This window comes from Flexithrix dorotheae DSM 6795 (genome assembly GCF_000379765.1).
Classification (GTDB): Bacteria; Bacteroidota; Bacteroidia; order Cytophagales; family Flammeovirgaceae; genus Flexithrix; species Flexithrix dorotheae.
In genome coordinates, this window is the sequence record NZ_KB903444.1 from 57,672 (window position 1) to 115,342 (window position 57,671).

Annotated in this window: 33 protein-coding genes (2 of these 33 cut by a window edge); 21 read left to right on the forward strand and 12 right to left on the reverse strand. The window is 37.4% G+C overall.

Annotation, left to right across the window (positions count from 1 at the left end; translation table 11 throughout):
• Positions 1-1,197 carry the 3' portion of a PorP/SprF family type IX secretion system membrane protein gene (locus A3EM_RS0118300; protein WP_083925256.1) on the forward strand. It extends 153 nt beyond the left edge of the window, so only the last 1,197 of its 1,350 coding nucleotides appear in the window; its start codon lies off the left edge, out of view; the stop codon is at positions 1,195-1,197.
• 540 nt (positions 1,198-1,737) lie between these two features.
• Here the strand turns inward: A3EM_RS0118300 and A3EM_RS0118310 are convergent.
• Together A3EM_RS0118310 and A3EM_RS0118315 are read right to left on the reverse strand one after the other, a co-directional pair.
• Positions 1,738-2,664, reverse strand: coding sequence for a hypothetical protein (locus tag A3EM_RS0118310; protein WP_020529694.1), 927 nt, complete (start codon positions 2,662-2,664; stop codon positions 1,738-1,740).
• A 167-nt stretch (positions 2,665-2,831) separates the two neighbouring features.
• A complete protein-coding gene (locus tag A3EM_RS0118315) occupies positions 2,832-3,032 on the reverse strand; it encodes a hypothetical protein (RefSeq protein ID WP_020529695.1) in 201 nt (66 codons plus the stop codon).
• A 1,045-nt stretch (positions 3,033-4,077) separates the two neighbouring features.
• Here A3EM_RS0118315 and A3EM_RS45965 point away from each other — a divergent pair.
• Positions 4,078-4,743, forward strand: coding sequence for an antA/AntB antirepressor family protein (locus A3EM_RS45965; protein WP_020529696.1), 666 nt, complete (start codon positions 4,078-4,080; stop codon positions 4,741-4,743).
• Between the two features lie 101 nt (positions 4,744-4,844).
• Here the strand turns inward: A3EM_RS45965 and A3EM_RS45970 are convergent, their stop codons facing one another.
• Together A3EM_RS45970 and A3EM_RS0118330 are read right to left on the reverse strand one after the other, a co-directional pair.
• On the reverse strand, positions 4,845-5,714 hold the full coding sequence (locus A3EM_RS45970) for a ParB N-terminal domain-containing protein (protein ID WP_020529697.1): 870 nt from the start codon (positions 5,712-5,714) through the stop codon (positions 4,845-4,847).
• 12 nt (positions 5,715-5,726) lie between these two features.
• Positions 5,727-6,680, reverse strand: a complete 954-nt coding sequence (locus tag A3EM_RS0118330) for a ParA family protein (RefSeq protein ID WP_020529698.1) — start codon at positions 6,678-6,680, stop codon at positions 5,727-5,729.
• Between the two features lie 344 nt (positions 6,681-7,024).
• Here A3EM_RS0118330 and A3EM_RS0118335 point away from each other — a divergent pair, with 344 nt between their 5' ends.
• The 6 genes from A3EM_RS0118335 (at position 7,025) to A3EM_RS0118365 (ending at position 24,111) form a co-directional block, all read left to right on the forward strand.
• On the forward strand, positions 7,025-8,743 hold the full coding sequence (locus A3EM_RS0118335; RefSeq protein ID WP_020529699.1) for an SWIM zinc finger family protein: 1,719 nt from the start codon (positions 7,025-7,027) through the stop codon (positions 8,741-8,743).
• Between the two features lie 219 nt (positions 8,744-8,962).
• Positions 8,963-16,561 (forward strand): SBBP repeat-containing protein, encoded by a 7,599-nt coding sequence (locus tag A3EM_RS0118340; RefSeq protein ID WP_020529700.1) that lies wholly within the window; start codon positions 8,963-8,965, stop codon positions 16,559-16,561.
• 78 nt (positions 16,562-16,639) lie between these two features.
• The gene (locus A3EM_RS0118345) at positions 16,640-17,062 is read left to right on the forward strand and encodes an HYC_CC_PP family protein (protein ID WP_020529701.1); all 423 of its coding nucleotides are present in this window, start codon (positions 16,640-16,642) and stop codon (positions 17,060-17,062) included.
• 118 nt (positions 17,063-17,180) lie between these two features.
• On the forward strand, positions 17,181-21,002 hold the full coding sequence (locus tag A3EM_RS0118350; protein ID WP_020529702.1) for an efflux RND transporter permease subunit: 3,822 nt from the start codon (positions 17,181-17,183) through the stop codon (positions 21,000-21,002).
• The gene (locus A3EM_RS0118355) at positions 20,999-22,240 is read left to right on the forward strand and encodes a TolC family protein (protein ID WP_020529703.1); all 1,242 of its coding nucleotides are present in this window, start codon (positions 20,999-21,001) and stop codon (positions 22,238-22,240) included. The genes A3EM_RS0118350 and A3EM_RS0118355 overlap by 4 nt, the downstream gene beginning before the upstream one ends.
• A gap of 149 nt (positions 22,241-22,389) precedes the next feature.
• A complete protein-coding gene (locus A3EM_RS0118365; RefSeq protein ID WP_020529705.1) occupies positions 22,390-24,111 on the forward strand; it encodes an efflux RND transporter periplasmic adaptor subunit in 1,722 nt (573 codons plus the stop codon).
• Between the two features lie 386 nt (positions 24,112-24,497).
• On the opposite strand, the gene A3EM_RS0118375 is transcribed toward A3EM_RS0118365, so the two are convergent.
• Positions 24,498-25,883: a tetratricopeptide repeat protein gene (locus A3EM_RS0118375; RefSeq protein WP_020529707.1), complete on the reverse strand. Its 1,386-nt coding sequence runs from the start codon at positions 25,881-25,883 to the stop codon at positions 24,498-24,500.
• 249 nt (positions 25,884-26,132) lie between these two features.
• Here A3EM_RS0118375 and A3EM_RS42845 point away from each other — a divergent pair, with 249 nt between their 5' ends.
• The 9 genes from A3EM_RS42845 to A3EM_RS47615 all read left to right on the forward strand — a co-directional run bounded on the left by A3EM_RS42845 (position 26,133) and on the right by A3EM_RS47615 (position 39,617).
• Complete coding sequence (locus tag A3EM_RS42845) at positions 26,133-26,690, forward strand: RNA polymerase sigma-70 factor (RefSeq protein WP_020529708.1); 558 nt, start codon at positions 26,133-26,135, stop codon at positions 26,688-26,690.
• 143 nt (positions 26,691-26,833) lie between these two features.
• On the forward strand, positions 26,834-27,865 hold the full coding sequence (locus tag A3EM_RS0118385) for a FecR family protein (protein WP_020529709.1): 1,032 nt from the start codon (positions 26,834-26,836) through the stop codon (positions 27,863-27,865).
• A 96-nt stretch (positions 27,866-27,961) separates the two neighbouring features.
• Positions 27,962-31,561 (forward strand): SusC/RagA family TonB-linked outer membrane protein, encoded by a 3,600-nt coding sequence (locus A3EM_RS42850; protein ID WP_020529710.1) that lies wholly within the window; start codon positions 27,962-27,964, stop codon positions 31,559-31,561.
• A gap of 27 nt (positions 31,562-31,588) precedes the next feature.
• On the forward strand, positions 31,589-33,106 hold the full coding sequence (locus A3EM_RS0118395; protein ID WP_020529711.1) for a SusD/RagB family nutrient-binding outer membrane lipoprotein: 1,518 nt from the start codon (positions 31,589-31,591) through the stop codon (positions 33,104-33,106).
• Between the two features lie 29 nt (positions 33,107-33,135).
• Positions 33,136-36,354, forward strand: a complete 3,219-nt coding sequence (locus A3EM_RS0118400; protein WP_020529712.1) for a LamG-like jellyroll fold domain-containing protein — start codon at positions 33,136-33,138, stop codon at positions 36,352-36,354.
• A 53-nt stretch (positions 36,355-36,407) separates the two neighbouring features.
• Complete coding sequence (locus A3EM_RS0118405) at positions 36,408-36,869, forward strand: hypothetical protein (protein ID WP_157637954.1); 462 nt, start codon at positions 36,408-36,410, stop codon at positions 36,867-36,869.
• A gap of 85 nt (positions 36,870-36,954) precedes the next feature.
• Positions 36,955-38,634: an alkaline phosphatase family protein gene (locus A3EM_RS0118410; protein ID WP_020529714.1), complete on the forward strand. Its 1,680-nt coding sequence runs from the start codon at positions 36,955-36,957 to the stop codon at positions 38,632-38,634.
• A 17-nt stretch (positions 38,635-38,651) separates the two neighbouring features.
• Entirely contained in the window at positions 38,652-39,254 is a 603-nt protein-coding gene (locus A3EM_RS0118415) for an HD domain-containing protein (protein ID WP_020529715.1), read from the forward strand.
• A gap of 108 nt (positions 39,255-39,362) precedes the next feature.
• A complete protein-coding gene (locus A3EM_RS47615) occupies positions 39,363-39,617 on the forward strand; it encodes a CBU_0592 family membrane protein (RefSeq protein WP_157637955.1) in 255 nt (84 codons plus the stop codon).
• On the opposite strand, the gene A3EM_RS0118420 is transcribed toward A3EM_RS47615, so the two are convergent.
• Positions 39,576-40,199, reverse strand: coding sequence for a TetR family transcriptional regulator (locus A3EM_RS0118420; RefSeq protein WP_044238965.1), 624 nt, complete (start codon positions 40,197-40,199; stop codon positions 39,576-39,578). The two genes, A3EM_RS47615 and A3EM_RS0118420, sit on opposite strands and share 42 nt — an antisense overlap.
• Positions 40,200-40,589: 390 nt before the next feature.
• Between A3EM_RS0118420 and A3EM_RS0118430 the strand changes: the two genes are divergently transcribed.
• The 3 genes from A3EM_RS0118430 to A3EM_RS0118445 all read left to right on the forward strand — a co-directional run bounded on the left by A3EM_RS0118430 (position 40,590) and on the right by A3EM_RS0118445 (position 47,202).
• Entirely contained in the window at positions 40,590-43,844 is a 3,255-nt protein-coding gene (locus A3EM_RS0118430) for a SusC/RagA family TonB-linked outer membrane protein (RefSeq protein WP_020529718.1), read from the forward strand.
• A 22-nt stretch (positions 43,845-43,866) separates the two neighbouring features.
• The gene (locus A3EM_RS0118435) at positions 43,867-45,681 is read left to right on the forward strand and encodes a RagB/SusD family nutrient uptake outer membrane protein (RefSeq protein WP_020529719.1); all 1,815 of its coding nucleotides are present in this window, start codon (positions 43,867-43,869) and stop codon (positions 45,679-45,681) included.
• Between the two features lie 291 nt (positions 45,682-45,972).
• Positions 45,973-47,202 (forward strand): alkaline phosphatase family protein, encoded by a 1,230-nt coding sequence (locus A3EM_RS0118445; protein WP_020529721.1) that lies wholly within the window; start codon positions 45,973-45,975, stop codon positions 47,200-47,202.
• A 45-nt stretch (positions 47,203-47,247) separates the two neighbouring features.
• On the opposite strand, the gene A3EM_RS45975 is transcribed toward A3EM_RS0118445, so the two are convergent.
• On the reverse strand, positions 47,248-49,143 hold the full coding sequence (locus tag A3EM_RS45975; RefSeq protein WP_020529722.1) for a sensor histidine kinase: 1,896 nt from the start codon (positions 49,141-49,143) through the stop codon (positions 47,248-47,250).
• 227 nt (positions 49,144-49,370) lie between these two features.
• Between A3EM_RS45975 and A3EM_RS0118460 the strand changes: the two genes are divergently transcribed.
• Entirely contained in the window at positions 49,371-49,802 is a 432-nt protein-coding gene (locus A3EM_RS0118460; protein WP_020529724.1) for a hypothetical protein, read from the forward strand.
• Between the two features lie 117 nt (positions 49,803-49,919).
• On the opposite strand, the gene A3EM_RS0118465 is transcribed toward A3EM_RS0118460, so the two are convergent.
• From A3EM_RS0118465 to A3EM_RS0118485, 5 genes are all read right to left on the reverse strand, one after another.
• Positions 49,920-50,600, reverse strand: coding sequence for a GDSL-type esterase/lipase family protein (locus A3EM_RS0118465; RefSeq protein WP_020529725.1), 681 nt, complete (start codon positions 50,598-50,600; stop codon positions 49,920-49,922).
• Between the two features lie 128 nt (positions 50,601-50,728).
• Positions 50,729-51,697, reverse strand: a complete 969-nt coding sequence (locus A3EM_RS0118470) for a glycoside hydrolase family protein (protein WP_157637956.1) — start codon at positions 51,695-51,697, stop codon at positions 50,729-50,731.
• A gap of 92 nt (positions 51,698-51,789) precedes the next feature.
• Positions 51,790-53,037 carry an ADP-ribosylglycohydrolase family protein gene (locus A3EM_RS0118475; protein WP_020529727.1) on the reverse strand — a complete coding sequence of 416 codons (1,248 nt, stop codon included), beginning with the start codon at positions 53,035-53,037 and terminating at the stop codon, positions 51,790-51,792.
• Between the two features lie 201 nt (positions 53,038-53,238).
• Positions 53,239-54,756, reverse strand: a complete 1,518-nt coding sequence (locus A3EM_RS0118480) for a RagB/SusD family nutrient uptake outer membrane protein (RefSeq protein ID WP_020529728.1) — start codon at positions 54,754-54,756, stop codon at positions 53,239-53,241.
• Between the two features lie 45 nt (positions 54,757-54,801).
• Positions 54,802-57,671, reverse strand: partial view of a TonB-dependent receptor gene (locus A3EM_RS0118485; protein WP_020529729.1) — the 3' portion only. The gene runs 466 nt beyond the window's last position; the window shows 2,870 of its 3,336 coding nt (coding positions 467-3,336); the start codon falls outside the window, past its right edge; its stop codon occupies positions 54,802-54,804.

Below are 57,671 nucleotides of genomic sequence, written 5' to 3' on the forward strand. Positions count from 1 at the left end.
GCCGCCTTGCAATCCAAAAGTCAGTATTCCGGATTGGATGATGCGCCACGTACTCATTCCTTTAATGTTCATGCGCCCCTTCCTCACAAAATTGGCTTAGGAACCCGTATTATTTCAGATGAAAGAGGTGCATTCGATTATAAAAGTGGAGAATTATCCGCATCATATTTTGTGGAACTTTCAGGAAAAGGAATGCTTCATTTCGGTTTATCTACCGGATTCATAAAAAATTCTATTCGTACTTCCAGATTGGCTGTTAACCAATATGTAAATTCAACTGATCCTACCTTAACTTCTGATTTATTTAATGAAACGCAGTTTAGGTTTAGAACTGGTTTCTGGTATCAATATGAAAATTTAGACTTATCCATTTCTTTCCCTCAACTAATGGTGGAAGGCCAAAAATTCCACGAACATATTATCAGTATGGTTTCATACCGGTTCACTTTATCTCAAAATAACGAATGGCTGGTAAAACCTTCTGTTTTATATCAGATACTTCCCATGAGCCCGGACCAAGTGGAAGTGAATTTAATGGGACAATGGAACAATACTATCTGGGTACAAACCGGTTACAGATCAAATAAAAGTGCCATAATTTCTGCGGGGGTAAATATAAGCGGGATAAGAATTGGCTATGGATACGAAACAGCCAATCAGTATTTATCCAACATTTCCAGAGGTTCGCATGAAGTATTACTGGCGATAAATGTACCATTTAAAAAGAAAAGGAAACTGGCTGACCTGGAGGATAATACTCCGGTAGAACCTGTGGCCTATCAGAAAGAGGAAGAAAACAGTTTAAAATTTCAGGAGATGGAGAAGGAAATTGCCTTATTGAGGAAACAATTAGGCCAGGAAGTAGAAAATATGGAATTCCGGGAAGTTGATTCAATTTCACTAAATAACAGTAACTTTTATGCAGTAACAATTGATCAGGATGGAAATGAAAAAAGAACCGCAATAGGACCTGGAAATTATATTGTAGTGAACACTTGTACCGATAATAACTTCGCCCATCATCTCGCTAAAATTTACCAAAAAAAGGAAATTGAAGCTTCAATAGTTTATGACAGCAATAAAAAGTTCTATTACATTTATACCGAAAAAATCAATGATTTTGATGAGGCTGTTTCAAAAATGAGAAAGAAAAGAGCTTCAGGATTTAAAAATGCCTGGGTAATGGTTTATAAGTAAAATGATTGGCTCAAACAATTTGGAAAATCCTGTACCTCCTAAATGGATAGTATTATAGGTAATCAAAAAAAGGTTATGAGATGTTTTCCAAAAGGCAAATTTTTCTGTTTTGGGTTGAATTGTACTGGATTTTTCCCAAAACAGACTTCCCTCCTACTACATGAAATGATGATTTTCAAAAATAAATTAAAATCCCAACCTGAAAGTTTTACAGAATTATTTTCTACTGGCTAACCAGGGTTAACCTAAGGGTAAATATAAACTCAACTCCTTGCGCCTCTCCCCTACCCTTTTTATAGGCTTAAAACTCATTTTCCTCAGCTCTCATGGCTTTTCTTCACAATCCCAGGGCAATGACTGCATATAGTTCTTTCTGCTCCCATTTGGCCAGATGCTCACCTTTCAATATTCTGATAGATTAGGGAGAAGGATGGTCCATATCCTATAACACCCCAACAAAAAACCCCTACTTCCCAAAAGCTGATCTTTCTGGAAATAGAGGCTAAATAATTTTTTAATGGATCTTTGGTAAAAATAAAATCAAGGGGTAAAAGTCAGAATATATTTTTTCTCTCTTAAATTCGTCTCCCCTACTTCCACATTGGAAATGAGATCGAGTTTTTGGGCAATATCAAATGCTTTCTGAATCGTATCTTTTATCCTTCCGGTATTTCTGTTTTTCACCAGATTCTCCAGCTTCATCAGTTTGTAAATTTTGGAATAGCTATATTCCACTTTGCCATCTTTGGAGCAATGTTTGGCCTGGAACAGACACTTTATAAAAAGTTCAACCCCGGCATTTGGCCTTCCGGTAGTCACTTTCCTGATTTGCTTGTTGATATCCGAAGGAATATGGAAATACCTGTTTTGATAGTTTTTTGATTTATCGAAATTGAAAAACAGTCCTTCCACTGTAATCTTGAAAAGATTAGGATTCTTTTTATCGATCTTATGAATTTCCACCAGTTTGGAAATGGTCAGGTTATCATCTTCTACAATGAGGAACTTTTTATCATTAAGACTGAAAAAGGCTTTTTTCACCAACTCCCGTTGCTTACCCCTGGTCTCCCCTATTCCCATCACTTTGTAAACACTTGGCAGGTCCACTTCAAAATAAGCACGGTTAATTTTATCCCAGTAATAAAGCTCTCCTTTAGATTTGGCAAACTGCGCCAGTATTACCACTGCAGTCAATACCCTAACCTCATTAGCCGTAATTTCTTTTGAAATCTGCTTCATGAGTGGAGCCGGTAATTCTTTCTCTATTTCCTGTGGAAAATAAATATGGTAACTCTCCCCTCCCTGCTCAATATTTTTTAATAATTCATCTATAGATGTATTTACAATATTGATGACCCGCTTATTTATTTTTCCTTGTCTATCAAATATTGTTAACTGGCTTTTCTCTATTTGCTGACCAGTTTCAATATTGAGTAACTGATTCGAATAATTTACCTTTGTTGTCATCTCCTTTGGTTAAAAAATAAATAAAAGCTAGTGCTTCAGCCACTAATTTTCTTCATTATTTGATGATGTGGGAATGTGTCTTTTAATGACTCTTTCATTTATTCTATAATTTGGTTTTAGTCCCACTAGTCTGCCTAATCTGATTTTGGATGGAAAAAAATGCTATATCAATTATTAATTGCCTCACAAATCCGAAGCATTTCAATTGCAGAAAATTCCTTTCGCTTCATTTTCCTGCTAAATGAGCTTTGAGGAATCCCACTTTTCTTAGCTACAAAATTTCCTGATAGACCATAAGCCTTTAAAATGGTTGGAAGTTCCTTCTGGAGTTCAAAAAACTCTTCGGCAATTTTCGTATTAACTCTCAATTTCTACTAATTATTGATTAAAACTTACCCAAATATAGATAACCATTTATCTTTTCAAAGTTTTTTTACCAAAATATGGGTTAAAATACTGGTTTATTCAAAAAAGGACACCTTTGACGAACTAATGGACACTTTTGACGAAGTGTTGGACACCTTTGACGAAACAAAATTTTGCAACTCATCCCCGTTTTGATTGACGAAGAAGCGTACACCTTTGACGAATGAGGGACACTTTTGACGCAATCCATAATCATTAAAAAAAGGACACCTTTGACGATACTATTGGACACCTTTGACGAAGGTTTTTACATCTAATTAGCATAATCCCAAATGGGTTTGACGCAGATCGGACACTTTTGACGATAGGAAATAATGCCTAAATAAGCCATTCAGGACACCTTTGACGAATTTTTCATACAGTTTTCTACCTGATGCAGGACACTTTTGACGAAGAGGTGTACACCTTTGACGAATGAGGGACACTTTTGACGCAATCCATAATCATTGAATAAGGACACCTTTGACGCACTTAAAAATTGGAAATAACGGACACCTTTGACGCAAAAGCTTTCCTTCCAACTTTTATAATCCCAATCTATTTATGTAGAAGCAAACTAGAACTTTTTAGTTTGACGCGAATACCTGTCTTAATTGATTCCAGAGAAGCTTCCACATTTTATACTGGACACTTTTGACGCATAGTCCAATTTCTATAACTTTGAGCAGGCAAAGGAGTTCACTTTTGACGCAATTCAGGACACTATTGACGCGAATCAGGACACTATTGACGTAAAAACGAACACCTTTGACGAAAAAGCGGACACCTTTGACCTCTTCCAATCTTGTAACTAACTGATTATCAATATTTAGTATGCTTTGTTACGAGTGTATAACTTATATAAATTATAGAATTAGTATAATTTATAAAGAAGCATAACTTTTTTACTAAAATTTATGCTTCCCAAAAACAGAATTATGTATAGAGCGGTTAAACTTATCTTTCTTTTTCCTTAATTTCGTAAAAACGGTGATTTAATTGAAGAAAATGGAATTAATAAAGATTTACAATGGCAGATTGGTTAATGCCAGAGAGCTCCACACTTTTCTGGAAGTAAAATCCCGGTTCAACGACTGGATCAATAATAGAATAAAAAAGTACAGTTTTGAGGAGGGAAAGGCTTTTACTAAAATTTTAGTAAAAGGAACAGGAGGTAGAAATGGTTATGATTTCATGCTTACGCTAAACATGGCCAAGCAACTTTGCATGGTAGAAAACAATGAAAAAGGAAATGAGGCCCGGCAATATTTCATTAAATGCGAAGAAACCCTAAAGGAGCTGGCTAACAACAAAAGGCTGGAAGCATTCTTAAAACTTGAAGCGACAAAAGAAAAGTTATTAAAGAATATTGAAAATTACGGTGGCACCCAATCGGATTATTTCCAGATAGATTATGCTGGCCGAAAAGTGTTGTTCAATGGAGAACCACTTGAAGATGAAGAATTGCCTACATTATTATTAAAAGGTCGTGACTTTGCTACTGAGGTAACTAATGTGAATTTTAAAGAGGGAATTGATTTTGAGTTTTTGGAAAATATCAATAAAAGATCGCATAGTGAAATCAGGAAAATTGTGATAGAAAACACCAGCCAGGAGCCTGAGAAATTTAAGCCTGAAGAAAGTATTAAAAAACTGAAAAAAGGAGAAGAGTGATGTTGATGAGGGAAAGAACAGGGAATGAATAAAATATATGAGGGTTGAGAAAGAACTGGAAACGAACAGATAAATTCATTTCCAGTTCCTTAGTAGTGTTATTATAACTTTTCTTCAAGTAACTTTCTTAGTTTTTTAAGTTCTGTTTCCAGGTTAGCCGTAATTTTCAGGTTATCTGATTTATCCCCGAGCTTTTCGGTAAGGGAAATAATTTTCTTTTTTGCTTTTTCAAGTGCCAGACCTGTAGGATTAGAAGAAGCGGAAACAGGTTTCTCTTTTTTAATCAATTTCGAAATTTCATTTTCATCCTGAATCGCCTCAATTTTCTCCACCCTTGATAATGCCTGAATATCGCTCTTTTTCACTTTTACATCACCCTTTAGAATACCGTCTTTCAGTTCCTGGTTAACCTCCCCTATTTTCTGAAGACCTGAGGCATATTGTGCATCTCTCTTTATGGTTTTAGGGCTTACTTTAAATTCCTGAGCCAGTTTATCAGCAGTTTCTAACTTCAGGTCATTTTGACCCGAAGTTAAATCTGTCCGTTGTCCCTGAGATTTTTCGTTTACATACCTGAGGCCTCTCAAATAACTTTGCTGCTCAGGCGTAAGGTTTCTTCTGGAAAGCTGGTTATTAATCATATAGTTTTTCACTTCTTCATTATCTTCGAAGTGAAGCAACTTCACATTAAAGTCCAGTCCGTGTTTGGTGCAAATTTTATATCTGTTGTGGCCATCCACCAGCAGGTATTCATTTCCTTTTTCCCAAACAAGCAGGGCATCTCTACATCCATGTTGAAGAATGTTTTCCTCAAGTGATTGAAATTCTTCTGTTTTTAGTGGCGGAATCAGATTAAGGAATTCAGGTAAAATGGTAATGTTTTCCTTTATTCCTTCAGTCTTTATTATTTTTTTATTTTGTTTTAAAACGCCCTGGTTTAAGGATTTAAATAAGTCTTTTTTCTTTGCCATTAATGCTCCTGATTATTCGTTTGATAAAATCTCCTCAGCTAGATTCATGTAGTCCATTGCTCCGTGGGAATTTTTATCATAGGAAAAAATATCCGTTTGAGCAGATTGTGCCTCTGTTAATGCTACATTCTCTCTAATCATGGTTTCAAAAATGTTAAAACCAGGAAGAGATTCTTTGATGTAGTCCATATTGCTTTGATGAACCACCAGTCTTTTTTTCACCAGAGTAAAAACTATTCCCTCTATCTTCAAATCTTCGTTTATTTCTTCCTGCACTTTTTCAATAGTGGAAAGAATTTTATCCAATCCTTTAATCGCTGAAATTTCCGGTTGAAGGGTGATCAGGCAACTATTGGCAGCCACCATGGCACTGGTAGTAAAAATATTAAGCGCGGGAGGACAGTCTATCAGGATATAGTCATATTTATCTACCACTGGTCGGATTGATTTATTCAACCTGTTAAACCCACCAATGGTTTGCACTAAGTCTAAATCGGCTCCGGCAAGTTCCAGATCACTTGGGGCAATATCAAGGTTATCATCAACTTTGAAAATGGGCAGCGGTTCTTCATTCAATAAAGAATTTACCACCTGTCTTTCAGGTTCATCCAAACCAAAACCCTGAGATAAATTTCCCTGAGAGTCCATATCAATCACCAAAACCTTTTTACCTTTCATACAAAAAGCTTTACTCAGGTTAATGGTAGTAGTAGTTTTCCCAACTCCACCTTTGTGATTGACAATGCAAATGACTTTTGCGGCTTTTTTCCCCATCTTATCCTGAAAACCGTACTTTTTTAAAACCGGTTTAATGCTTTTCAGATGGTTGCTATTAAGCTTACGGTCTCCCCTTAAAACTTTGCTCAAAAGACCATTGGGTAAGCCTGATTCTTTTTCTAATTCGGTAAGGGAGAATACCTGATTTTTCTTCAAAAAGTTGATTACTGTATCGTTTGTCAGCATCATATATAAAAAAATTATTTTGGCGTAAATATAGGACGAAAAAATTTTAATTATCCGTTATTTTGGATAGTTTTTTATGATGAAATCCTGTTTTTATTCAAATAGGAGTGAAATTACTTTGGAATTAAAATGTAATTGAAAGGGAAAGCTGATGAGGAAGAAGGATAGGGAATTAAACTTCCAGGGGTTAATTAAATTTATATACTGAGTTTCTAAATTTCTTTTAACGAAATATTTTGTGTGTACAGATTAAATTTCCCCCTAAATAGTAACCCCTACCCTTTTTCAATCTAAATAACAAACCGTAACTTTATTCAATTAAAATAGCAAATAAAAAACGCCAGATCATGTGGACAAGAAATATAGATGGCATACAATTTCCGCTAAATGAATTTGAACAATATATAGATGAAACTATTTTAAAGCGAGGTTTATCCTATTTTGAAAAAGGGAATATCCAGGAAGTGGAGGAACTGGGTGGAGGAGAGTATGAGGCTGTAGTGGAAGGAACAGAAACGTATACTGTCAGACTGAAGCTGAAGAAAGGCATAATTACCAGATATGACTGTGATTGTCCTTATGATTTGGGACCTATTTGTAAACATGTAGTCGGAGTGATTTTTTATATGCAACAATCACAATTAAACCTGGATGAGCAACCTAAACGCAAAAAGAGAGTTGCTGTACAAAAAACTAAATCAAAGAAAGCTCAGGTAAAGGAGATATTGGAAAAGGTTTCCCACAAAGAACTAAAACAGTTTTTACTGGATAACATTACTGGTAACCCTGCTTTGGGTAATTTATTAATTACTTCATTTCCCCAGTATAACCAGGAGCAATCCAAAGCACATTTCACAGCTTTGATTAAATCAATTCTCAAATCGGAAAGAGGAAGAGATCACTTTATAGACTGGTCGGCTGCAAGGCGGGTAGGTATGGCTATGGTAAACCTTTTGAATATGGCTGATCGGCATATTGTTCATCAGCAATATACCCAGGGAATTTATATCTATACAGCCATCATGGAGGAACTTACCGGTGCACTCCAATATTCTGATGATAGCAATGGCGATATTGGGGGAAACATAGACTATGCTTACCAAATGTTATTGGGTTTGGTTACAGAAGAGGCCATACCTGAAGAAATTAGGACTATGTTGTTTAATTATGCTATTCAGGCTTTTCGGGAAAGGTTCTTTGATGGCTGGGACTGGCATATGGAGATGTTGAAAATGGCAGTCTTTTTATCGAAAACGAAACCAGAACTAGATCTTGTTTTTAAATTGTTGGAAAAAAAGCCACCGTCTGAGTATGAAGAGAAACAAATTGAAATATTCACCTATAGTTTGTTAATTAAAACCAGAGGAGAAAAAGCTGCCGAAGATTATTTAAATCAACATCTCTTAAATCCAGTACTCAGAAAAATAGCAATTGACAAAGCCCTGGACAAAAAGGATTTTGAAAAAGCCATTCAACTAACTCAGGATGGAATGAAACGTGATAAAAAAGCCCGACCTGGTCTGGTGAGAGAAGGACAAATTCAGTTAATGGAAATTGCACAAATACAGGGCAATAAAAAAGATATCATCAAATATGCACGACCTTTATTCCTTGAAAGTTTCCACAATGAACGGGATTTCTATCAAATATTAAAGGAGCAAATTCCAGAAAATGAATGGCATTCTTTTGTGGAGGAAATGATTTCGGAAATTAAGTCAGGTAGGAGCTGGGTAAACAGGAATCTGCTGGCCGAAATTTACATCAATGAGGAATGCTGGGACCGTTTATTTCTTTTAGTAAAAGAACAACCAGACTTAAGGCAGCTTGATCATTTTGAAAAATACCTCCAGAAAGATTATCAAAAAGAAATCACTGAATTATATGGACAGGCTATTTTAAATTATTTGAGAAATAATGTAGGGAGAAGACACTACCAAACTGCCTGTAATTATTTGCGAAAAATCATAAAACTGGGTAATGAAGAACGCGCTGTTGAAATAATTAGCCATCTGAAAGCAAAATACCCAAAAAGAAAAGCCTTATTGGAAGAATTGAATAGGGTGTAATTTTTCCCTGAGTTATTTAACAACTCTAAAGGGACTATATCCGTTATTGGCTTTTTCAAAAAAATAACATAAAATTGCATAGAGTCCAATTTTTCATTCCTACTAGAATAATAATCTACTACTTTATTTTTCCAAAATCCAATTTTACTTTTTCATCTAACCTAAAAAAGATTATCACAGATTTTCATTACAACGAGGTTCTTTTGTCTATCAGCCGCTATGAAACTTAAAAAATATAATTTGGTCATTTTTAAAGCATCAGACTACTTTAATACAAAAACTGCTGGTTTTCTGATATTGTTTCTATTTCAGGTCAACATTGCATTAGCTCAGTATACTACTGAATGGGTTCGCTATCCTGCTGGAGAATCTAACGAATATAGTAAACTGGTGGCAGTGGATATCAAAAATCAGACTTATATAGCGGGATATTATTACAGTGATACCATAAAATTCAGTGAGGATGTTTATTTAATCAATCCGGATAAAGAGGAGACGTATGCCAATAAAAAGAATGGGTTTATAGCGAAATACAATCAGGCTGGTAATATTGAATGGGTAAAGACTTTTAGTGGGAAATATGCAACAGAAGTCATTGATATGGCGCTGGATAGTAAAGGTGATATTTATTTGACCGGAATATTTACTGGAGATGCTTTCGATTTTGACAATCAGATAAAATTATCCGGAGAGCCATCTTTACCATCTTCCAATAGAAATATTTTTTTATTAAAATTAAATTCCCTGGGAAATGTAGAATGGCATAAAATCATTTACGGAGAGTCAAACGAATATGTAAATGTGCTGGAAATAAGTGATCATGATAATATATTTATTTCAGGATATTTTTCAAGCAGGCAATTAAATATTGGAGGGGAGAAGATATTAAAACAAACAGTGTATACAAGTGGGTTTATTGCAAAATTTGATAGTGATGGAAAATTAACCTGGACTAATGAAGTAAATAGTGCAAGTCCTATGAACGCTTTTTATATTGCCGTAGATAGTGATGAAAATGTTTATTGGGGAGGAAATAAGGTAGGAGAAGACCTCTACTTCAATGGGAAATTACAATATGAAAACTTAAATCCTTATGGGTTTTTCCTTTCTGAAATTAAGCCAGATGGGACACTTTCCTGGGTAAAGACCTTTAATGGGAATAATAGTATTTACCTCAATGGAATAGAGGTTGATATTGCTGGTGATATGGTATTAGCCGGCCATTTTTATAGTGATGAAATTGATTTTGGAAATGGAATTAAGGCGATAAAGCCTACTATTATTGATAATTCAGATTTGTTTCTGGCTAAACTAAATAGCAAGGGAGATATAAAATGGGCAAATACTTATGGAGAGTATGTTTCTGAACAATTCTATGGTATTGATATTGATGATGAGCTTAACATCTACTTGAGTGGGTCTTTTGAAGATAGTATCAAATTTGGTAATACCATAGAGCTTGTGAAGTCAAATTTAGGTATTAGTCTGTTTGTGGTAAAATTAAATGAAGATGGAGAGGCGCAGTGGGGAATGAGAAATTCTGGATCGAGAGCTGAGGATCTTAAAGTAGACAGCCAAAAGAATATTTTCGTCACTGGGAATTTCAAAACCAATTTAACTGGTTTCGGGGAAGGTGTAATAAAATCTAATGAAGACAGAGAAATTTTTCTTGCTAAACTCCAAGCTCCCCAAAATAGTGTACTGATTCACCCGCTTGAAGAAGGTCTTAAAAATGGGAATATTCTTGCCGGTGAGCAGGAAGTTGGATTTTTAGGCTTTTCATTAAAAACTGAGGGTTCATCTGAATTGAAGGAGATAATTGTTGATGCCAACAGACATCTGAACACTGATCTGGAAAATATAAGACTGGTTAATTCAGCAGACAATTCGCTAAGCAGCCAGGATGATAATTCCCTGGTAGCAGCCAATATTAAAGTTTCAGGCAAACAAATTTTTATTACTGAATTAAAAGAAGAATTATCAGCCGGTAAAAATTACTTCTTTGTTGCGGATATTTCCGATGAAATATATGAAGGTACTCCAGATATTTCCTTTTCCCTTAATCATGAGGGCGTTACAGTTAGCAATGGATTTGTTTACCCAAAAACTGTAAATGGTGAGCATTATAAATTTACCAATTTTGTAGAAAACGAAAATGGTTATTACCCGGTCATAGCCAAATCATTTCCTAATTTGGGTCACCAGCTTGGTGAAGCTATCAATGTTGATCCTGATGGAAATATTATTATTGCGGGGAAATTCCAAAATAAGGAATTGATATTGAGTAATACAGTCCGTGTGGAGAATCCCAACCCGGTTTTTACCCACTATTCCATTTTTGTGGCCAAATTCGATAAGTACTTAAATCCTCTTTGGGTAACCGCCTATAGCGCCACGGAAACTCCAACAGTAAAAACTGATGCCAGTGGAAATATTTACCTTACTGGGGAAATTCAGCATGGAGAATTTAAGGGAATTGGGGAGGAAAATTTCACAGATCCTCCTAACCGATCGAGGGTATTTATTGCAAAACTAAATCCTGATGGTATTACGCAGTGGGTGAATTACCCAACTGGTAATTTTGGCTGGGTGAGAAAAGGTTTAGCTGTATCCCAGGCAGGAGATGTTTTTGTAAGCGGAAATTTTTATTCAGAAGTCGACTTTGGTGATGGCATAAAATTATCCGAACCAATTGAAAATGACAATTACACAGTAATTGCTAAACTTAATAGTGAAGGAAAACCTCAATGGGCAAAAGCAGTTAAAGGTTCTTCCTATGATTTTCTAGAGTCAATTGCAATTGATTCTCATAACAATGTATTTTTGACTGGTTGGTATGACAGCCCTGAATTGGATTTTGGAGATGGAAAAATTCTGACTTCAGTAGGAGGGAAAGATATATTTATTGCAGCTTATGATAATAATGGAAATTTAAAGTGGGCAAAAAATGCAGGCTCTCCCAAAGATGATATTGGCCGAAGCGTCACCACAGATATCCTCGGAAATGTGTATGTAACTGGAACAATTCCATATCAAACCTTAACATATAATTCTATGGTCATTGACTTTGGAAATTCAGTGAGGTTAAAGTATCGTACCGGAATGCTGGGTACCAGGAATATGTTTGTTGTAAAATACAATCCCAATGGAGAGGCCCAATGGATGAGAGCTATTTTCGGGGATATAAAAGGTAATGCTATAAAAACCGATCAGCTGGGAAATTTATTTGTAGCAGGTCACTCCGGAGTGGGAAAGATTAATTTTAACAATACTATAATTAAGAGCCCTTTAGGTACAAGTGATGTCTCCTTTTTATTGAAATATAATAAAAATGGAGAGGAGAATTGGGCAACACTTTTTGGAGGAGGAGATTATGATGAAATTGCCTCCATTGATCTTGACCCAGAAGGAAATATTTATTCAACAGGTCATTTCGAAGGGAAAGCCCTTTATGTAAATGATTCATTAAAACTTGATAATTACTCTACTTATGGGAGCAAGAAAGATTTGTTCTTCATTAAGTATGCTCAAGAGGCTGATAATACTTCTATAAAACAGATTGGGGATGATATTGCCCAGAATCCATTGAGTCCTAAACTTAAAAATCCTGTCCTGCTGGGCTTTACCATTTTTCCAAATGGATCAACAAAATTTGAAAATATTTCCATTCATGCTAACCGCCCTATTAATGGCCATTTAATTAATTTCAGGTTGGTATCATCCACGGACCAACAATACAATACCAATGGAGATAATCATGAGTATATACTCAATTCAATTATCTCGGAAAAAACACTTTCTTTTACTGGTCTGGATGAAATCATTACTGAAAATAAATCCTACTTTTTAATAGCCGATGTGTCTGAAGATGTGGATGAAAATACCGAACCTATCCAATTTTCCTTTGATAAGCCTGATATTGCTTTGTCCTCGGGTCTGGTACAAACTCAAAAAATAGAAAGTATTAAATATAACTTTGCTGAAGACATACATCTGCCTTCTCCAAAAGTCACCTGGGCACAACCAATTATAAGCCAAGCGTCTGATTTTATCACTAAAATCACAACAGATCGGGAAAAGTTTATTTACGCAACAGGCTTTTTTTATAGTGATACTATCAAGTTTACGGATTCAGTCTACTTAACAGATAATTCGCAAAATTCACAGCTTTTTATCGTCAAATATCATACAGATGGAAATGCTTTATGGGCAAGAAAAATTATTGGTGAAGGAACAAATTTCACCAAGGATATAGTTACAGATGGAAAGGGCAATATATTTGTGACCGGAAAATTTTATGGTGATTTTCTTGATTTTGGGGATGGAAAGGTTATTCAGGGAAATGAAAAAGGAAGTTTGTTTATAGCCAAATACTCTTTTGATGGGAAAATTATTTGGGCCAAAACTACTCAGGGAAACAGTATTTCCGAAGGTGAGTCAGTTTGTATTGATTTTCAGGGTAATGTTTCATTATTAGGAAAATTTAAAGGAGCCAAACTGGATTGGGCAGATGGGAATATATTGGAAAATTCTGATCCTACTGAGTCTTCATCTGATATATTTATTGCGCAGTTTACTGGTGATGGAAACTTGGTTTGGCAGAAAAGTTTTAAGGGAGAAAAAGCAGATGAAGTGGAGGCCATAAAAACAGACCCTAATGGATTTTTGTATGTTACGGGAAGCTTTGAAAGTTCTACATTGGAAATTGAACCGAATGAATTCATTCATAACCCTACCCAAAAACAGCCTTTTCTATTGAAACTGGATGATAAAGGCCACTTAGTGTGGAAGAAAAAAATTGCAGGTGACTCCACCAATTTACATGCAATGGAAGTAGGCAGTAATGGCGAAATATACCTGGCAGGGGAATTTAATGAGATGATAGAGTTTGGAGATGGAATAAGGCTCTCCTATGATTCCAATGATAAGGTCGATGCTTTTGTGGCTAAATTTGATTCAGAAGGAAAAAGTCTTTGGGCTAAAGCTTTTGCTGGAGATGATTATGACCATATTTATTCTATTTCAATAGATCATTTGAATGATATTTATCTGGCAGGTTCTTTCGTAAGTAAATCTCTTGAGATAGGAAATGGCATATCTCTGGAGAGCAAAGGTGATTTTGATATATTTTTAACAAAGTTAACCCAGGAAGGGCAGGTTAATTGGGTAACTTCTATTGGGGATAAAGGATGGGATAATTTCCCATATACCACAGTTGATCATGATCTGAATGTATATCTTACAGGGTTTTATGACAGCGAAACACTTGAAATTGGAGATTCAATTTCTTTAATAAAGCAAAATATTGATGAATCGTTTATTGCCAAATTTGGTCAACCATTACTTTCCATCAACCTATCCAAGGTTCAGAATGGAATTGTGAAAAACCTTATTCAAAGGGAGAATAAAAATAATGCTGCAGTTCTTGGTTTTAGCCTTAAGCCAACTTCAACAACTACTTTAAATGAAATTCGGTTTGGTTTAAATCGTGAGATCAATGCGGAATTTAGTTTAATCAGATTAATCGGATCAGCTGATGACGACTTTGAAACTCAGGAAGATAATCAGGTTATTTCTTCGAATTTTATCATAGAAGGAAATGAAATTATTTTCGGAGGGTTGGAACAGAAATTACTGGGGTCAAATAATTTTTTTCTGGTAGTAGATATTAAAGATGATCTTGATCCCAGAACACCAGATATTCAATTTTCCCTCAATGAAAAAAATATTAAAGTAAGTACCGGGAAGGTAAACCCGGGTAAAATCCAAAGCAAATTATATTGTTTGGTAAATGCAAGCGAATACCATCCGGTCTGGGCGCGTTCTGCCAGAGGCAAACACTTTGATGCCGGAGAAAGAATTATAAAAGATCGGCAGGGGAATATTTATGTAGCAGGAACTTTTGCCAGTGATTCACTGGTATTTACAAATGAAAAGTTTTTGCTCAATGCGTATAGAGGAAGTGATTTTCCAACTTTAGAAGTTTTTCTTGCAAAATATAGTCCATCGGGAGAACTTCTATGGATAAGGTCAGCCAGTGGGCTAGATTCAGAGAGTATAATAGATTTGCAATTAGATGAGCAGGAAAACATCAGAATGGAGGGAGCTTCTAATAGTGACCAGCTTGATTTTGGTTCTTCCCAGGTGCTTACTAAGGTGTCTGATTATGATTATTTTGAAGCTATTTACAATAAGGAAGGAAAAATTGTCAGTGCCGAAATTCTGGATAGGAATGGTCAGAATCCTAAAGCATCCATTTTATTCGATGATGTTGGAAATCGGTATGAAAAGGGATTATTTTTAGAAGATTCTACTGTTTTTGGAAATAATTTAGTTTTAAAAAACCCGCACGAAAAGGCATTTAATAATAGTATTTACATTGTAAAATATAATGCTCAAAATAACCCTGTCTGGGCGAAAGCGATTGGAGGACCATTGGTTGGGGTAACTAGCTCTTTTGGGATAGATGCTTTGGGCAATATCTTAATTGCAGGAAATTTTCATTCAGGCACACTTAATTTAGGTAATTCCAAGGTGCTGACAAATCACAAAAGAGATTATGATGTATTTCTAACAAAGATAGACTCACAAGGAGAAACTCTTTGGGCAAAAAGTTTTGAGGGAGATGGTTCTAATTATTGTAATTATTTATTGTTGGATGCTCAGGACAATATTTGGTTAACAGGAGAATTCTTCGGTGAATTTTTAAAAATTGATGAGAATAACATTCTGGAAAAAGATGAAAATTACGATGTATTTCTCGCTAAGCTTAATGCAGATGGTGAAGCATTATGGGCAAAAAGCTATGGAGGGAACAGTAAGGAAAGCAGGGGATATGGAATTTTTGCAGATGATGAAAAAAATATTTACCTGACTGGTGGGTTTGAGAATCATACTCTGGACTTTGGTGATTCTGTAATGCTTCATGCTTCTGGAAAAGAATGGATAGATGTATTTGTAGTGAAATTTTCCCCTAAAAAATCACTCAATAATGCACCGATCCTTCTAAAAGAGCAGGATACCCTATCGCTTCCAGTTGGTTTTGCTCAAAGTCAATTAAATCTATCAGAATTTTTTGAAGACATTGATGGTGACTCTATTCAATACAAGGTAAATCTTTCAGACTCATTGATTGTTGATTGGGTAATAGAAAATGGAGAACTCAAAATTATTGAAAAAAAACCTGGAAGTACTACCATTACAATTACGGCAGAGGATCCGTATGGAGGACTTTCAATTCTTTCTTTTCAGCTATATGTAAAGGCTGTAAATAAAGCTCCCTTACTTAGCAAACCTATTGAAAATCAATATTTTGAGGAAGGGTTTAAAAGAAAAAGAATTGATCTTAATGAGTATTTTTTTGATCCAGATGGAGATACCTTGTCTTTTGAATTACAAAGTTTGAACACTTCAGTGGTAAACGCAATTGATTCTTTATCCTTTGGTTTATTACTTGAAAGAGGAATTGGAGAAACAGGTATCTCAGTTATCGCTTCGGACCCTCAAGGAGATACAATAAGTACATTGTTTTACTTAATTGTCAATCCAATTCTGGGATTCCAAGATGATAAGTTATCACAGTTGGTTCACCTTTACCCCAATCCTGTGGAAACCAAATTTACGGTATATTCAAAGTTATTTAAAAAGGATTACCCCTCATTTCAATGTTTTAATGCTGTAGGTAAACAAGTCAATTTTAAATTTATGACATCAGATGGATTAAATTACCATTTTAAATTTGAGCAATTGCCAAAAGGAGTTTATTCCCTGATAATCGAGATAAATGGGGAATACTTAATCAAACAATGGGTTAAGTAATTTTAATATGAGAAAATGGTAGTAAAGGACAAAATATTATTAATTCATTCTCAAAATATTTACGTATTTTTGCTTTGAATGAAAAAAATACTATCCATATTCCTCACTTTTTTATTGCTGATTAGTCAGGTTGGGCTGACTATGGCTACTCACTATTGTGCGGGAGAGGCGGTGGAGAGCCAGCTTATGCTGGTTGCTGGACATATTGGTTGTGGAATGGAGGAGGATATTAAAGAGGATTGTGAAAATTTGCCTGCAGCTCAGGTCTTACAAGCTCAATCCTGCTGTGATAGCGATTTTCAGGTATTTCAAAATGATGAGGATTTAGATCATGCTAAATCTAAAATTAATCTGAATCTATCCATTTCCATCATTTTCATTCAGTCTTTTTATGCTGCCTTTATTTCTGCTGAGGAGCAGGTTTTTTACCAACCGGATTATCCATCACCTCCACGGCTCAAGCAGGATTTTCAGGTACTCTTTCAGACTTTCTTAATTTGATTTTTTGAAATATTGAATTGCTGTTTTCCATTTTTTCGGATATGGAATGACAGGAATATTGACTATTCATTTGGCTCTTTGAGTCATTTTTGAGGACTTTATTTCAATAAATCAAAAGATGTTAAATCAAATTATTCGATACTTCCTGGAGAATAAGCTGGTGACTGTGCTTATTCTGCTGGGATTTGTAGCATGGGGAATTACCACTGCCCCCTTTGACTGGAAATTGGGAAATATTCCCTCCGATCCTGTACCAGTGGATGCCATTCCTGATATTGGGGAAAACCAGCAAATTGTGTTTACCCCCTGGTCAGGAAGGTCTCCACAAGATATTGAAGACCAGATTTCTTATCCTTTAACAACGTATCTATTAGGAATCCCTGGAGTGAAATCTATCCGGAGTTCTTCTATTTTTGGCTTTTCCAGTATCTATATCATCTTCAATGAAGATGTGGAATTTTACTGGTCCAGGTCGCGAATTCTGGAAAAACTAAATTCCCTTCCTTCAGGACTTTTACCAGAAGATGTCCAACCTGCTCTAGGACCGGATGCTACAGCATTAGGACAAGTATTCTGGTATACAATAGAAGGGCGGGATACTGAAGGAAACCCAACAGGTGGTTGGGATTTACACGAAATCAGGACAACACAGGATTTTTATATTAAATATGGCCTGAATGCAGTGGAAGGGGTTTCCGAAGTAGCGAGTATTGGAGGTTTTGTGCAGGAATATCAAATTGATGTGAATCCTGATGCCTTAAAGGCTTATGACATCCCATTGCCAAAAGTCATGCAGGCAGTAAAAAATGCAAACCGGGATGTTGGAGCTAAAACTGTGGAGATCAATCAGGCTGAATATCTGGTGCGTGGGCTGGGGTATATAAAAAAAGTAGAAGATATTGAAAAGGCAGTAGTGGCAGTGCAGGATAATGTCCCTGTAAGAATTAAGGATATTGGAGTGGTTTCGCTTGGTCCGGCAACCCGAAGAGGCCTTTTGGATAAAGGAGGGACTGAGGTAGTAGGAGGGGTGGTAGTAGCCAGATATGGTGCTAATCCACTGGAAGTAATTAATAACATTAAAGCTAAAATAAAGGAAATTACTCCAGGATTACCCCAAAAAACACTGGCCAATGGCAAAGTGAGCCAGTTGACCATTGTGCCATTTTATGATAGATCAGGATTGATTTACGAAACGCTCGGCACTTTGGAGGAAGCACTGTCTCTGGAAATATTAATTTCTATTCTGGTAGTGATAGTGATGGTGTATAATTTAAGGGCCTCCTTGCTCATTTCCAGTATTCTGCCTATTGCAGTATTAATGGTATTTATTGCCATGCGCTATTTCGGTGTGGACGCCAATATTGTTGCACTTTCCGGAATTGCTATTGCCATTGGTACTATGGTAGATTTAGGGATAATTTTATCGGAAAATATTATCAAACATGTGGAGGAAGCTCCTCCTGATCAAAAGCTAATAGAGACTATTTACAATGGTGCTGTGGAAGTGGCCACTGCTATTCTAACTGCAGTATCCACCACTATTGTGAGTTTTATCCCGGTTTTTACTATGGAAGCCGCAGAAGGAAAATTATTTGGGCCGCTGGCTTTTACCAAGACCTTTGCCCTGATAGCGGCTCTTTTGGTTACTTTGCTTATTTTGCCAGCTCTGGCACATTGGTTTTTTGGACTAAAAATTAAAAATAAAAACCAAAGTAGGTGGATCAACTTTGCATTAATCATTATTGGTTTTGTCAGCATTTTATTAAACCATATCTGGGCTGGGAGTTTGCTCATATTATTCGGTATTGCAGCTATATTGAAGAATAAATTTCCAGAAAACAATGGAGATAGAATATGGTATTTAAAATTTCTAACCAGCGCAAATCTAATTATTGCAGTGCTGGGTATCACCTGGTTGCTGGCCAGGTATTGGCTTCCATTGGGGGCAGGAAATAGTCTATTCCTGAATGTGTTATTCGTAGCATTGCTGTTGGGTGTAATATTAGGGTCATTTACCCTTTTAGAGCATTATTATAAATCCATATTGCAATGGTGTCTTGATCACAAGGCAAAATTCCTACTCATTCCTTCCTGTTTAATTTTACTTGGTGCTAATATCTGGTTAGGATTTAATGTAGTTTTCGGATTTATGGCCAATGGATTTGATTCCATAGACTTTAATGTTCAAACTACGAAATTCTGGTCTGGATTAAGTCATACCTTTCCAGGTATTGGGGAAGAATTTATGCCCTCACTTGATGAAGGAAGCTTCCTGCTGATGCCTACTGCCATGCCACATTCCGGAATAGCTTATAACCGAAAAGTAGCCGCTCAACTGGATATGTTGGTGGCCAGTATTCCTGAGGTGGATTTAGTTGTAGGTAAATTGGGAAGGGTAGAATCCGCATTGGACCCGGCTCCAATTTCCATGTTTGAGAATATAATCAATTATAAACCTGAATATATACTCGATACAAAAGGGCATCGTGTGCGATTTAAAGTTGATCGAAAGGATCGATTTATTCTCCGATCAAAAGATAGTCTTTCAAACGAAGAGGCGATTCAACAGGGAATAACACTGGAACAACTCATACCCGATGATAATGGCAACTACTTTCGTAACTGGCGTGCTCATATTCAGTCACCGGATGATATTTGGAATGAAGTCGTACAGGTAACTAAAATTCCCGGTGTTACATCTGCCCCAAAGCTACAGCCTATTGAAACCAGATTAGTCATGCTGCAAACAGGCATGCGGGCTCCTATGGGGATTAAGGTTTATGGTCCTGATCTTCAAACTATTGAGCAAATTGGGCTACAGTTGGAAGAGGTACTTAAAAGTGTCCCTTCGGTAAAATCTGAGGCTGTTTTTGCCGATCGAATAGTTGGAAAGCCCTATCTGCATCTCAATATCAACAGGGATGAAATTTCCCGGTTTGGACTCAATGTGGAAGATGTGCAGCAAACCATTGAAACCGCTATTGGAGGCATGAAAATTACATCAACCGTGGAAGGAAGAGAGCGGTTTCCGGTTCGTGTCCGTTATCCCAGAGAGCTTCGGGATGATCCTGAAACTTTGGGCAAAATATTAATTTCTACACCTACAGGCGCCCAGATACCCCTGACTCAGGTGATTGATTTCGAATATGTTCGAGGTCCACAGGCCATTAAGAGTGAGGATACTTTTTTAGTAGGTTATGTCTTGTTTGATAAGAAAGAAAATTTTGCTGAAGTGGAAGTAGTGAATGATGCCCAGGAGGCTATTAAAGCAAAAATTGAAGCCGGTGAAATAACCATTCCTGCAGGAGTGAGCTATAAGTTCTCTGGCAGTTATGAAAACCAGGTGAGGGCTGAAAAAAGGCTTTCTTTAATAGTTCCTCTGGTTTTAGGTATCGTTTTCCTGATTTTGTATTTCCAGTTTAAATCTGTGTCTACCTCACTAATGGTATTCACCGGAATTGCCATGGCTTTTAGTGGAGGTTTTATCATGCTCTGGCTTTATGGACAGGAATGGTTTGCCAATTTCTCCTTTTTAGGGACTAATCTTCGGGATTTATTTCAGATGCATACCATTAATCTAAGTGTGGCGGTCTGGGTAGGTTTTATTGCTTTGTTTGGAATTGCAACTGATGATGGGGTACTAATAGCCACTTACCTCGATCAAAGTTTTAAAAGAAATCAGCCTGCGACCATTCAGGAGGTCAGACAGGCAGTTCTGGAAGCAGGACTTCGCAGGATAAAACCGGCCCTTATGACTGTATCTACCACCATGATCGCCCTGCTGCCAGTTTTAACTTCTACCGGCAGAGGTTCAGATATTATGATTCCAATGGCCATTCCATCATTTGGAGGGATGGCATTTGCACTGGTGAGTATTTTTATTGTACCGGTACTTTACAGCTTTAGAGAAGAAAGAAAGATTAAAAGAAAACAATCATGAAAATAAGATTAATATTTATTTTGCTTCTTTTTCAAATCAGTAATCAGGGAAAATCTCAAATTTTAAAGGATTATCTTCAAACTGCAGCGAAAAACAATCCAGGATTAAATGCAAAATACAAGGAATTTGAAGCGGCCCTTCAGGTTGTACCTCAGGTAAATGCATTGGCAGATCCGACCTTTTCCCTTGGATATTTTGTTTCCCCTGTAGAAACAAGAGTAGGCCCTCAGCGAGCCAGATTTTCCCTTTCCCAGATGTTTCCATGGTTTGGTACCCTGGAGGCCCGGGAAAATGCAGCAGCTATGATGGCTCAGGCCAAATATCAATCTTTCTTGGATTATAAAAACCAATTGTTTTATCAGGTGGCGGCCGCTTATTATCCGATGGAGGAATTGCAGCAGTTAATTCGTCTCGAAGAGGAAAATTTACAAATTCTGGAAACATACAAAGCCATTGCTACTTCCAAATTTGAAAACGGAACCGGAGCCATGGTGGATGTACTCAGAGTTGATTTAATGATCAATGATTCTAAAACAAATTTAAAAATTCTAAAAGGTAAGTATCCATCCTTATTGAGTTCATTCAATGCACTTTTAAACAAAGATTCCGGTGAAGAAGCTATTATTAGTGACTCAGTGATCTTTGAGCCCATTCCGTTGAATTACAGGAAAGATTCTTTACTCTATGATCATCCTTTGTTAACTGAACTTGACAGGAAAATAAAATCAAGCGAGGCCCGGGAATTATCTGCCAACTTACAAGCCCGACCTAAATTTGGAGTTGGCCTGGATTACGTCCTGGTAGATAAAAGGAGTGATATGGAAGTTCCTGACAATGGGAAAAATATATTGATGCCTATGATTTCCGTAAGCATTCCCATTTTTCAACAAAAAAATAAAAGTGCCCGGGTTGAAGAGCAACTCATGCAGGAAAGCTATACTTTGCAAAAAAAGGAAGTATCCAATGTGCTGATAGCCAATTACGAATTGAGTACTTATGAACTGAACCAGCAACAGGAGTTTATTCTGTTGTACCAAAAACAGACCAGGGAAACAAAGCAGGTGCTGAATTTACTCTTTTCTGCTTATAGTAATACCGGAAAGGAATTTGAAGAAGTTTTGCGGATGCAGCAACAATTGCTAAAGTATGAACAGATGAAAATATCCGCCATTACAAAATATAAAACCGGTGTGGCTAAAATTGATTATCTCACTTCTAAAACCCTTCAAACAAACTAAAATGAGATGAAATATCCATTTACTTTCCACAAAAACGCAGCTATACCTGGGACTTTTCATTGGTATTCAGTTGCTGGAATGACCTGGAAAGTTTCTATGGAAATCATTTACATAAGGTTGGAAAGACATAAAGATAATTTTTAAATAAAATGAAAAAGATATTAGATAATAAATTCGTTTATGGAGGATTAATTCTGGCCGTTGGAATTTTTCTGGGCTGGATCATTTTTGGTGAATCAAAAAACTCTCCTCATCACCATAACCATGAGACTGAAATGGGGGATGGGAAGATCTGGACCTGTGCTATGCATCCACAAATCAGGAAAAATGAACCGGGGGACTGCCCCATTTGCGGGATGGATTTAATTCCTCTGGAAAGTGAAAATAGCTCAATTGATCCTATGGCAGTAAACATGTCTCCCACAGCCATGGCACTTGCGGATGTTCGAACAGGAATTGTACAAAAAGGGAATGTCATGAAGCAAATCCGGCTCAATGGAAAGGTAGAAGCTGATGAACGAAAGGTATCTACCCAGACTTCCCATATTGCCGGCAGGATAGAAAAACTTCTGGTCAATTATACCGGGGAATATGTAAGGAAGGGTCAGGTGATTGCTTATATTTATTCTCCTGAATTGGTGCTGGCACAGAAAGAATTATTTGAAGCCCATAAAATAAAGGATGATCAACCGGCTCTGTATGCTGCGGCAAGAGGAAAATTGAAAAACTGGAAATTGACAAATGCGCAGATTGATAAAATTATTGATTCTGGGGAACCTATTGACCATTTCCCCATCCTTTCCGATCTTAATGGGGTGGTGATTGCCAAGAAAGTCAATTTGGGGGATCATGTGATGGAAGGAAGTGCACTGTTTGAAATCGCTGATTTTTCAAGAGTTTGGGTAATGTTTGATGTGTACGAGTCCGATATTCCCTGGGTAAAAACCGGAGCCGAAATTACTTTCACGGTTCAGTCTTACCCCGGAGATGAAATCAAGGGAAAGATAAGTTATATCGATCCGGTTATTGATCCCCAAACAAGAGTGGCAAAAGCCAGAGTAGAAATGGTAAACAAAAATCAGAAACTAAAACCAGAAATGTTTGTTTCAGGAGTGTTAGAAGCCAAATTAAAGGATTATACTGAAGCTTTGGTTGTTCCCAAAAGTGCAGTAATGTGGACGGGGAAAAGGTCGGTAGTTTATGTAAAATCCGGTCAGACCGATCGCCATAATTTTGTAATGCGAAATGTGACTTTAGGACCAGCTTTAGGGGAAGGTTTTGTGGTAGAGGAAGGATTGAATGAAGGAGAGGAAATTGTGATTAATGGTACGTTTAGTATTGATGCAGCGGCCCAATTGGCTGGAAAACCAAGTATGATGAATCCTGATGGCAGCACTGAAATGACTGGGCCTACCTCCGGGAAAATTTCTGCAGCGGCTAAAAAAAGCCTTGAACCGGTTTATCAGAGCTATTTAACCATGAAGGATGCCCTGACTAATGACGATTTCGAAAAGGCAAAATCAGCGGGAATGCAGCTAAAATCCACGTTTGAAAAAGTACCATTGGAAGCCTTTAAAGAGGAGAATTACAAGATCTGGATGGAGCAAAGTGGTAAAATGACTAAAGCATTGGAACACCTGCATCATATTTCCACCATTGAAGACCTGAGGGTTGCTTTTTTCCAGCTTTCCAATGCTATGGTCAGTCTCACGAATACCTTTGATCCCTATCCGGAAACCCTTTACTTGCAACATTGCCCTATGGCCAACAGCGATAAAGGAGCCGACTGGTTAAGTCTGGAGGACAGTATAATTAATCCTTATTTTGGGGCAGCCATGCTGGGTTGTGGTGAAGTGAAAAAGAAGTTTTAAGCACTATGAAGAAATGTTGTAAAACAGAGGAAAAACGGCCTTCCCGGTTTGGGAAATGGTTTCAGCGCATAATCTATATGCTTGTATTTCTAATTATATTTTATGGAATGATGGTTGATATTTTTAAATTTTGATTTTTCAGCTCTGAAAAGTTCTGCATTTTCCCTTATTCTTTTGTTAGTTAGTGTGCTTCTTAAACTTAACATTAAATTCATATAGAATTTTACAGGTACGAATTGAATCTGCGTTAAAAAAATTGTGTTTTAACATGAAATTATATGATAAAAACCAGATATTCCTGTCAACATCTTTATTATTAAATTTTTCAATAACTTTATTTAAAGAAGGCTGTCCAGTTAGAGTTGACAGCCTTTTTTTTTGAATTTTTATTTTCTTCGTCTCAAAGTTGTACTCCCCCCAATCCAGCAGCCCACCTCAATTGATTCTCCTTCCTTATAGCCCTCTGTAAAAATTTCCTCTATACTTGGGAATTGTGCCATAGCAGCCGCCATTTTACTTTGATTGCCGGCTATCTTATACATATCATAAGCGGCCAGAAAAATTAATCTTTGGGAAACAGGTTTCATGCCTTTACAACTATTGTTGGATGTCATATATAAATCTCCCACAAAAGTATAGGCTTCAACGGATTTACCTGGATCTAATTCTACAGCTTCAAATGCGTTACTTCTGGCTTCAGCTTTCCTTCCTACTGCACTCAAAAGCCTGGCATTTTCTAGTAAATAGTTCGCTTTTTTTTCAGGTCTCGTTTCATTTTTCAAAGCCTTTCCATACCATTCAATTGCGGTTTCAAAGTCCTCACTTAAAGCGTATTTCTTCCCAATTGTTCTTGCCAAACCGGCCTTTGGATCAGAATGATAAACTCCTTCGGCAGCTACTAAAAACAAAGGATCATCATAACATTCGGCTTTTATCAGATATTTAAGCGCTCTTTTACTTATCCCAATATCTTCCGGATGACTTTTTAGTTCGGTGCCAATCCGTTTATTTATCATCTCACAGTCAAACTTGATGACTTTGTTTAGGATATCATCCACTTTATTTTCAGCTTCAGTCCAGGCTTCAAGCTCTGTTGTATCGGTGGTATTTTCCTTATTAAAATCAATAATGGAGATGATCTGATCGTGATAATTTAAAACTTCCTCTTCAGATAATTTCCCGGTTTGTTTCAACAAACTAACCGTAGCCATATAGTATTGCAGGTTAATTCGGCTGGTATTATTTCCCCTTTTTTCAATAATTTCCTGGTACAAACTAAAAAGGGTTTCGAAGTTTTCTTTTCCCCGGCTCGCCAAAAAAGGATAAGCTTTAGTGCCTTTCCGGTCAAGTACTTCAGGGTCGTTTCCAAAATATTCCAGCCTTTTGTCAAATAAATCTAAAATCTTATCCTGCAACTCAAGTTTTCTTTCTTTATCTTTTGATTGTTTGAGCAGGTAGTTGTAAATTTTATAACCATTTATATAAATAGATTCCTGTAAATAGGGAATATTTTCCAGCAGCCAGTCAAGGTTTGGTTCAGCTTCTGCCCAAAAGTCTTTTCCATAATTAAATTTATCGGAATAAAATTGAAATTTCTCTTTGCCCTCTGCTTTGTGATCACCCCAGCAATACCCAAAATCGTCACAGTTTTTAGCATCTGGATGAGGGCTTTTTTCCAGAGCCATTAAGAGTTTCCCATCCTCCTGGGCGTAACTTTTAAAATTTAAGAAGCTATATAAAACGAAGCTTATTAAAAGGGGTAATTTTTTCATTGCATTTATTTTAAGATGATTAATCAGACAAGTACAATATAGGCTTGCAAGGTTTTATGGTGATGAACCAGGGATTATTAAATGGTTGTTTTTAGTTACTGAGGTGAAAAAAATGCATCCAATAATTCCGTTCTTTTTTTAACAGGATGGTTATATCTTAACAATTTCTTAAATATCAGTAAACGCCTGATTGGTGTATAAAAAATACTTTTGTGTTCGAGCCCTCATTAAAAAAGGCTGCTACTAACTTTGGAAGACTTAGAACTCATTCGGAAAATAAAAAAAGGTGATCAAAAAGCTTTTGATGTGCTGTTTTATAAGTACCATAAGCAGTTGTGTCACTTTGCTTATTATTATCTTTCTGATAAGGAATTGGTAGAGGAGATAGTTTCGGATGTATTTCTTAAAGTATGGATAAAAAAAGATGTAATTGAGATAAAAGGAAATCTGAAATCTTACTTGTATTCCATTACCAAAAATTTGGCTATTGATCACTTAGCAAAAAACAAAATTGGTTTTTCAGAACTTACTCCTCAAAATTCTCAGGAACATCATACTAAAAATAATCCCGAAAAGGTCCTTTTATTTAAGGAATTAAATTCCAGGATAAATGGGCTGATAGGAGATCTTCCCTCCCAATGCAGAATGGTTTTTATCCTAAACAGAAAGGATGGATTGAAATACAGGGAGATTGCAGAATTGATGAATATTTCTGTAAAAACTGTAGAAAACCATATGGGTAAAGCACTCAAAGTTTTAAAGAATTCCCTTACTTATATCCTATTTCTGGGCTCCTTATTCCTATAATTAATTGATTTTCATTGAATCTTTTTATCAGACTTTTCCTTTATGATGGATATTCATTCATAATTCCGTAATTATTTCTTAACAGCACCGGGGTAGGGGTACATTAGTAATCTTCCCGTCTACTTGTAAAAATGAAGTGATGAATGGAAAATATAAACTGGCCTCTTTTAGCAAAATATTTTAATGGAGAAGCCACTGAACTGGAAAAGGCTATAATTAAAACCTGGATGAAGGATCCTGAAAAAAGGGAAATCATTGAAAGTGCTAAGGCCAATTTAGATGAGCACCTGGACCTGGAGGTAACTTTTGATTCTGATAGAATTAAAAAGTTATTGGATGATAAAATTAAATTACACGAAAGGTTTCAATCCGGAGTAAAAAGCATTGAGAAAAAAGAGCCAAAAGCTGAAATACGCTTTATCTCTAACAAGCACTGGCTAAATTTGGCGGCTTCCGTTCTGCTTGTTTTTTCAATAGGTTTAATGGCCTACTACTTTTATTCCGGTCATTCTGCTGGGGATGAAGTTGAAATAAAGTTGGTGGAAAAAGTGAATCCTAAAGGACAACGGAGTGTAATAAAATTACCCGATGGTTCAAAAGTTTGGCTAAATGCGGTAAGTAAAATTAAAATTCCTGAAAAATTTTCCCCAACATCAAGGGAAGTATTTTTAGAGGGTGAAGCCTTTTTTGAAATTCAAAAAGATAGTGCCAGGCCATTTATTGTTCATTCGGGAGAGATGGAAACCATGGTTTTGGGAACATCCTTTAACGTCAAGGCCTTTCCCGCTGAAAAAACTTTTGAAGTGGTGGTTGCCACTGGAAAAGTAAGTGTTTCAGGGAAATTGGAATCAAAGAAAGTTTTGCTGCTACCAAAACAGCAAAGCATTTACAATGTAGAGGATAAAACACTTTTGACCAGTGAAGTTAATTTAAAAAATTACTTAGCCTGGAAAGATGGGATTTTATACTTCCAAAATGAAAAAATGAAAGCCATTATTCCGGAACTTGAAAAATGGTATGGAATAGAAATACAAGTAACTAACAGTGGCATAAACGAAGAAATATTTACCGGTGAATTTCAAAACATGTCGCTGGATCAGGTGCTAAGTGGGATGGGTTTTAGCCTTGGGTTCAAACATCGTTTTGAGAAAGATACAGTTTACTTACATATGTAATTTGCAATACTTACTGCTGAAAAAAGCGAAAATAACTAATAAGCGAATAACTCTCTTATGTAATTTTATAATATAATTTGGTTTTAATGAATCATTATGGATAAAAAACTTTTACTCATTTTTGAGGGTAGAATGCTATGCGCCATTCTGTCCTGTATGGTATTACAAATATTTTTGAATTTCCAACTCAAGGCAGAGGAAAAACAGATACCAAGTATAAAGGAAGTCAGGGTCAATCTTTCTATGAAGAATGCCAGTCTGCCTGATTTTTTCACTGATATTGAGCATAAAACAGAATTCAAATTTGCTTATGGTATTGAAGTGGTGCAAAAAAATGTGGTGCTTTCCAAATCGGTAAGTGAAAAATTGCTTTACGATTTGTTGTATGAAGTGGCTGAAGAACACGGTTTGCAATTTAAGCAGATCAATAAAATGATCTTTGTAAAGCCAACTGATAACAAAGTAAAAAATGAAAGACCTATTGAAATTGACCTCACTTTTCAGGAAAGAATAATTGAAGGGAAAGTAAATGATGAAACAGGTAGTCCGCTTCCTGGAGTAAGTATTCTAATTCAAGGGTTGGGAAAAGGGACTATCACCAATCTGGATGGGAAATTCAGATTAAGTGTGCCTTCCGGACAGAATTATCTTATTTTTTCTTATATCGGATATCTCTCAAAAGAGGTAGAAATTGGTAATCAGGCGGAAATAAACGTAGATATGGAACTTGATGAAACCAAATTGGAAGAAGTGGTAGTAACTGCTTTAGGGATTGAAAGAAACAAGGATCAATTGGGATATGCCACTCAAAATCTGGATGGAAAAGATGTAAATGAAGCGAGAGAAACCAATTTTGTAAATTCCTTAAGCGGAAAAATTGCCGGAGTAAATGTGGTTTCAAATTCTACAGTTGGGTCCTCTTCCAGAATTACCATCAGAGGAGAATCTTCTCTTCAATTTCAAAACAACCAGCCATTATTTGTGGTAGATGGGGTGCCGATAGGAAATGATCCGGTGCAAAATACTACCGCTGCGGATTATGGAAACAGCGCAGCAGAATTTAATCCGGCTGATATTGAATCTATAAATGTATTGAAAGGGCCGGCTGCTTCTGCTTTGTATGGTTCAAGAGCTGCCAATGGAGTAATCGTGATCAAAACGAAATCAGGGAAAGGAACTCCCGGAATCGGGATAAGTGTAAATTCGAGTGTCACTTTTGAGGATTTATTGGTACTCCCCAAATTTCAGAATGAATTCGGACAGGGTTCCAGTGGTTTATTTGAAGGATCTAATTTTGGCTATCAGGGAAACCTGGATTTGTACCCAAACGGAATCAGTGATGGATATGATGAAAGCTGGGGCCCAAGGTTAAACCAGGGTCCAAACAGGGCACAATTTGATTCGCCAACACTTAATGGTTATAGAGGAGGTGATGTGCATTTGAATAACAGAGGTGAAATAATTCCAACTCCCTGGGTTTCAAATCCGGATAATGTAAAAGATTTTTTTGACCAGGGAAGGACTTTATACAACAACTTTGCGGTTTCAGGTGGAAATGAGAAGGGAAATATACGATTGTCCTATACCAACCTGAACCAGAAAGGTGTGGTTCCCAATAACAACCTGATTCGAAATACTTTCACGGTGAATACCGGATATAATTTTACCAATAAATTATCTGCAAATTTTTCTGCCAGTTATATCAAAACAGAAAGTACCAACAGGCCGGATCAGGGATATGGAAGAAATACGCCAATGTATTTTATGCTTTGGATGACCAGACAGGTGGATATAAATAACCTGAGAGATTACTGGCAACCGGGTTTGGAAGGTATTCAGCAGTATCAATACAATTATGGAGAAAACCATAATAATCCTTTTTTCTATCAATATGAAAATACATCTGGTCAGGATAAAGATCATATGTTTGGAAATGTTTCCCTTACCTACAAAATTTTGGATAACCTCTCCCTGAGGTTAAGGACTGCCACAGATCTATATAATGATTTTAGGCCTCAAATTCTTGCCGTGAGCACTGTAGGTGTGCCCAATGGGAGATATACGGAAGCCAAATTAAATTTCCAGGAAAGGAACTCCGATTTCCTTTTAACCTATGATTTCAATAAACGAAAAGACTGGGGATTTTCCGTTTCGATAGGAGGAAATCAGATGCACCAGGAAAAGAGATTTGAATCTACTCAGGCGCCTGAATTACTGATTCCGGGAATCTATAATTTGGGAAATACTGCAGCTCCTTTAATCATCAATTCCTCCAGATCTTCCAGGAGAATTAATAGTTTGTATGGTTTAGCAAGGTTTGATTTTAAAAGCAAGGTTTACCTGGATGTAACCGGAAGAAATGATTGGTCAAGTACTTTACCTGAAGATAATAACGCTTATTTCTATCCTTCTGTAGCCTTAAGTGCTATTGTCAGTGAAATGCTTGAGCTGCCTGATTTTATTTCTCTGGTTAAATTCAGAGGAGGCTGGGCACAGGTTGGGAATGATACGGAACCCTATCAATTATACAATTCATTTGGGTACCAGAGGCCATGGGCAGAAAATCTGGCTTTGGCGGAAAACAGTTCTCTAAAAAATCCACAGCTTAAACCTGAAATCACAACTACATATGAAGTGGGAGCAGATATCCGGTTTTTTGAAAACAGACTTGGTTTAGATCTTACGTATTACGATATCCGGTCCAAAGATCAGATTTTACAGATTCCCCTGGCCGAATCAACTGGTTATACAGGAAGAGTAATTAATGCCGGGGAAATTAAAAACCAGGGAGTTGAAATGGTATTGACAGCTACACCTGTGGTACTTCCTAACAGCTTCAAGTGGGATATTACTGTCAATTTTGCCAAAAATGTGAGTGAAGTTGTGGAACTGGCTGATGGAATTGATGCTGTAGTGCAATCTGCTCCGGGAGAAGAAGCCACCATTGAAGCCAGAGTAGGGGAAAGAATGGGAGCCACGTATGGGCCTGGATTTGTGAGAGTACCTGAAGGCCCATTAAAAGGTCAAATCATTATCAATTCAAATGGCTTACCAGTAAAAACATCTGATGTTGGGGAAGCTCCGGTTTATTTGGGAAATTTCAATCCGGACTGGACGGGTGGAGTTTACAACAATTTTTCCTTCAAGGGTTTTTACCTGGGTATTTTATTTGATATCCGGCAGGGAGGAAAATTCATTTCAAGATTTTACAACAAGGCGATTGGTGCAGGACAGTTGGAAGAAACTTTGGTGGGACGAGCGGCCAGGGAAGTTGGAACTGAATATGATGACCCCTATTACCTGGAAGGGGCAGCAGATATGGGAGATGGGACTTATCAGCCAAACCTCACGATATTTGACGGAACTCATTCGGAGGGTGTTTACGGTACAAGCATCAGAAATTTCCACAAACGCTATCATGACCATAATTCAGAATCCCAATTGTTTGATGCCTCATTCGTGAAGTTGAGGGAATTAAAAATTGGATACCAGTTACCAAATACCATTATGGGTAATCTTCCCTTCAGAAACGTGTCCCTTTCAGTGGTGGGTAGAAACTTAAAATTATGGACCGATAATCCTCATTTTGATCCTGAAACCGGAGCAACAACCGGTAATGGCTTAGTTCCCGGTTTTGAAAACATGAGCATTCCAAGTACAAGAAGTTTAGGCTTCAACTTAAGTTTCAATCTTTAATAACCAGAGCGAAAAAATTATTTTACCATGATAAATTCAAATACCAATAAAATCTGGCCTTTTATTCTGTCATTTCTCATGATAGTGGCCTGTACAGATGAGTTTGATGAAATTAATACGAATCCTAATGTTCCGGAACAAGTAAATAATCCGGGTTTATTATTACCTGCCATTATCAGGGGAACAATGAACGACCATTTTACAGGATCCTGGAGAAGAGGGGCAGTCGTTTCAGATTATCTGGCCAATCAATTTGTGAGTGCCTTCGACTGGACACCATCTGATGCCAATGAATACTTCTTTTGGGATTTTTATGGCGAACTCAGAGACGTACAGAATATGATTGAAATTTCGGAAGAAAATGAGTTCCTGAATTACAAGGGGATTGCTTTGGTTTACCGTTCCTTTTTGTTTCAGTCACTTACCGATATCTATGGTGATATTCCTTACTCAGAGGCTATAAAGGCTAAATCTGGAAATATTAATTTCCCGAAATACGATACACAGGAAGCGATATACAGCGGAATTTTAGCAGATTTGGAAGAAGCCAATAGCATCTTAGGAACTGGTAGTGAATCCGTTACAGGAGATATTTTGTATAATGGTGACCTTTTAAACTGGAGGAAATTTGCCAATGGTTTACAACTCAGAATTTTACTTCGCCAATCCAAAAGAAAAGATCCCACTGCCGATATGCAAAGGATTTTAGGCGATCCAGACAAATATCCATTGTTTACCTCTCATGAAGATCAGGCCGCTTTACAATACCTGGAAGAACTGGGGAATGAGTTCCCTAGGTATCGGGTAACCGTAGGATCTTTTGGTGGAACTACGCACATTTCTACCACTTTGGAAAAACAACTGAAAGATTTAAATGATCCCCGATTGTATGTTTTTGCACAACCAACTCCGGCTACGGTTGGAACGGCAAATCCGGAATATTTAGGAGTTCCAAATGGCATTGTGGACGAAGATACCTACAACGGTGGTTCAGCAAATCAATCTCCTCCCGGATTATTATGGGCTCCAATTGACTGGAGTGATGAAGCATCACCCAATGCAGCTCAAAGCCTTTTGATGACTTATTCAGAACTTCAATTTATTCTGGCTGAATCAGTAGAAAAAGGTTATATCGATGGGGATGCGGAGACTTTTTACATGAATGGGATAAAAGATCAGTTTGAGTATTATGCTTCCAGGATTCCCCAAAATTTCTCTTTCCCAACTGCAGCCAATGTGATACCTGATGCAAGTTATTATACCCAGGATTTGGTGGCCTACTCAGGTTCTGCAGAAGACAAACTAAAAAAGATCGGTTTACAAAAATGGCTGGCCTTGTTCAATTGTGGTTTTGAAGGCTGGTCGGAATGGAGGCGAACGGGAATTCCTGAAATTACACCTGGTCCCAATAGTACCGGAGTAATACCCTTGCGACATTTCTATCCATTATCTGAGAGTAATCTCAACAATAAAAATTATTCAGATGCAAATGCCAGACAGGGGGCAGATGTCCTTCAAACCAAAGTCTGGTGGGATGTAGACTAAATTTTCAAACTTATAGAAGATAATTCATTATGAAATACAGGATAAGCTTATTACTCCTATTTTTAATAGGCATTTTTCAATTGGCCTTGGCACAAAATCCGGTGGTCTATTTGCCACTAGACAATAACCTGGAAGATGCCAGTGGAAACAGTTTACACGCTCAGGATGCAGGAACTGAATCAACTGTTTTTGTGGAAGATACAGAAAGAGGGAAGGTTGCCAGTTTTCCCCTTGCTGCCCATGCCCAGTTACCGCTTGATGATAAACTGGCTTTTGGAACAGGCGATTTTAGCTTTGCATTCTGGATTAAAATTGATCCAAATATTCCCATCCCCAGTGACCCGGTGATATTTAGCAATAAAGACTGGGGAAGTGGAGGAAATGTAGGTTGGCTGGTAGCCCTGGATGGAGCTGATGATCCAACTTCACACCAATGGACTGTGAACGTAGCAGATGGAACCTCCAGATTAGACTGGGATGCAGATGATAATGACACCCCGGGCTTAAAGGATGGAAAATGGCATTTTGTGGCCGTCACTTTCGACAGAGATGCTACTATGAATGTTTATCTGGATGGAGAATTGAAACAAATGGATCCTGCAGATGACTCCAAAAACCTGACCCTGACACCCGGTACTTTAGATTCTGGATTGCCTTTCACGATTATGCAGGATGGCACGGGGGCTTACAGTGCAGATTTTGCTGCGTTGCTGGATGATATTCTTGTGTATGACAGATTATTGTCTGATGCAGAAGTTCTTGACCTGAACAACAATGGTTTTACTGCGGAAGAAGATGCTTCATTCGGGGCAAGTTTTTATTTGCCATTGGATGATAACCTTAACGATGCAAGTGGAAATAATTTGAATGCTACGGATGCAGGTACCGAAAGCACTACTTTCGTAGATGATTCTGAACGGGGAAAAGTAGCCAGTTTTTCAGCTCCTGCTCATGCGCAATTGCCTTTAGATGATAAAATTGCCATTGGTACCGAAGATTTTAGTTTCGCCTTTTGGGTAAAAATTGATGCCAATATTCCTATCCCAAGTGATCCGGTGATCTTGAGCAATAAGGATTGGGGAAGTGGTGGAAATACGGGTTTTTTGGTAGCATTAGATGGTGCTGATGATCCCACTTCACATCAATGGACCGTGAATGTAGCAGATGGAAATGGCCGGTTGGATTGGGATGCAGATGACAATGCTACTCCTGGATTAAAAGATGGGAACTGGCATTTTGTAGCGGTTACTTTTGATAGAGATTCAACAATGAATGTCTACTTCGATGGGGAACTAAAACAAACAGACCCTGCTGATGATTCGAAAGATTTGACTTTGATTCCCGGAACTTTGGATTCCGGTTTGCCTATCACCATTATGCAGGATGGTACCGGAGCTTATGGGGCTGATTTTGCTGCCTTAATGGATGACTTGAGAATGTGGAAGGGGAAAGTTTTAACGAATGAAGAAATCATGGCAGTGTTCAATTTTGAGCCGGACAATGGGGGAAGAGAGGATGACATTACCTATGGTGCCCAGGTTTATTTACCGCTCGATGAAAACCTAAATGATTTAAGTGTAAATAAACTTAATGCTACCGATGCTGGAACTGTAAAGGTTTCATTTGGTGAAGATACTGAAAGAGGGCTTGTGGGTTTCTTTGATTTGGAAGCGCATGCCACCCTGCCTTTAAGTCCGAAATTAGCCATTGGAAAGAAGGATTTTAGTGTGGCATTTTGGGTAAAAATAAATGCCGATGTACCTGTACCCAGTGATCCTGTAATTCTAAGTAATAAAGATTGGGGGAGTGGGGGTAACCCAGGATTTTTAGTGGCTTTGGATGGGGCCGATGATCCCACTTCACATCAATGGACGGTGAATGTGGCCGATGGTACCTCACGATTGGATTGGGATGCAGATGATAACAGTACTCCGGGTTTAAAAGATGGGAAATGGCATTTTGTGGCAGTTACTTTTGACAGAGATTCTACCATGAATGTTTATTTTGATGGAGAATTGAAACAGTCTGATCCTGCGGAAGATTCTAAAAATTTAAGTTTACTAACAGGTGAGCTCGATTCTGGATTACCAATTACCATTATGCAGGATGGTACTGGAGCTTACGGAGCCGATTTTGCGGCTATGTTGGATGATATTCGAATTTGGGTAGGAGAGGCTATTTCGCCAAAAGATGTACTCGCCATTTACAATCCCAATGATAAATCGTATGAAGCAGATGTGTTTTTACCTTTAAATGAAAACCTGAATGACATAAGCGGCAATGGCTTACATGGAACTGATAAAGGAAGTGAACCTACTCAATTTGTAGTGGATGATACACGGGGTTTAGTTGCTGAATTCCCGGTAGCAGCTCATGCACAATTGCCATTAGATCAGCAATTAAATTTTGGAGCAGAGGATTTTAGCGTAGGTTTTTGGGTGAGAATTGATCCTAATGCACCTATTCCCGGTGATCCTGTGATTATTGGAAACAAGGATTGGGGAAGTGGTGGAAATGCCGGTTTTTTGGTAGCGCTCGATGGGGCAGATGATCCTTCGTCCCACTTGTGGACGGTGAATGCGGCTGATGGGGCAGGCTCCAGATTAGATTGGGATGCGGACGATAATGAAACTCCGGGATTAAAGGATGGGAACTGGCATTTTGTTTTGGTTGCTTTTGATCGGGATGAAACAATGAATGTTTATTTTGATGGTGAATTGAAACAAAGTGATCCTGCTGATGATTCAAAAAACCTGGGTTTAATTCCGGGAAATTTACATGCTGATTTGCCTTTTACCATCATGCAGGATGCTACTGGTGGCTATGGTGATGATTTTGCTGCAAGGTTAGATAATATCAGGATTTGGAATAGGGTGGTAAATGCAGGAGAAGTGGCTAATATTTTTGAAAACGACAAAGGCAATACTACCAATGGAGGTGATGATGGAGGAATAATATTAGGCTTTGAAGAAGAACCACAACCTTTGCAATTGGTAGCTTATCCAAATCCATTTCAATCTGAAACCAGGCTTACTTACAAATTGGAAAAAGCCGGTCCGGTGAAGCTCTCCATTTACAATACTGCTGGACAGGAAATAAAAAATCTGGTTGAAAAAAATCAGTTACCGGGTGACTATACTTATACCTGGAATGCCTCCGGATTTAATCCAGGGCTTTACATATTCAGGCTGGAAACTTCATCTCAGTTGATCACAGGGAAATTGTTATTATCTACCAACGGGAATTAAAAAGACCAGATGGATTTGAAAAAAATTATTGATAAAAATCAAAAAATTAAAATATGAAACGATTAAAACTATTCTTTTTCCTGATAACTATGGGAATGTTGATAGGCTGTGATGAGGATAATTCGGGTAATATTCTTGATATCGAACTCACCGCCCAACAAGAAGCTGCTGTTTCCCTTAGAGGAAAATGGAGTTCACCTTCGGATATTTCCCTACCATTTGGCACAACACCAACTGTGCTCAATGATTTACTAGTGGAATTCAGGATTGATAATGATTACAATCCTGGTACTTTTTCAGTAGAAGGTGCAGATTATTTTTTTAAAACTGAAGATGCTTTCTGGAGTTGGGAAGAAGGATCTTCAGAAGATGTTGTGTTATCTAATGTCTCTCCTGTAACCAAAATTAAAGTAATGAAAGAAGGTGTAAAAATACGTCTCACTTTTAATTACTCCAATGGAAGAGTTACCGGAGTAGGTGAATACGGAGTCACCTTAAATAAAATTTCACCCTAATCTTGTTAATAATTTAAGTACAAAAAGCCCTCATGGGGCTTTTTGCTTTTATTTCCCAACCCTCAATTTTTTTTTAAATCTGATTATGAAAAATATCCTCACAATTTTAGTAGGACTGTTCATTTTTTCCTGCTCAAACCCCCAAAATGTTGAAGAATCGCAGGTACCTGTAAAAAGACAACTTGCTCAACACGTAATTGTAATTGGTGTAGATGGTATGAGTCCAAATGGCATCATGAATGCCAATACCCCAAATATCGATTTTTTAATTAAAAATGGCGCTTCTACCTTGAATGCCAGGGCAGTTTTACCCACCAGTAGTAGCCCGAATTGGGCTTCTATGATAATGGGAGCAGGTCCGGAACAGCATGGCATAACTTCCAATAGTTGGGAGAGGGATGAACATACCCTGCTTCCAGTATCCACTGGAATTGAGGATATTTTCCCAACAATTTTTGGGGTGCTGCATGAACAAAGACCAGAAGCTGAAATTGGAACAATTTATCATTGGGAGGGTTTTGGCCGTCTGTATGAAAAAAGCGCTGTGGATTATGACAGACACGGGGAAACAGAAGTCATCACTGCTGAACTAGCGGTGGAATACATTGCATCCAAAAAACCGGATTTATGTTTTATCCATTTTGATCATGTGGATGGTGCAGGGCATCATTATGGGCATGGATCGAAGGAATATTTTGAATCCATTTCTCTGGCTGATTCTTTAATCGGACAGGTTTATACTGCCATTGGAAATGCCGGAATTTTGGAAAATACTGTCATTGTGCTTTCTTCCGACCATGGGGGAATAGGTTTCGGTCATGGAGGAGAAACACCAGAAGAAATTACGATTCCATTTGTACTCTATGGAAATAAAGTCAAAAAAGGAAGTACCATAAAACATGAAGTTTTCACCTATGATAATGCAGCAACAGTGGCCTTTTTACTGGGGTTAAATCCTCCCTACGCATGGATTGGCAGACCCGTGAAAAGTGCATTTGAAGGCTATCCGGAGCCAAAAAGTAAAATGATTGTTCAAACTTTGCAGGCCCCGGTCATTTTTCCTCCGGCCAATATGTATGCCAAAGCAGGAGGATTATTTGTAGATGAAATTCCGAAAGCCAGGATTGAAAGTAATGATTCTACACTAGAAATACGATATACTATCAATGGGGAAATTCCTTCCAGAGAGAGCAAGCTTTATGAAGGCCCATTTTCCATCTATGAGACAATGGTATTGCAGGCCAAAGCTTTTGAACAAACGGGGGAAGAAAGTCCGGTGAGCAAAGCCTATTTCAGAGTGTTAAGAATAGGTGAAGGAAATGGGATAAATTATCAATTATTTAAAGGAACTGATTGGGAGAATATTCCTGAAATGGATAATTTGAAGTCTCATGAATCTGGGGAATTATTTGAGTTTGCTTTGCCTAAAGCTTATGTTGAAGGTAATCCGGGGCAATTTGCCATGACATTTGAAAGCTGGATATCCATAGATAAGGAAGGGAAATATACCTTCTATACTTATTCGGATGATGGCAGTATTTTATACATTAATGATAAGAAAATTGTGGATAATGGTGGGCAGCATGGAGTAATTGAAAGTAGTGGAGCAATCGAATTAAAGCCGGGAAAGCATAAAATTAAAGTTGATTATTTTAACCATGGTGGTGGGGCATGGTTGGAGGTTTTCATGAAAGGGCCGGGGATACCCAAACAAATTTTGCCGCCTAATAGATTATTTCTAAACAATACCAATTCAAAAATCTGATTCAAATTTTAGCTATTATGGAGCAATTCGATTTTGAGAAAATTAATGAGATAGTAACCTATTCCAAAGACAAAGCCGAAATTGCCGGAGCTTTGTGCCAGTTTCTGAAATCTGTAGGTAGTTTGCATCTCGATGAAATAATTACACAATACGAACATGGAATCCAAACTGCAGTTTTAGCCAAAAAAGAAGCAGGAAATGCCAGTTTAATAACTGCAGCTTTGCTTCACGATATTGGCCACTTAGTTACCGGAAAAGAAGAGGAATTACCAGATTTCCGGGAGGTGGATCTGGAACATGAACAAATAGCTGTCGATTTTCTAAAGAGAATTTATCCTCCTGCGGTGTTAGAACCTATAAGGTTACATGTGGATGCCAAACGGTATATTTGCACAGTGGATCAGCAATATTTCGATTTTCTATCCCCGGCTTCAAAAAATAGCCTTGAGCTACAGGGAGGTCGGTTTTCATCGTTGGAAAAAGAACTTTTTGAGGAAAACGAATTCTTTAGAGAAGCGGTGTTGTTGAGGAAATGGGATGATAGGGCAAAAGTGGAAAATCTCGAAATTCCTGACATCATGGAATTTAAATCTTATCTGGAGGAGAGCATTATTATTTGAAAGTCTGCATAGTACGGGTTTTTAATTCTATTTTTGAATGAAGTGATCTTTTAAGCTAAAAGAAATAAAATTAAACCTCTTCAATATTAGAATTAAAACTTAATCTCCATGATCTTTGAAATAATTGGCTGGATAGGGACAATTGTGTACATTCTTTCCTACTTTCTATTGAGCATAAATAAATTAAAATCACAGAGCATTACTTATCAGGCCATGAATGTTATAGGTGGGTTATGTTTGGTGATCAATGCCATTCACCTGAGTGATGGACCCACCTTTTTTCTCAATTTTATCTGGATGCTTATCGGGCTGTTTGCTGTTTTAAACGTGATTAGAAATAGGCGTAGAGTCAGTAATTTTTAACAAATTAATGGCCTGTTTTTTATAATTTTCCATTTTCTCATCATATTCACTTTCACTATCAACCATACCTAAATAGTAATAGGCTCCTTCCACCATAATGAATATGAGTTCTGCAGTCTGTTTTGCATTTTCCAATTCAACAGATCCTTCCTCAATACATTTTTGAATGGCTTCGGAAAGCATATTTCGTAAGGAATCATGAAGTTCACGGTACTTGTTTTTAATTTTCTGATCCCGGAAAATTAATGCGTAACAACTGTAATACACGCTGTCATCGTATAAATAATTCCATCCTTTTGAAAATAACCTGTCCAATAGACTGAGTAGGGCCACCAAGGGGTTCTTACCTGAAAAATCCTGTTCCTGATAGATTTGACTGTATTTTTCAAGATTAAATTCTATTAATCCAAAGATTAATTCTTCCCTGTTTTTAAAATAATGAATAATTAAACTAGGATTAATTGACATCTTTTTGGCAATTTTTGCGATTGATGTATTTTCCAATCCTTCTATTTTGGCAACTTCATAAAAGGCTTCTATTATTTGCTGCCTTCTGATGATGGATATACTTTTTCTTCCCATGATAATGCAAGATAAATCAGAATAATTTTTTTTCCTAATAAAAATTGATTGAACATTCATTTAATAAATAAACAAACCATTGTTCACATTCAGTTGATTTAAGTTGATCAACTTTGCCGAAAGATATCAATGAAAGCTGCAGCCAATAACCGACTGATTTTTTGGATACCAGTAATCAGGTACGCTGAATATTTTCAGCTCATTATAATAGCGTACTTGAGTTCCAGGCCTGGTAGCAAAATTTTACCTGAAAACCTTTGGGTGATTAATTAAAAGGTAAAAATAACAACCTTTTTATGTGCCATAACTACTTGATATTGAGTCACTCAATACTTAAAAAGTACTGGTACTTACTTCAAATTTTTAAAGTATCGAAAAAAAATCTACTTAATGATGAAAAAACTTTTTGGAACTATGGCAATACTGTTATGGTATTGCCTGATAAGTGTTTCAGCAAATGCCCAAACCACTATTTCAGGAAAAGTAGTGGATGATACTGACTTTCCATTGCCCGGTGTTAGTGTGTTGATAAAAGGCTCAACACTGGGAACTGTTACCGATGTAAATGGTAGTTATCAACTAAATGTGCCTTCCGAAGAAACTGTTTTGGTTTATTCCTTTATTGGTATGCAAGCCCAGGAAATTCTTGTGGGCAGTCAAACAGCTATCAACGTAAGCCTTAAGCCAGATGCATTAGAAATAAATGAAGTGGTGGTAGTGGGCTACGGAACTCAGAAAAAAGCAAATCTATCCGGAGCGGTAGACCAGCTTGACCCCAAAACAATAGAAAACCGGCCAATATCCAACCTTGCACAGGGTTTACAAGGAACAGTACCTAACCTTAATATAGATTTTCTGAGTGGGGAACCGGGTGAAGCCGCCAAAATTAACATAAGAGGAATTACCTCTATCAATGGTGGTGATCCTTTGATTCTTATAGATGGTGTTCCTTCCGATCCACTGGAATTAAACAGAATTTCCCCTCAGGATGTAGAAAAAATTTCCGTACTCAAAGATGCTTCCTCCGCAGCCATTTATGGAGCGAGAGCTGCTTATGGGGTAATCATCATTACAACAAAAAAGGGTAGGGGGGACAAGATGCAAATTTCCTACTCCAATAATTTCTCCTGGGACAAACCTACAGTTCTGCCTGAGAAAATTACCGATCCCTATATTTTCTCCAGGGTTTTGGAAACCTCAACAGATAATACGCCCTGGGATAATGTGAATTACAGTGATGAATTTTATAAATGGGCCAAAGAAAGATCGGATAACCCTTCAGGTGTTCCGGGTGTTAGGTTAAATCCTAATGATGAATCACAGTATGAATATATGGGCAACCAGGACTGGACACAATACTTTCTGGATGATTTTTCTGTATCACAAAATCACCAATTGGCTTTAAGTGGAGCTTCAGAGAAAGCAGATTTTTACCTTTCCGGAAATTATAATAAGCAAAATGGAGCCCTTAAAATTGCAGATGATTATTTCGATAGATTTAGTGTGAGAAGTAAGGTGAATTTTAGTCCAACCAAATGGTTTACTCTGGGGAATAATACTTTATTAACTTCTACCCAGAGAGTGAAACCTTACGAACTTTCCATTTGGGAACTTTATAATTTCTTTCCTACTTCCTGGGACAAAAATCCTGATGGTACCTGGGCAAACTCTGCTGTGGGTAGAGAAGCTGCTAAATTAACAGAAGGTGGTGATTATAAACAAGATTACAACAGCCTGCAATCCCAATTTACCACTCAGTTTTCCTTCTGGGAAGATGTCTTTAGAATAAATGCGGATTTTACTTACAGAAGAGGAGCCTATAATACGAAAGAAAACACCAAAAAATATAAGGTAGGATATGGTCCTGAAGACATCAGGGAAGTAGGCAGCAATTGGGCGAGAAGAAGTGCTGAATTCGAGAATTATTACGTTTTCAATGCTTATGCTACTTTCAATAATTATTTTGGGAAACACTTTGTCACTGCTATTGTCGGTTACAATCAGGAAAATTACAGACAGGACTGGACAAGGTCTTCGAGGTTAAATGTAATTTCCCCTTCATTACCTTCCATTGAATTAGCCACGGGAGATATGCAGGTAGAGGAATATATTAGAGAATGGGCGATTAGAGGGGCCTTTTATCGATTGAATTATATTTTTAATGACAAGTATATTGTAGAGTTCAACGGACGTTATGATGGGTCTTCTAAATTTCCAAAGGACAAAAGATTTGGGTTTTTCCCATCTGCTTCTGTAGCCTGGAGGGTTGATCAGGAAAACTTCTTTCAGCCTCTAACTCCTGCAGTGAGTTCATTTAAATTGAGGGCTTCCTATGGTTCGTTGGGAAATCAGTCGGGTGTTAGTGAATATGGCTACATTCCAACAATGAATGCGCAACAATCCGGAATTATGTTTGATGATGAGCGGCCATTAATGGTGACTCCTCCGGGGCTGGTTTCCGAGAATTATACCTGGGAAGAAGTTTCCACAATTAATTTTGGGGTAGATTTTGGTTTCTTTCAAAATAAAGTTTCTGCCACATTTGATATATATGAACGAAACACCATTGGCATGTTAATTCCCGGCAAAGAATTACCAGGTGTTTTGGGAGCAAGTGCACCCAAGGAAAATGCGGGGGATTTACAAACAAAAGGATGGGAACTTTCAGTAGCCTATATTAATCAATTTACACTGGGAAGTAAGCCGCTTAATTTTAATGCAAGGTTTATTTTATCGGATAACAAATCTACCATTACCAAATTTGATAATCCCAATAAAAACCTGACCCAGTTTTATGAGGGAATGGAATTGGGAGAAATCTGGGGATTACAAAGTGATGGATTTTTCCAGAGTGAAGATGAAATTGCCAATCTGGATGAATCAAGCTTAATTCCATGGGGAGCTTTGAGTATAGTACCCGGATGGCCAAAATATAAAGACCTGAACAATGATGGGGTAATTGAAAAAGGATTGACACTGGATGATACCAAAGACCTTTCAAAAATTGGAAGTTTTGCTCCAAGAATTCGATATGGTTTAAACCTTGGAGCGGACTGGAATGGATTTGATTTCAGTATCTTCTTCCAGGGCTTAGGTAAAAAGGATTATTATCCTCTTGATTATCTGTATTGGGGTTTTTATCAACAACCATATGCTGGTGGTTATACCCATACTTTAGATTATTACCGGCCTACAGCTGACAGCGAAGCAGAAAGGGCTAAACATTCTCAGGCTTATATCGATGCAGGATTGGCCGATCAGAATTTAGATTCGGAATACCCAGTGCTTCAATCCTGGCTGGCGGACAGAAACCTAGGGGAAAGAATTAATGAGAGCAAAGGCCTGGCTATTCCCCAGACCAGATACCAGTTGAATGCGGCTTATCTGCGGTTGAAAAACTTAACTATCGGTTATACCCTTCCACAATTGCTTACCGAAAAAATCCGTGTCCAGCGACTTAGGGTATATGTAAGTGGAGAAAATTTGGCCGAGTGGTCAGCCATTAAAAAGTATTTTGATCCTGAGGCGATTAACGATAATATCAATTACAACCCCGGATTGAATCCTGCCTACAGAGAGGACGGTAAGGGATATGCTTATCCATATATGAGAAGATATGCCATTGGCCTAAATGTAACTTTCTAAAAAGCACAAATTCAAAGAAATAATGAAAACTATAAATAAAATTTTGCTTTTATTCATGCTTACCGGATTTGGGGTAGCATGTAATGATGACTTTTTGGAAAAACTTCCAGAAACGGAAATTGGAACTGATAACTTTTTCAATACTGAGGAAGACCTTTCGATTTACTCCAACAATTTTTATTCTGTATTTCCCGGATTTGATAAGTACAATTCTGACAGAGCCACCGATAATGCGACTACCACCGGTAACACCGAACTAAAAACCATCATGACAGGATCTGCAAATTCTGCCAGCATAACCGGAGGATGGAACTGGGGAAACCTGAGAAGTATTAACCTGTTCCTGGAGAACATAGAAGGAGCGCAGGTAAGTGAGGAAGTTAAACTTCACTACGAAGGCATTGGAAGGTTTTTCAGGGCGATGTTTTATATGAATATGGTATCGAGATATTCGGATGTACCCTGGTATGATGTCGCGCTTGGAACTGCAGATACGGAATTGTTGTACAAAGGAAGGGATTCACGTGAAATGGTTGTGGAAAAAGTATTTGAAGATTATCAATTTGCAGCTGAACATGTAAGAACCAGCAGTAGAACTGGGGAGGTAAATCAGTGGGTAGTGAAAACTTATATGGCCAGACATGCTTTGTATGAAGGTACTTACAGAAAATACCATAGTGAATTACAATTACAGGGAACTGCCGATAAATTTATTGAGATTGCCCGGAATATGGCTATGGACGTAATGGAAAACGGAGGCTTTAATTTGTTTTCCACCGGAGAAATTAATTCAGATTACCATAGTCTGTTTGTGAGTACATCACTGGCTGGCAACCCGGAAATTATCTTTCAAAAAGTACATAAAAATGATGTGTTGAACAGTGGGTTTTCCCAGACAGTTTTCGGTAATTATGAAGTAAGTCCTTCTAAAGATTTGGTTCAGAGTTATCTGATGGCGGATGGAAGTTATTATACAAACCAGGAGAATTATGAAACTAAGCTTTTTGTAGAGGAATTTGAAAACAGGGACCCGAGGTTGAGCCAGACCTATGCTTTTCCAGGTTTTGTATTAATAAATACAGGAACTTACTCGCAGGGTGGAGGTACATACGTGCAACAATTACAGAAAAACTTCTCAGGATATCATCAAATAAAGGGCTTTGTCAACAATCCTGATATTACAGTTTCCAATAGTCTTGATATTCCGGTTTTGAGATATGCTGAGGTATTATTAACCTATGCAGAAGCAAAAGCAGAATTGGGCCAATTGACTCAGGCTGATCTGGATATGACTGTAAATGCCATAAGGTTTAGAGTTGGAATGCCGGTTTTAAGCATGAACCCTGCAGTTGATCCTGTTCAGGAAAAACGTTATCCGAATGTTCAGGGAGCATCTCCCAATTGGAAAGAGTTGCTGGAAATCAGGAGAGAAAGAAGAATTGAATTGGCATTGGAAGGATTTAGACAGGATGATTTAATGCGGTGGAATGCGGGTAAATTGCTTGAAGCAGAACCAGAAGGTTTGTATTTCCCAGGTTTGGGTAAATATGACCTTACCGGAGATGATATCGAGGACATTATTTTAATACCAAACTCAGAGGTGATCCCTGAAGGTGATGATAAAGAAACCAATGCGTTGGGAGAAAAACTGATTTACTACAGAGTTGGGGTACAAGGAGATGATGCTTCAGTTTATTTAGAAAACGGAACATCTGGTACTATTCAGACGGTAGCTGAAAGAGGAACTTTTGAAGAACCAAAGCATTACTACCGACCAATTCCTAGTACTCAGGTAACCATAAACCCGAATCTGACCCAGATTTTTGGATGGGATTAATTATAGCGAACCGCTGCCGGTTTAATGGGAGAATTTTCTGGAAGTACCTGATACGAATAAGTAGCTGTAGGCTTCCATTTTCCCAATTTAATTTGTTTTAGTTGAGTTTTGCCTGGCCCTGAATGGTAGGTGTTTCCACCTACCATTCTATTTTTGTTTTTTAAATCTTTGTAGATTGAAAATACAGGATAAAAGGTTTCCGGGATGCCTTTGGGCTAAACCTACTTATAATCAAACAAGTGAGGCGAAATTTCACCCGGAATTTTAATAGAATTACTTAAAATAAGAATCATGAAAAAGACTTTTTCAACACTAACCATATTGTTTCTGGCATTCATTTCCTTTGCTCAGCAACCTAAAACCAAGGTGATTTTTGTGATTGCAGATGGAATCTCTGCTGATGCCTTGGAAAAAATAGAAACACCACATCTGGATGAGCTGGCAGCAATTGGTGGTTATTCCAGAGCCTATGTAGGAGGGAAAAAAGGTGGATATTCTGAGACACCTACAATTTCGGCTGTAGGGTATAACAGCCTGTTAACGGGAACCTGGGTGAATAAACATAATGTTTTTGGAAATGGAATAAAAGATCCAAACTATAATTACTGGACCATTTTCAGGTTCGCTAAAGCACAAAAACCTGAACTAAAAACAGCTATTTATTCTACCTGGCTGGACAACCGAACCAAACTAATAGGAGAGGGGCTTGAGCAAACCAACCACGTAAAAGTAGATATTGCCTATGATGGATATGAACTGGATACAGTCCAATTTCCACATGACAAGGAAAGGTTATTTATTCATCACATAGATGAACTGGTTATTGAAAAGGCCGTGGAAAGTATAAAAAAGGATGCACCCGACTTATCCTGGGTTTATTTGGAGTATACTGATGACATTGGCCACAAATTCGGAGACAGTGAGCAGTTCGATAATGCCATCAGGATAGTGGATAATCAAATTGGCAAATTGAAGGAAGCCATGGATTATAGAGCTGCAAAGTTTCAAGAAAACTGGGAAATATATATTACCACCGACCATGGCCGGGATGAGAAGACTGGTAAACATCACGGAGGGCAGTCTGATAGAGAACGTTCTACCTGGATTGTAACCAACGCCCAAAAATTAAATAGCTATTTTGAAAAGGAAACTCCTGGAATTGTGGATATTATGCCTGCCATGATGAGAAGCCTAAAGCTTAATCCCGGCAAAGATCAAGCTTATGAAATTGATGGTGTCTCAATTACCGGTCCTTTATCAGTAGCTGGTGCGGATGCGACTTATGAGGAGGGAAAAATAGACCTACGATGGAAGTCTTTTCAGAAAAATGAGCAATTAAAAATCTATGTAAGCACTACAAATAACTTTACCAAAGGCAATAAGGATACCTATGAATTGATGAAAACGGTCAGGTCAGGAGATGGAAAAGTTATTTTGGATGTATCAAAAATGCCCTCTGAAATCTATAAAATAGTTTTGGAAGGGAAACACAATGTCACCAATACCTGGATTAAGTTATAGATTGAATTCATCAATTTTATTGCCTGAGTCTGGTTTGCCTGTAATTTATGACACGACCGGCTCTATTTGTTCATGTGAAATGGTTAAAGGGTTTTCCTCAAATGGACCAGGGTAATTTGGAAAGTCTAATTTAAAGGTCGTGCCATTTCCAAAGATCGACTCCATGTGAATGTTACCGTCAATTTTTTTGACGGTTTCTTTCACAATGTATAACCCAAGTCCTGAACCAGGATTATCACTTGTAGCTCTGTAAAACATTTCAAAAACTTTTTCCTGGTGTTCCGGGCGGATGCCAATTCCATTATCTGAAATAGTGAATTTGATGGTTTCCGGATTGATTTGGATGGAAATTTTTATAAGTACAAAATCCTGATCCTTTTTTACATATTTAATAGCATTAGAGATGAGGTTATTAAAAATAATAAACAGCCTTCTTTTATCCTGAAAGACCGGAAAGTTACCCTCCATTTCAATAACTTTTTCCACCTTTTGAGAATAAGCACCAAATTTTTGCTGGTCGAATATTTCCTCAATGATTTCAGTAAGGGATACTTTTTCTATATTCAGAGAAGTCCTAACATTTTTAGTCAGGGTAACTACATCCTCTATAAATGCTTTTAGCTTGAGCAAACTTCCTGAAAGCATTTCAAGATATTTTTCCTTTTGATTTTCATCGTTTTCCAGCTTATAAATCTGGATAAGTCCGAGGGCAGAAGTGATGGGTGCCTTAAGATCATGGGAAGCGCTGTAGACAAACTGATCCAATTCAAGATTTACCTGTTGTAATTCTTTAAAACTCCTTTCCAGGTCGTGATTTTTATGGTTTATTTCATTTAACTGACTCTCTACTTTTTCAATTAATTTCCGGAAATAAAGCGATAGTTCATTGACTTCAGAAGAAGCATTTTTGAGTTTTAAATCTTTTCGGATAAAGTTTTCGCTTTGAATAATTTGTTTTATCTCAGCTGTGAGAATCTTAATGGGTTTGGCTATTTTATTGGCTGTCATTATGCTTATCAGAAAACTCATTATCGCAGAAAGAATCACAGAGATAAAATAAATAAAACGGATTCTTTCTGTGGCAAACCTTTCATAGGCAGCTGCATTTTGGTTTACCAAAGCCAGTAGATCCTGGATTTCTTCGGATACCATATTTAGTTTATCTTTCACTCCACTATGGTACAAATCCCCCATTTCCTTTTCAATGGCCACTATTTTATTGAAGGTAATGGTATATTTTTCCAGTGTGGTTAAAGCTTCCTGGTGGCCAGAATTTTTCAACTTTTGTTGAATGGCCTTACTAAGTTCATTTACCTTATTTACATATTCAACATTTTCCCTTAAGAAGTAATCCTTTTCGTGCCTTCTTAGCATGAGAAGGTCGTTGAGTGGAACTACTGCATTCCTTTCAAGTGAATGGGCATAGCTCCGCATTTCCCCTTCCAGTCCCCAATTCTTAAAACCTCTTTTTTGCTGAAGGCTCACCAATTCATGAAAGTAACTATTCATTTCTTCCAGCCTGGAATTTATAAGGGTAAGTTCATGGCCAACCTGAAAATTTTCAAGTACTTTTTCACCCATCAATATGTTGAGTTCCAACTTTATTTTCTGGTATAATACACTTTGCTTTTCAAGTAGAGGCGTGCTTCCGTTTTTATACAATTCGTCATCTACCATTTCCTTTTCCAGAAAGCTAAACTGAAAATTAAGCAATCGTATCATATCCAATTCAGCAATAGAAATAACCTCTTTTACATCTCTTAACTCATCGGAATTTTTAAGGAATATTAATGAGGTAATGGTGATTGACAACAACAAAAAAGTTAAGGACAGAAATCCGGTTAAAAGTTGTTTTCTTATAGAGAATTTTTTACCCAAAAATGGCCGCACAATTAAATAAATTTTGGTTCTGTAGGGATTTTTATAAATCCTGTTTTTCAAGGTATTTTAACGAAAAATCTAAATTTTTTTAATCCAGATGGAATGAACTAATTGTTAATTTTTTGAAGCCATCCAGGAAAGAATCTGGAACATAAAAACCGGTTAAAACTGCCGTTTTTATTTCATCAATCCATAATGATGATCTGTGGAACTCAGAAAAAATCAAACAACTTTCCGGGAACGCAGTCGTTTTCCTCCAAAAATAAAATTAAACCTTTAATTACTATATGAAGACTATTTACAAAAACCAGTTTGTGGAAGTATTTTTTGATGAAAAAAATGCACTTTTAATTGATGTGTGGACCCAAAAGACCGAGAACCTTTCAAAGGAGGGTTTTAAAGAACTATTACTGGATTGGAAGAACCTGGCAGAGGACCACAAAATAAGATTTGCCCTTACCAACCTGAAAGCATTTGCCTTACCAATGACCCCTGAGTTACAGGATTGGACCGTAGAAAATATTACAAAACCTCTATGTGAAAAAGGATACTACACCCGTCATGCTTTTGTAATGCCCGAAGAATTTATTGCTCAGTTAGCCATAGAGCAATTTGCTGAAGAAACTGATACGAATGCTTCACCAACCAGATATTTCGGTGATGAAGAAGAAGCCAAAAGTTGGGTTTTAGACGGGAAATTGGAAAGCATCACAAAGTAATTGACAAATTCAAAATTTAAAAAAATAGCTCTTTTCCTTCAATGGGAAAGAGCTATTTTTTTAATAAAGTTACCCGAAGCTTTTAAGAAGAACCAGGGTAGGGGACTAGCAAAGAATTTATCTCAAATAATCCTCAATTTCTTTCTTCCAAAGGGCATAACCGTTTTCATTCATGTGAAGTCCATCCTTAAGGAAAATATTAGGCAAAGGTTCTCCATTTTCCCCAAGCATCACATCCCAGATATTTATAAAATCTACCTGACTTTTTTTACTGGCGTATTTGCTCATTTTTGTATTGGTTTCCTGCATCTTATCTTTGAGTTCCCACCTTTTTAAACTTGGTTTTAGAGAAATATAAGCCACTGAAGACTCAGGAAAATGCTTAAGAATCCATTTAATTAAAGTCTTCCCGTCTTTGGCTGCTTCCTTTGGAGATTTATTAGCTGCAATGTCATTTTCTCCCACATAAATCACCACCTGGCTGGGTTTGTAGGGTAAAATAAGGCGCTCCTTAAATGTTAAAATGTCACTGGTTTGAGATCCTCCAAAGCCACGGTTTAAGATTTTTTTTCCGGGGAAATATTCTTCTATATCCTTCCAAATCGTAATTGAGGAACTCCCAATGAACAAAATTTTCCCGGGTTCGGGCATTTTCTGTGCGTCCTTTTCTTCAAAATTCTGAATAGCTTTTTCCCATTTGTTAGAGGCATTTTGCTCCTGGCTATAAGCGATATTAGAGACAAAATAAGATAAAAGTAAAAGAGATAAGCTAAAGACGTTAAGTAATTGTTTTTTCATTTTTAATAGTTTTAATTTTCAATTTTAGTAGAAAAAATGTAGGGATAAATTTCCCCTTGAAATTAGTAAAGAAGCCTTAAAATTAAAATCTGTTTTGTCAATTTACAGGTTTATAAGCTCAGGTTCATCTATAATTGCTGATCTTCTTTCCAAGATAATTCAGTAATCCTAATTCCTTTTAAATCTGGCATAAGAGCTGCCACATAATATTTATTTTCATGGTTTATTATTTCCGGAGCTGCAACCGGAATAGTTTTTAATTTCAATTCATCAGTATTCACTCCAAAATCCAAAGGATCATCCGAACAAAAAATAGTGGTTCTTTGAAAACCAGGTTTATATTCCTGGGTTTTAAACAGGAAAAATTTTCCGTTTTTGTGAATCACCTGCGGGCATTCTGAGGATAAAAATGCCACTACATCTTCTTCTGTTTCAGATACTTTTATTTCTTCTCCCCAGTTTTTCAGGTCAGCAGATTTTCTGCAAAAAACAGCTCCCTTGGTACTATCAGGCCAACTGTAACTCACACTTCCAGTATAATATCCAAAATAGGTATCCTTATAATTCATAATCATTATATCTCTGGCACGATCATATTCTTCACTTCTGAATAGGCTGGTTTTGCCATCGGCATTGATTATTCTTTCGAATATTTTCCCATCTGTACTTTCTGCCATGCAAATTTGTCCTCCACCCCCATAGTAAAATTTAAATTTTCCATCTTTTTTAACAACATATGGCGCTTGTATCCAGCCGTGTTCTTCACCCAGGGTGGAATCAGCAACCATAAAAATACCTTTTGGTTCCCAATTGGTGGAGGTGAGCGTTTTACCTTCCCAGCGGTGAAGTACACGGAAATCAGCCTCTTTCCCACAATATCTAATGCAGGAAACCAATTGCCATGTACCATCTGCTGCCTGCCAAATGGCAAAGTCCACAGGTTCCATTTTATCATGATTATATTCACCAATATCAGGCACACCAGCGATCTGCCACCAATTTTCAGCCAATTCAGGTTCAGCCTTTTGGGTGTGGTTCAGGTGATTTTTCTCCTGCTCTTGTTGCTTGTTATGGGTACAATTAAAAAAAAATAACATACAGCTTGGCAGAATGATGAAGGAAATTAATGTCTTAATATATTTTGAGGTATTAAAATTTAATGTGATCATAATTATGTTGCTATCAATCATTAATTAGTGATTGGAATTTCATAAAATACTTCATTATTTATCACCTTTTTACTTCCACCATTTTCGGCTATACATTGTTCAGATATTTTCAATATCCGGTCAATGATGTCACTGATGGTATTATAGTTTGGTAAATTATCCCGGGAATAATTGATGTAAATATCATTAAATGGTACGTCCCATTTTTTTCTGGGATCCATTTCCAAAAGCAAATTTTCTGGAATACCGGCTGTTCCATTAATTATACCAATTAGTCCTCCACAAGTTGCCGCCTGATTATCGCAATCGTATCCTGCACTTACCGCAATCCCCACAGTCTTGGTAAAATCCCCATCTCCATACAAAATGGCCATTACTCCGCACAGACCATTTACTATAGAAGATAAATAGGGGTCAGGCACTTTAAAATCACCAATTTTCTCAAAATAATGCTGATGAATAAGTTTTCTGGTATCCCGCCAATCAGAATTTTCCTTATGCCATTTGATTACATCCAGCATTCCTTTTTTATAGGGGCTCTCTGATGGTAAAGCTTCTGCAGCCATTTCCACTAATTTGTGCACATCCTTTTCAAAAAAAGCTTCGCTGTACATTACCGCAAAGGCTTTTGTAGCATCAACAGCCCAATCATCGCACATAATTTTGGCTCCCCATTCTGCCCGGGTTACAGCCTTTTTAGTCATTCCTGGATAAAAAACACTCCAAATTTCATTGACTAACTGGGAAGTTAATCTGTACCAATACGGATTATTTGCCTTACTTCCTGTAGCTGGAGGTAACATCCCTTCATCCATCAAATCACGAGCTTTACGGTTGGCGCCCCAAATGAACCGGTTTATATGTTTTTTCCACATTTCAGTAATTTCCGCATAATTCAGATCTAATCCGTATTTTTCTACTGCATGGAGGGTCACAAATTCTATATCGGAATCGTCATCACTCCAGGCTCCATCCATAGCTCCGGCCATAATGGTGGTAAAAGCCCTTCGGTCATTAATATTCATTTTTAAATTCACTGGATCATAATCTTCAAAGGTGTAATACCTGTCAATAAGGATTGGAATTGGTTCTTCCACATATACATTCTCAAATGGGAAACCGACATAATTTCCCACTAACTGGCCAAGCCAATACGCATGAATTTTATCTCTAAGCTCGTTTTGGGAAATGGTTTTGTATTTCTTATTGCTGGAAAAAGAAGTTAATATGAAGGATAAAATCAAAATTAATATAGTAAAGTTTTTCAATTTAATAGGGGTTAATATAAAAGCAAGCCTGTAACAGACTTGCTTTCGATTTTGGATGTATAATTAAATAAATTAAGAAGAAATAAAAACCTGGTGCCATAGACCTTAAATAAGTAATTGAGGTTTGGGGTTGATAATCAGCTTATTAACCCAATAATATACCTCCCTTATTTCGGTAGGACAGACATTCAGTCAGTCGCACTAGTAGCCAGGATTTTGTGGTTTTAAATTGGTATTTCTATCCAGCTCATCACCTGGTAAGGGGAATAAATAATCTCTGGAAGCATCAAAGTTTTCATGAGGCTCCAGTGAATCAGGTCCTTTAAATACTTTATCTCCTAAATTCCTCCTTTTAATATCGAACCATCTTTTAAATTCAAATGAAAGTTCCCATTTTCTATCTTCTAATACAGCATCAATAAAATCTTCTTTTCCTGTAAAATCCGATATTTTTAAATCGGCTGGAAAATCCACCTGAGTTCCTCCCCAATTTCTGGCTCTGGCTCTTATTTCATTTAAGTAACCAATAGATTCAGCATTGGGTCCGCCATTTTCTTCAGCGATGGCCTCAGCAGCTATAAACAGCACTTCTGCATATCTCATGAGAATGTAGTTGTGATCCGTATCAGCTACACTTCCAACTGCTAATCCCGGGTATCTTGTCCATTTAGCAATATGGGGTCTTTGAACTGTAGCAAATTCTGTGTAGGGAATTTGTACTCCGTTAAAGGCGGTAGAATCATCAAAACTCACTATTTTCCTATAATCTCTGTCATCCCAGGTTTCATATACCGAAAAAGCAGGCACACTTACACTCCAACCCTGCATATCCCCTCCTGTAATTCCTGTGAGTGCACCCATGTAATCAACATTAGCAGGGTAAGCACCAATCTGTCCAATAAAATCAGAAGAAAAAATTGTTTCTTTTAAGGCATCAGCATTTTCAGCCCTAAAAATATCCTGATAATCAGCCTCTAAATTGTAACCAAATAAATCTTTATTATTGATAACATATTTAGCTTCAGCAGCAGCTTGTGGCCAGTTTCCCAAAGTGAGGTGAACAGAAGCCAGATAAGAAGCAGCTGTTCCCTTGGTAGCTCTGCTTCTTACATTTTCTGGTTGAGTTTCTGGTAAATGTAGTTTTGCAAATTCCAGATCTTCAATTATATAACCATAAAGATCATCTACTGAAGTTTTAGAAATGGATTTTACAGATTCAGGATCGCTTACTGGGAAATCTAAATAAGGCACCTCACCAAAAGACCTGACCAGGTGATAATAAATAAATGCCCTGATAAATCTGGCTTCACCTTCAAGAGCTTTTTTCACACCTTCCTCAGCTTCAATTTGATCCACCCCGCTTATTGCAGAATTTACAGCACTTACTGTTTTGTACATTTCAGGCCAGAAAACGGTTGTCATACCATTATTGGCGTCCATGTCAAAATCATTTACTTGTTGCCTTCGGGCTGGTGTGCCCCTGTTTCCAATATCTGCCAAATCACCTCTCAACTGAATGGATAAAGAATATTTTCTACCAAACATTGTTTCTGCTGCCATTAAGCCATATGCACCAAAGATTGTTGCTTGGACATCTTCAGGAGATTTATAAAATCCTTCAGGAGCCAGAATTCCTACTGGTTCTTCTTCCAAATCAGTACAATTAAATAATGAGATACTAATGAGGATTAATAACAATTTGAAATATGTATTTTTCATTTTCTTTCAATTAAATTTTAAATAATCTACAGTTAGTATGGAAACTTAGAAGCCAACATTCAACCCGATGGAATAAGATTTGGCATTCGGATAACTGCCATAATCCAATCCAACATTTCTGTTTCCATTGGTACCGCCATCAGTTCTGTAATTTACCTCAGGATCTACTCCTTCATAATCTGTAAATGTTAAAATATTTTGAGCACTTACATAAATCCTTAATCTCCTGATTTTGGCTTTTTCTAAAATTGAATTAGGTAAATTATAACCGAGAGAAATATTTTTAAGTCTTACATAACTGCCGTCATAAATCCATCTGGTGGAAGGTTTATAACCTCTGCCAGCTGCCGCTTTTGGGACATCTGTATTGGTGTTTGTAGGTGTCCATCTGTTAAGTGCGTTTTTGGTAGCATTTCTTCCCCCGGACAATTTATCAAGTTCCATCAGGGTATAGCTATAAATATCATTTCCTTTAGAAGCCTGGAAAAATATATTCATATCAAAGCCTTTCCAGCTGAAATCATTATTCCAACCCCATATATATTTTGGCTGAGGATTTCCCACAATTGTTTTATCATTATTATTGAGCTGGCCATCAGGCTGTCCGGTTAAATCACCATTTTCATCAGTAATTCCATCAACATCCCTGTATTTTTCCCCTCCGGCTTCCTGTTCAAAACTACTTCCTTCAATGAAATTATCTCCTTCCTGATAAACCCCATCATAAATAAATCCGAAGAAGGCGCCTACTGGTTCGCCAACCCTTAGAATTTGCGTAAAATCCATACCTACCATATGCCCGGGATTAGAACCGTAAGGAATATCGAGATTGTCTGGTAACTCCAGTACTTTGTTTCGATTAGCAGAAATATTAAATGCCATATCCCATTTAAATTCTCCTACCAGATTTCGGGTATTAAGAGTTAATTCAAATCCTTTATTTTCTACTTTTCCAATATTTTGCCATTGGGTGGTGTAACCTGAATATTCAGGTAAAGGTCTTTGGAATAACAGGTCAGAAGTTTCCATCCTGTAATAATCTACTACCAGATTAACCCTGTCATTAAATAAGCCAATATCTGCACCCACATCAAATTGTGCCGTAGTTTCCCAGGTCAGGTTATCATTTGCCACAGATGAAGGTCTTACCGCATTTACAATTTGTCCATTTATGGCTGCTAATTGTGGGGATAAACGGGCTAGTGTCTGATAAGGAGCAATTGCTCTGTTTCCGGTTAAACCATAACTAACTCTCCATTTAAACTGGCTAAACAAGTCGCTGTTATTTAAGAAGGACTCTTCATGCATATTCCAGGCAAATGCTCCAGAAGGGAAAAATGCCCATTTATTGTTTTTACTAAATGTGGAAGAACCGTCATACCTTAAATTTAAGGTCAGTAGATATTTGCTATTAAATGAATAATTAATTCGGCTATACCAGGAAGAAAGTTCCCATTCTGAAAGGGAAGACCAAGGCCTTTGGTAAACTGCAGAACCATCTAAATCCCAGAAAGAAACAGCATTAGTATTATAAGAATCCGCTCTGGCTCCCCAGGTTTCTCCTCTGGACTTCTGGTAGGAATATCCACCCATAATCGAAAAATCATGTAAAGATCCAAAAGATTTGGAATAGGTCAGGTAATTTTCACTAAGAATATTGGTGTTTTTATTGCCTTCTAAATCCGCTCTACCCCCTACATTTGCTCCTGCGTTTAATGTAGTAGGCAAAAAATTTCCATTCCTTCTGTTTCCGGTATTTGCTCCAAAGCTTGCTCTGAATTTTAAGTCTTTAAAAATTTCATATTCACCTGATAAATTGGCCTGAAGTAAATCATTCACGGTTTCATTCTCCTTTTGAGTGGAGATTGCGTAAGGATTATCAAAAGGGTCCCCAATCTTATTCACTGTAAATGAACCGTCAGGATTATATATGCCTAGATCAGGAGCGAAACCATAAGCTGAGGCTACCACACCAGTATTCCCGGATCCACCACTACCTTCCTGTGTCGGTACACCATCCCTTTCTGTTCTGCTGGCAAATAAATTGATACCAAGTTTCAACTTTTCAGTAGCTTTAATATCTAGGTTACTTGTAATGGAATACCGGTCATATTGAGAACCTACAATTATTCCTTTCTGGTCATAGTAAATTCCTGATACATAATAACTTACATTATCCGAACCACCTGAAAGAGAAAGCTGGTAATTCTGGATATGACCTTTTTGGTAAATAGCATCCTGCCAGTCGGTGTCTTCAGTACCCATGGGAACATTTGGTGTAACCTCCTGAATATAATCCTGAAATTCAGCTGCATTCAATAAATCCAGTCGTCCAATTTCTTCCTGAGAAGAAAAAGAAGTATTGAAATCAATTTTCGTTTTACCACTTTTTCCCTTTTTCGTTGTGACCATAATTACTCCATTGGCACCTCTTGAACCATAAATAGCAGTAGCCGAAGCATCTTTCAATATTTCAATAGAGGCAATATCCTCCGGTGGAGGAACTACACCGCCTACAAATCCATCCACTACAAAAATGGGGTCACTGCTGGCATTAATTGAGGTACCTCCTCTTACTCTGATTTTGTAAGATGATCCGGGTTCTCCGTTATTGGCAGTAATTTGAACTCCGGCAGCTCGTCCCTGTAAGGCCTGAACTGTTCCAATGGCCGGGTAGGCGGTTAATTCTTCAGAATTTACAGACGAAACAGATCCTGTTAAGTCACTTTTTTTGACGGTTCCATAACCTACCACTACTACTTCTTCCAGCTGAGCTAAATCAGGCACCATTTCAATATTTAAAATAGATTGATTTCCAACTTCAATGTCCATGGTTTTAAAACCGATGTAACTAAAAGATAAGGTTGAGTTTTCGGGAATATTCAGGGAAAACTTTCCATCGAAGTCTGTGGTGG

Bases quoted from the DNA above. Each gene is read 5' to 3' on its own strand.
- A3EM_RS0118310 (WP_020529694.1), bottom strand. From the start codon at position 2,664: ATGACAACAAAGGTAAATTATTCGAATCAGTTACTCAATATTGAAACT.
- A3EM_RS45965 (WP_020529696.1), top strand. From the start codon at position 4,078: ATGGAATTAATAAAGATTTACAATGGCAGATTGGTTAATGCCAGAGAG.
- A3EM_RS45970 (WP_020529697.1), bottom strand. From the start codon at position 5,714: ATGGCAAAGAAAAAAGACTTATTTAAATCCTTAAACCAGGGCGTTTTA.
- A3EM_RS0118330 (WP_020529698.1), bottom strand. From the start codon at position 6,680: ATGATGCTGACAAACGATACAGTAATCAACTTTTTGAAGAAAAATCAG.
- A3EM_RS0118335 (WP_020529699.1), top strand. From the start codon at position 7,025: ATGTGGACAAGAAATATAGATGGCATACAATTTCCGCTAAATGAATTT.
- A3EM_RS0118340 (WP_020529700.1), top strand. From the start codon at position 8,963: ATGAAACTTAAAAAATATAATTTGGTCATTTTTAAAGCATCAGACTAC.
- A3EM_RS0118345 (WP_020529701.1), top strand. From the start codon at position 16,640: ATGAAAAAAATACTATCCATATTCCTCACTTTTTTATTGCTGATTAGT.
- A3EM_RS0118350 (WP_020529702.1), top strand. From the start codon at position 17,181: ATGTTAAATCAAATTATTCGATACTTCCTGGAGAATAAGCTGGTGACT.
- A3EM_RS0118355 (WP_020529703.1), top strand. From the start codon at position 20,999: ATGAAAATAAGATTAATATTTATTTTGCTTCTTTTTCAAATCAGTAAT.
- A3EM_RS0118365 (WP_020529705.1), top strand. From the start codon at position 22,390: ATGAAAAAGATATTAGATAATAAATTCGTTTATGGAGGATTAATTCTG.
- A3EM_RS0118375 (WP_020529707.1), bottom strand. From the start codon at position 25,883: ATGAAAAAATTACCCCTTTTAATAAGCTTCGTTTTATATAGCTTCTTA.
- A3EM_RS0118385 (WP_020529709.1), top strand. From the start codon at position 26,834: ATGGAAAATATAAACTGGCCTCTTTTAGCAAAATATTTTAATGGAGAA.
- A3EM_RS42850 (WP_020529710.1), top strand. From the start codon at position 27,962: ATGGATAAAAAACTTTTACTCATTTTTGAGGGTAGAATGCTATGCGCC.
- A3EM_RS0118395 (WP_020529711.1), top strand. From the start codon at position 31,589: ATGATAAATTCAAATACCAATAAAATCTGGCCTTTTATTCTGTCATTT.
- A3EM_RS0118400 (WP_020529712.1), top strand. From the start codon at position 33,136: ATGAAATACAGGATAAGCTTATTACTCCTATTTTTAATAGGCATTTTT.
- A3EM_RS0118405 (WP_157637954.1), top strand. From the start codon at position 36,408: ATGAAACGATTAAAACTATTCTTTTTCCTGATAACTATGGGAATGTTG.
- A3EM_RS0118410 (WP_020529714.1), top strand. From the start codon at position 36,955: ATGAAAAATATCCTCACAATTTTAGTAGGACTGTTCATTTTTTCCTGC.
- A3EM_RS0118415 (WP_020529715.1), top strand. From the start codon at position 38,652: ATGGAGCAATTCGATTTTGAGAAAATTAATGAGATAGTAACCTATTCC.
- A3EM_RS47615 (WP_157637955.1), top strand. From the start codon at position 39,363: ATGATCTTTGAAATAATTGGCTGGATAGGGACAATTGTGTACATTCTT.
- A3EM_RS0118420 (WP_044238965.1), bottom strand. From the start codon at position 40,199: ATGGGAAGAAAAAGTATATCCATCATCAGAAGGCAGCAAATAATAGAA.
- A3EM_RS0118430 (WP_020529718.1), top strand. From the start codon at position 40,590: ATGATGAAAAAACTTTTTGGAACTATGGCAATACTGTTATGGTATTGC.
- A3EM_RS0118435 (WP_020529719.1), top strand. From the start codon at position 43,867: ATGAAAACTATAAATAAAATTTTGCTTTTATTCATGCTTACCGGATTT.
- A3EM_RS0118445 (WP_020529721.1), top strand. From the start codon at position 45,973: ATGAAAAAGACTTTTTCAACACTAACCATATTGTTTCTGGCATTCATT.
- A3EM_RS0118460 (WP_020529724.1), top strand. From the start codon at position 49,371: ATGAAGACTATTTACAAAAACCAGTTTGTGGAAGTATTTTTTGATGAA.
- A3EM_RS0118465 (WP_020529725.1), bottom strand. From the start codon at position 50,600: ATGAAAAAACAATTACTTAACGTCTTTAGCTTATCTCTTTTACTTTTA.
- A3EM_RS0118470 (WP_157637956.1), bottom strand. From the start codon at position 51,697: ATGTTATTTTTTTTTAATTGTACCCATAACAAGCAACAAGAGCAGGAG.
- A3EM_RS0118480 (WP_020529728.1), bottom strand. From the start codon at position 54,756: ATGAAAAATACATATTTCAAATTGTTATTAATCCTCATTAGTATCTCA.